Origin of the sequence: Acrocarpospora catenulata, from assembly GCF_018476525.1 — a bacterium.
GTDB classification, from domain to species: Bacteria; Actinomycetota; Actinomycetes; order Streptosporangiales; family Streptosporangiaceae; genus Acrocarpospora; species Acrocarpospora catenulata.
Genome location: NZ_JAHCST010000076.1, coordinates 1 through 42850, shown reverse-complemented (window position 1 = coordinate 42850; position 42850 = coordinate 1). Strand labels below are relative to the sequence as shown.

The 42850-nt window shown below is 68.9% G+C and carries 42 protein-coding genes and 1 pseudogene; 26 read left to right on the top strand and 17 right to left on the bottom strand.

All coding sequences use genetic code 11. The annotated features are described in order from the left end of the window. Nucleotides 1–85: 85 nt before the first annotated feature. Entirely contained in the window at nt 86–1081 is a 996-nt protein-coding gene (gap, locus tag KIP79_RS41145) for a type I glyceraldehyde-3-phosphate dehydrogenase (protein ID WP_443611873.1), read from the bottom strand. 203 nt (nt 1082–1284) lie between these two features. Here gap and pflB point away from each other — a divergent pair, with 203 nt between their 5' ends. Continuing rightward, a complete protein-coding gene (pflB, locus tag KIP79_RS41140) occupies nt 1285–3546 on the top strand; it encodes a formate C-acetyltransferase (protein WP_214110460.1) in 2262 nt (753 codons plus the stop codon). Nucleotides 3547–3585: 39 nt separating this feature from the next. On the opposite strand, the gene KIP79_RS41135 is transcribed toward pflB, so the two are convergent. Both KIP79_RS41135 and KIP79_RS50295 read right to left on the bottom strand, forming a co-directional pair. Beyond that, nucleotides 3586–4701: an RNA-guided endonuclease InsQ/TnpB family protein gene (locus KIP79_RS41135; RefSeq protein ID WP_308170169.1), complete on the bottom strand. Its 1116-nt coding sequence runs from the start codon at nt 4699–4701 to the stop codon at nt 3586–3588. After that, nucleotides 4617–4832, bottom strand: coding sequence for a helix-turn-helix domain-containing protein (locus tag KIP79_RS50295; protein ID WP_372453748.1), 216 nt, complete (start codon nt 4830–4832; stop codon nt 4617–4619). Before KIP79_RS50295 ends, KIP79_RS41135 begins: the two co-directional genes overlap by 85 nt. A gap of 56 nt (nt 4833–4888) precedes the next feature. On the opposite strand from KIP79_RS50295, the gene pflA reads away from it, so the two are divergent. Together pflA and KIP79_RS41120 are read left to right on the top strand one after the other, a co-directional pair. Next, entirely contained in the window at nt 4889–5680 is a 792-nt protein-coding gene (pflA, locus tag KIP79_RS41125) for a pyruvate formate-lyase-activating protein (RefSeq protein WP_308170168.1), read from the top strand. A 292-nt stretch (nt 5681–5972) separates the two neighbouring features. After that, on the top strand, nt 5973–6365 hold the full coding sequence (locus tag KIP79_RS41120) for an iron-containing alcohol dehydrogenase (RefSeq protein ID WP_250214694.1): 393 nt from the start codon (nt 5973–5975) through the stop codon (nt 6363–6365). A gap of 123 nt (nt 6366–6488) precedes the next feature. On the opposite strand, the gene KIP79_RS41115 is transcribed toward KIP79_RS41120, so the two are convergent. Next, complete coding sequence (locus KIP79_RS41115) at nt 6489–7049, bottom strand: Rv1733c family protein (protein ID WP_214110457.1); 561 nt, start codon at nt 7047–7049, stop codon at nt 6489–6491. Between the two features lie 29 nt (nt 7050–7078). Continuing rightward, the gene (locus KIP79_RS41110) at nt 7079–7597 is read right to left on the bottom strand and encodes a flavodoxin family protein (RefSeq protein WP_214110456.1); all 519 of its coding nucleotides are present in this window, start codon (nt 7595–7597) and stop codon (nt 7079–7081) included. Nucleotides 7598–7802: 205 nt separating this feature from the next. On the opposite strand from KIP79_RS41110, the gene KIP79_RS41105 reads away from it, so the two are divergent. Both KIP79_RS41105 and KIP79_RS41100 read left to right on the top strand, forming a co-directional pair. Continuing rightward, on the top strand, nt 7803–8354 hold the full coding sequence (locus tag KIP79_RS41105; RefSeq protein ID WP_250214693.1) for a hypothetical protein: 552 nt from the start codon (nt 7803–7805) through the stop codon (nt 8352–8354). An 87-nt stretch (nt 8355–8441) separates the two neighbouring features. Then, entirely contained in the window at nt 8442–10124 is a 1683-nt protein-coding gene (locus KIP79_RS41100) for a sensor histidine kinase (protein WP_372453747.1), read from the top strand. Here KIP79_RS41100 and KIP79_RS41095 read toward each other — a convergent pair. Together KIP79_RS41095 and KIP79_RS41090 are read right to left on the bottom strand one after the other, a co-directional pair. After that, nucleotides 10121–10558 (bottom strand): pyridoxamine 5'-phosphate oxidase family protein, encoded by a 438-nt coding sequence (locus KIP79_RS41095; protein ID WP_214110454.1) that lies wholly within the window; start codon nt 10556–10558, stop codon nt 10121–10123. The two genes, KIP79_RS41100 and KIP79_RS41095, sit on opposite strands and share 4 nt — an antisense overlap. 51 nt (nt 10559–10609) lie before the next feature. Then, nucleotides 10610–11251 (bottom strand): response regulator, encoded by a 642-nt coding sequence (locus KIP79_RS41090; RefSeq protein WP_214110453.1) that lies wholly within the window; start codon nt 11249–11251, stop codon nt 10610–10612. A gap of 86 nt (nt 11252–11337) precedes the next feature. Here KIP79_RS41090 and KIP79_RS41085 point away from each other — a divergent pair, with 86 nt between their 5' ends. Then, nucleotides 11338–13878: a cation-translocating P-type ATPase gene (locus tag KIP79_RS41085; RefSeq protein WP_308170167.1), complete on the top strand. Its 2541-nt coding sequence runs from the start codon at nt 11338–11340 to the stop codon at nt 13876–13878. On the opposite strand, the gene KIP79_RS41080 is transcribed toward KIP79_RS41085, so the two are convergent. Beyond that, nucleotides 13867–14883, bottom strand: coding sequence for a cation diffusion facilitator family transporter (locus KIP79_RS41080; RefSeq protein WP_214110452.1), 1017 nt, complete (start codon nt 14881–14883; stop codon nt 13867–13869). The genes KIP79_RS41085 and KIP79_RS41080 overlap by 12 nt on opposite strands. Nucleotides 14884–15127: 244 nt before the next feature. Between KIP79_RS41080 and KIP79_RS41075 the strand changes: the two genes are divergently transcribed. Then, on the top strand, nt 15128–17545 hold the full coding sequence (locus tag KIP79_RS41075) for an ExeM/NucH family extracellular endonuclease (protein WP_214110451.1): 2418 nt from the start codon (nt 15128–15130) through the stop codon (nt 17543–17545). A gap of 59 nt (nt 17546–17604) precedes the next feature. Here KIP79_RS41075 and KIP79_RS50290 read toward each other — a convergent pair whose 3' ends face one another. Beyond that, nucleotides 17605–18054, bottom strand: a complete 450-nt coding sequence (locus KIP79_RS50290; RefSeq protein ID WP_214110450.1) for an ATP-binding protein — start codon at nt 18052–18054, stop codon at nt 17605–17607. Between the two features lie 90 nt (nt 18055–18144). Here KIP79_RS50290 and KIP79_RS41065 point away from each other — a divergent pair, with 90 nt between their 5' ends. From KIP79_RS41065 to KIP79_RS41025, 10 genes and pseudogenes are all read left to right on the top strand, one after another. Continuing rightward, on the top strand, nt 18145–19107 hold the full coding sequence (locus KIP79_RS41065) for a helix-turn-helix domain-containing protein (protein ID WP_214110449.1): 963 nt from the start codon (nt 18145–18147) through the stop codon (nt 19105–19107). Then, a complete protein-coding gene (locus KIP79_RS41060) occupies nt 19098–19325 on the top strand; it encodes a DUF397 domain-containing protein (RefSeq protein ID WP_214110448.1) in 228 nt (75 codons plus the stop codon). The genes KIP79_RS41065 and KIP79_RS41060 overlap by 10 nt, the downstream gene beginning before the upstream one ends. Nucleotides 19326–19514: 189 nt before the next feature. Beyond that, the gene (locus KIP79_RS41055; protein WP_214110447.1) at nt 19515–19754 is read left to right on the top strand and encodes a hypothetical protein; all 240 of its coding nucleotides are present in this window, start codon (nt 19515–19517) and stop codon (nt 19752–19754) included. A gap of 40 nt (nt 19755–19794) precedes the next feature. Next, a complete protein-coding gene (locus KIP79_RS41050) occupies nt 19795–20256 on the top strand; it encodes a DUF6879 family protein (protein ID WP_250214692.1) in 462 nt (153 codons plus the stop codon). A gap of 18 nt (nt 20257–20274) precedes the next feature. Beyond that, a pseudogene (locus KIP79_RS50285) lies at nt 20275–20478 on the top strand (helix-turn-helix domain-containing protein); the annotation flags it as partial. Nucleotides 20479–20571: 93 nt separating this feature from the next. Then, nucleotides 20572–21123: a DUF5753 domain-containing protein gene (locus KIP79_RS41045; RefSeq protein WP_250214691.1), complete on the top strand. Its 552-nt coding sequence runs from the start codon at nt 20572–20574 to the stop codon at nt 21121–21123. A 359-nt stretch (nt 21124–21482) separates the two neighbouring features. Further along, entirely contained in the window at nt 21483–22997 is a 1515-nt protein-coding gene (locus KIP79_RS41040; RefSeq protein WP_214110445.1) for a tetratricopeptide repeat protein, read from the top strand. Between the two features lie 5 nt (nt 22998–23002). Continuing rightward, on the top strand, nt 23003–24070 hold the full coding sequence (locus KIP79_RS41035; RefSeq protein ID WP_214110444.1) for a GntR family transcriptional regulator: 1068 nt from the start codon (nt 23003–23005) through the stop codon (nt 24068–24070). Nucleotides 24071–24300: 230 nt separating this feature from the next. After that, nucleotides 24301–24519, top strand: coding sequence for a DUF397 domain-containing protein (locus KIP79_RS41030; protein ID WP_214110443.1), 219 nt, complete (start codon nt 24301–24303; stop codon nt 24517–24519). A 755-nt stretch (nt 24520–25274) separates the two neighbouring features. Continuing rightward, nucleotides 25275–25463 carry a hypothetical protein gene (locus KIP79_RS41025; protein ID WP_214110442.1) on the top strand — a complete coding sequence of 63 codons (189 nt, stop codon included), beginning with the start codon at nt 25275–25277 and terminating at the stop codon, nt 25461–25463. Here KIP79_RS41025 and cyaB read toward each other — a convergent pair. Next, nucleotides 25460–26002: a class IV adenylate cyclase gene (gene cyaB, locus KIP79_RS41020; RefSeq protein WP_214110441.1), complete on the bottom strand. Its 543-nt coding sequence runs from the start codon at nt 26000–26002 to the stop codon at nt 25460–25462. The two genes, KIP79_RS41025 and cyaB, sit on opposite strands and share 4 nt — an antisense overlap. A gap of 286 nt (nt 26003–26288) precedes the next feature. Here cyaB and KIP79_RS41015 point away from each other — a divergent pair, with 286 nt between their 5' ends. Continuing rightward, nucleotides 26289–28055 carry a thiamine pyrophosphate-binding protein gene (locus KIP79_RS41015; protein ID WP_214110440.1) on the top strand — a complete coding sequence of 589 codons (1767 nt, stop codon included), beginning with the start codon at nt 26289–26291 and terminating at the stop codon, nt 28053–28055. Between the two features lie 2 nt (nt 28056–28057). Continuing rightward, a complete protein-coding gene (locus KIP79_RS41010) occupies nt 28058–31018 on the top strand; it encodes an FAD-binding and (Fe-S)-binding domain-containing protein (protein WP_214110439.1) in 2961 nt (986 codons plus the stop codon). Between the two features lie 14 nt (nt 31019–31032). Here the strand turns inward: KIP79_RS41010 and KIP79_RS41005 are convergent, their stop codons facing one another. From KIP79_RS41005 to KIP79_RS40995, 3 genes are all read right to left on the bottom strand, one after another. Further along, complete coding sequence (locus tag KIP79_RS41005) at nt 31033–31416, bottom strand: nuclear transport factor 2 family protein (protein WP_250214690.1); 384 nt, start codon at nt 31414–31416, stop codon at nt 31033–31035. A gap of 96 nt (nt 31417–31512) precedes the next feature. Further along, nucleotides 31513–32169, bottom strand: a complete 657-nt coding sequence (locus tag KIP79_RS41000; RefSeq protein ID WP_214110438.1) for a slipin family protein — start codon at nt 32167–32169, stop codon at nt 31513–31515. 300 nt (nt 32170–32469) lie between these two features. Then, nucleotides 32470–32904, bottom strand: coding sequence for a MarR family winged helix-turn-helix transcriptional regulator (locus tag KIP79_RS40995; protein WP_214110437.1), 435 nt, complete (start codon nt 32902–32904; stop codon nt 32470–32472). 99 nt (nt 32905–33003) lie between these two features. Here KIP79_RS40995 and KIP79_RS40990 point away from each other — a divergent pair, with 99 nt between their 5' ends. The 3 genes from KIP79_RS40990 to KIP79_RS40980 all read left to right on the top strand — a co-directional run bounded on the left by KIP79_RS40990 (nt 33004) and on the right by KIP79_RS40980 (nt 36043). Further along, on the top strand, nt 33004–34446 hold the full coding sequence (locus tag KIP79_RS40990; RefSeq protein ID WP_214110436.1) for an MFS transporter: 1443 nt from the start codon (nt 33004–33006) through the stop codon (nt 34444–34446). A 54-nt stretch (nt 34447–34500) separates the two neighbouring features. Next, complete coding sequence (locus tag KIP79_RS40985) at nt 34501–35538, top strand: zinc-dependent alcohol dehydrogenase family protein (protein WP_214110435.1); 1038 nt, start codon at nt 34501–34503, stop codon at nt 35536–35538. 100 nt (nt 35539–35638) lie between these two features. After that, nucleotides 35639–36043 carry a hypothetical protein gene (locus KIP79_RS40980; protein ID WP_214110434.1) on the top strand — a complete coding sequence of 135 codons (405 nt, stop codon included), beginning with the start codon at nt 35639–35641 and terminating at the stop codon, nt 36041–36043. Nucleotides 36044–36113: 70 nt separating this feature from the next. Here KIP79_RS40980 and KIP79_RS40975 read toward each other — a convergent pair whose 3' ends face one another. Next, nucleotides 36114–37136, bottom strand: a complete 1023-nt coding sequence (locus KIP79_RS40975) for an SDR family oxidoreductase (protein WP_214110433.1) — start codon at nt 37134–37136, stop codon at nt 36114–36116. A 572-nt stretch (nt 37137–37708) separates the two neighbouring features. Between KIP79_RS40975 and KIP79_RS40970 the strand changes: the two genes are divergently transcribed. The 4 genes from KIP79_RS40970 to KIP79_RS40955 are packed head-to-tail and all read left to right on the top strand — an operon-like array spanning nt 37709 to nt 40118. Continuing rightward, nucleotides 37709–38545, top strand: a complete 837-nt coding sequence (locus KIP79_RS40970; RefSeq protein WP_214110432.1) for a hypothetical protein — start codon at nt 37709–37711, stop codon at nt 38543–38545. A 37-nt stretch (nt 38546–38582) separates the two neighbouring features. Beyond that, nucleotides 38583–39002: an SRPBCC family protein gene (locus tag KIP79_RS40965; RefSeq protein ID WP_214110431.1), complete on the top strand. Its 420-nt coding sequence runs from the start codon at nt 38583–38585 to the stop codon at nt 39000–39002. Nucleotides 39003–39046: 44 nt separating this feature from the next. Further along, nucleotides 39047–39637: a TetR/AcrR family transcriptional regulator gene (locus tag KIP79_RS40960; RefSeq protein WP_214110430.1), complete on the top strand. Its 591-nt coding sequence runs from the start codon at nt 39047–39049 to the stop codon at nt 39635–39637. A gap of 34 nt (nt 39638–39671) precedes the next feature. Next, a complete protein-coding gene (locus KIP79_RS40955; RefSeq protein ID WP_214110429.1) occupies nt 39672–40118 on the top strand; it encodes an Hsp20/alpha crystallin family protein in 447 nt (148 codons plus the stop codon). A gap of 57 nt (nt 40119–40175) precedes the next feature. Here the strand turns inward: KIP79_RS40955 and KIP79_RS40950 are convergent, their stop codons facing one another. The 3 genes from KIP79_RS40950 to KIP79_RS40940 form a co-directional block, all read right to left on the bottom strand. Further along, nucleotides 40176–41045 (bottom strand): universal stress protein, encoded by an 870-nt coding sequence (locus KIP79_RS40950; protein WP_214110428.1) that lies wholly within the window; start codon nt 41043–41045, stop codon nt 40176–40178. Nucleotides 41046–41159: 114 nt separating this feature from the next. Then, nucleotides 41160–41882: an amino acid ABC transporter ATP-binding protein gene (locus KIP79_RS40945; RefSeq protein WP_214110427.1), complete on the bottom strand. Its 723-nt coding sequence runs from the start codon at nt 41880–41882 to the stop codon at nt 41160–41162. Continuing rightward, a complete protein-coding gene (locus KIP79_RS40940) occupies nt 41882–42724 on the bottom strand; it encodes an amino acid ABC transporter permease (protein WP_308170165.1) in 843 nt (280 codons plus the stop codon). Before KIP79_RS40940 ends, KIP79_RS40945 begins: the two co-directional genes overlap by 1 nt. Nucleotides 42725–42850: the final 126 nt, after the last annotated feature.

The window sequence follows — 42850 nt, the reverse complement described above, 5'->3', positions numbered from 1 at the left end:
GGTGGGTGGGTGGGAGTTCCACCGCAACCATCCACCCCAGCGGAGCCGGGCCCGGAGCCGGGGGATCTGCCGGGCGGCTCATGGGTCATCGTTCGGCGGCGATCCGGGCGGCGGTTTCGGCCAGGCGGCTGGCGTAGCCCCACTCGTTGTCGTACCAGCCGAAGACCTTGACCAGCGTGCCGTCGGTCTGGGTGAGGGGCGCGTCGAAGACGCAGGAGGCGGTGGCGCCGATGATGTCGCTGGAGACCAGTGGCGCGGTGCTGTACCGCAGGACGCCCTCCAGCTGGTCGCGCGCCGCCTGGGCGAAGGCCTGGTTGACCTCCTCGACGCTGGTCCGGCGGGCCAGCACCGCCGACAGGTCGGTCAGCGATCCGTCGGGGACCGGGACCCGCAACGCGATCCCGTCCAGCCGGCCGCGCAGCTCGGGCAGGACCTCGCCGACCATGCGGGCGGCGCCGGTCGTGGTGGGAACGATGTTGACCGCCGCCGAACGGGCCCGGCGCGGGTCCTTGTGCGGCGCGTCCAGCAGCCGCTGGTCGCCCGTGTACGCGTGCACGGTCGTCATGAAGCCCTTGACCAGGCCGAACGTCTCATGCAGCACGGCGACCATGGGCGCCACGCAGTTGGTGGTGCAGGAGGCCATCGAGATGATCTGGTGCGTCTCCGGGCGGTAGGCCTTGTCGTTGACACCGGGGACGAGCGTGACGTCCATACCCTTGCCCGGCGCGCTGACCAGCACCTTGCGCGCCCCGTTCTTCAGGTGCCGCTCGGCGTCGGCCCTGCTGCGGAAGCGACCGGTCGCCTCGATCACCAGATCCACGCCGTAACCCGCCCAGTCGATGCCGGACGGGTCGTGGTAGCCGGTCACCGGAATGCGCCGTCCGTCGACCACCAGGGCGCCGGGCGCGACGGCGACGGGTTTGTCGTAGGTGCCGTACGTGGAGTCGTGCTTGAGCAGGTGGGCCAGCATCTCGGCGTCGGCCAGATCGTTGATCGCGACGATGTCGAGTCCCTGGGCCAGTCCGGCGCGGAGCACGGCGCGGCCGATCCGGCCGAATCCGTTGATGCCGATCTTCATCATGATTCCTCCCGGGTGTCTCCGCGCTGATCGTCCGGCCCGGCCGGAGCACCCGCCTAGAGGCGAAAGGCCGCCGCCGTAGGACTTGCGGCCCACACCGGACAGTCCTAGGGACCTTGGTCCTGTTGATCAGTGACCTCTGATCCATGAGCCGCCGCCCCTGCCAGAGGAAAGTAAAGGCGAAGGCCGATTCGAGGGGGTTTCCGATGACGGTCACCATGGACCGGGAGCACATGGCCCCGGTCACCGCCTGGCACGGGTTCCGTGGGACGGCCTGGCGTACCGAGATCGACGTGCGCGCGTTCATCCAGGCGAACTACACCCCGTACCTGGGCGACGAGAGCTTCCTGGCGGGGGCGACCGAACGGACCCGCGCCGTGTGGAGCAAGATCACCGAGCTGCTCCCGGAGGAGCGGCAGCGCGGCATCTACGACGTGGACACCACCACGCCCTCCTCGATCACCGCGCACCGCCCCGGCTACATCGACCGGGACCGCGAGCTGGTCGTCGGCCTGCAGACCGACGCGCCGCTCAAGCGGGCCATCATGCCGCAGGGCGGGCTGCGCATGGTGGAGGCCGGCCTGACCGCGTACGGTTACCGGCTCGACCCGCGGGTGAAGGAGATCTTCACCAAGTACCGCAAGACCCACAACGACGGCGTCTTCGACGCCTACACCCCCGAGATCCGGGCCGCGCGCCGCTCCGGCGTCATCACCGGCCTGCCCGACGCGTACGGCCGGGGCCGGATCATCGGCGACTACCGGCGGGTCGCCCTCTACGGCACCACCCGCCTCATCGACGCCAAGAAGGACGAACTGCGCGGCCTGGACCGTGCGTTCTCCTCCGAGGCGGTGATCCGCGACCGGGAGGAGCTGGCCGAGCAGATCCGCGCCCTGGACGAATTGCGCCGGATGGCCGCCTCCTACGGCCACGACATCTCCCAGCCGGCCGCCACCGCCCGGGAGGCGATCCAGTGGCTGTACTTCGGCTACCTGGCGGCGGTCAAGGAGCAGAACGGCGCCGCGATGTCGCTGGGCCGCACCTCCACGTTCCTGGACATCTACCTGGAGCGCGACCTGGCCGACGGCCTGCTGACCGAGGAGCGGGCCCAGGAGCTGATCGACGACTTCGTGATCAAACTGCGGATCGTCCGCTTCCTGCGCACCCCCGAGTACGACCAGCTGTTCTCCGGCGACCCCACCTGGGTGACCGAGTCGATCGGCGGCCTGGGCGCGGACGGCCGCCCCCTGGTGACCCGCACGAGCTTCCGCTACCTGCAGACGCTCTGCAACCTGGGCCCGGCCCCGGAACCCAACCTGACCGTGTTCTGGTCGCCCCGGCTGCCCGAGCCGTTCAAGCGGTTCTGCGCCCGGCTGTCCATCGAGACCAGCTCACTCCAGTACGAGAGCGACGAGCTGATGCGCCGCTACACGGGCGACGACACCGCCATCGCGTGCTGCGTGTCGGCCGCGCCGGTGGGCCGGCAGATGCAGTTCTTCGGGGCCAGGGTCAACCTGGCCAAAACCCTGCTGTACGCGATCAACGGCGGCCGGGACGAGATGACCGGCGAGCAGGTCGGCCCCGCGGTGCCGCCCGTCACCGGCGACTACCTGTCCTACGAGGAGGTCGCCCCCGCCTTCGACCGGATGATGGACTGGCTGGCCCGCACCTACGTGGACGCGCTCAACGTCATCCACTACATGCACGACAAGTACGCCTACGAGCGCATCGAGATGGCCCTGCACGACTACCCGGTCAAGCGCACCCTGGCCTGCGGCATCGCCGGCCTGTCGGTGGCCGCCGACAGCCTCTCGGCCATCAGGCACGCCCGGGTGCGGGTCGTCCGCGACGAGTCGGGGCTGGCCGTCGACTACGTGGTCGAGGGCGACTACCCGGCCTTCGGCAACAACGACGACCGGGTGGACGCCATCGCCGCCGACCTGGTCCGCTCGTTCATGGCCAAGGTGCGCCGGCATCGCGCGTACCGGGGGGCCGAGCACACCCAGTCGGTGCTGACGATCACCTCCAACGTGGTGTACGGCAGGCACACCGGCAACACCCCCGACGGCCGCCGGGCCGGGCAGCCGTTCGCCCCCGGTGCCAACCCGATGAACGGCCGCGACCGGCACGGCATGATCGCCTCGGCCCTGTCGGTGGCCAAGCTGCCCTACGCCGAGGCACGCGACGGCATCTCGCTGACCAACACGGTCACGCCGGAAGGGCTGGGCCGTACCGAGGCCGAGCGGGTGACCAACCTGGTCGGCGTGCTGGACGGGTACATGGACGCCGGCGGCTTCCACATGAACGTCAACGTGCTCACCCGCGCCGTCCTGCTGGACGCGATGGAGCACCCGGAGAACTACCCGCAGCTGACCATCCGGGTCTCGGGGTACGCGGTGAACTTCGTCCGGCTCACCCGCGAGCAGCAGCAGGACGTGGTCGACCGCACCTTCCACGGATCGTTTTGACATCCTCCCCCGCTTGAAAGCGGGGGATTCCAACTCATCTCACACGGAAAGGAGGACAAGTTGAGGTTCGCGGTTCACAGGCCCGGCATCCCGGTCGCCTCCCCGCGCCTTCACCGCATGCCCTGCGGCGATATCCCGGATGTTCCTGGCCGCGTTCACGTCGGCGTTGGCGGCGTATCCGCAGGACCGGCACCGGAAGACGGCTTGGCTCTCGCGCGCCTCCCGATCCACGATCCCGCACACCGAACAACGCAGCGAGGTGTAAGCGGGGCTGACCTTGACGACCCTGCCGGGCGCTTTCTGCTCCAGCCGGGTGACGAGCAGGCCCCAACCGGCGGCGAGAATGCCGCGGTTCAGGCCCGCTTTGGCGCGGACGTTCCTGCCCGGTGCTTCGATGGTGCCTCTGGCCGAACGTGTCATGTTTCTGACCTTGAGGTCTTCGACCGCGATGACGTCGAAACGGCGGGCCAGGCCGGTAGAGGTCTTCTCGGCCCAGTCCTTGCGCCGGTCGCTCTCGCGGGCCTTCAGCTTGGCGATCGCGGCGTTGACCCTGCCGCGCCGGTTGGAGCCGCGCCCGGCCCGGGCGAGTTTGCGCAGCAACCGCAACAGGCGCGCCTTCTCAGAATCCCGCAGGGTGGGCGCGGGCAGCAGCTCCCCGGTCGAAACCGCCGCGCTGACGGCCACGCCACGATCAACGCCGGCCACCTCACCGGTTCCCGGCGCGGGGATGGGTTCGGGGATCGCGGCGAACGCGACGAACCAGCGGCCCGCCCGGTCGCGGGTGACGCGGAAGGACTTGGCCCCTTCGGGGACGGCCCGGGACCAGCGGAAGCGGACCCAGCCGACCTTGGGGATCCTCACTTCGCCGACGTTGCGGGAGAGGCGGCGCACGTCACCGGCCTTTACGGCGACGATTCGGAACCCTTCACCCTGGCCACGCTTCCGCCATGCCGGCCGCTTGTGGGTTCTGGCGAAGAAGTTCGCCATCGCCTGGGCGAAGTCCTTCAGTGCCTGCTGCTGGACGATGATCGAACCGGCGCGCAGCCAGTCGAATTCGGCGCGCGCTTCGGTCAGCTGCCTGCACTGTTCGGCGAACCCGGGAGCGGATTTACGGCCCGGCTTCCAGAAAGAGTGCTGTTCAACGGCCAAATCCACACGAACCGCGCATGCCCGCAATGCTCCGACAGTGCCGCCTCCTGGGCAGGCGTCGGAGAAAGCCGGTAGCGGGACATGGCCAGGAGTTTACCGAGACCCACCGACAGAAAACGGAGCCGATAGTGCCGCATTGTTCCGCGTTTCCTCCCCGCCCTGAAGGGCGGGGCATCCACGCTGGAGGTATTCGGTGAACACCCGGGCGGCGCAGCTGGCCGAGGCGGCGGGCGAACTCCGCTCGCCGCCTCCCCCGGCGGGCACCGGCGTCATCAACTCCTGGGACCTGTCGGTCGGCGTGGACGGCCCCGGCACCCGCTTCGTGGTGTTCACCAGCGGCTGCCCGCTCCGCTGCCGGTACTGCCAGAACCCCGAGACCTGGCGGATGCGCGACGGGCGCCGGGTCACCGTGGACGAGGTGCTGACCGAGATCGACAGGTACCGCCGCTTCATCTCGGTGGCCGGGGGCGGCGTCACGATCAGCGGCGGCGAGCCGCTCCTCCAGCACCGCTTCACCGGCGAGCTGCTGCGCCGCTGCCACGACAGCGGCCTGCATACCGCCCTGGACACCTCGGGCTTCCTGGGCGAGCGGGCGAGCGACGCGCTGCTGGCCGACACCGACCTGGTCCTGCTGGACATCAAGTCCGGCGACCCGGCCGGCTACCGCGACCTGACCGGCGCCGACCTGGCGCCCACCCTGCGCTTCGCCCGCCGCCTGGCCGACCTGGGCCGGGAGACCTGGATCCGTTTCGTGCTCGTGCCCGGCCTCACCGACGCCCCGGACGACGTCGACGCGCTGGCCCGCTTCGTCGCCACCCTCGGCAACGTGACCCGCCTGGACGTGCTGCCCTTCCACCGCATGGCCACCGAGAAGTACCAGCGGCTCGGCCTGACCTTCCCTCTGACCGACGTGCCGCCCCCCGGCCCCGAGCTGATCGAACGCGTGCACGCGCAGTTCCGGTCGTACGGGGTGCCCAGCGTCTGAGTGAGGAGATCGGCAATGATCGACCTACTGGTGGCGAACGCCCTCAGCGCCCTGGACGAGTACGCGGAACGCCCCCGCTTCCCAGGGCGGCCTCGGCGACATCTACAACGCCTTCATCCCCTCGCTGACGCTGGGCTGCGGCAGCTACGGCCGCAACTCGGTCTCGCACAACGTCTCGGCCGCCGACCTGCTCAACATCAAGCGGATCGGACGGCGCACCAACAACCTCCAGTGGTTCAAGGTCCCCGCGAAGATCTACTTCGAGCCGCACGCCATCCGCTACCTGGCCGACATGCCGGACGTGCACCGGGTGACCGTGGTCACCGACGCCACCATGACCAGGCTCGGCTACGTCGACCGGATCATCACCGTGCTGGGCAGGCGGCCGGAACGGGTGGCGCTGCAGATCATCGACGACGTCGAAGCAGAGCCCAGCGTGGCCCAGGCGCTGGGCCTCGACGGCGGCGCCGAGGAACTGGCCGCCGCCGTCGAGAAGCTGCGGGACGCGGTGGGCATCGAGCCCGGCTTCCGTGACCTGGGCGTGGCCGAGGAGGACTACCTCGCCCAACTCCCCCAGCAGGCCCGCGACGCCTACGAGGACCAGTGCGCCCCGGCCAACCCCCGGATGCCGATGCTCCAGGACATGGAGGCGCTGATGCGCGCGGCCTTCTACGGCAAGGAGTGAGGTCCCGGGACCCGGTCGCCCGCCTGGAGGCCGGCCGCGCCGCGCTGCCGGTCGAGCCGTCACGGTGAAGATGCCAGAAGAGCCGCGGGCATGTGCTCGCGGCTCTTCTCCTGCGGTTGGGGGTCAGGTCGGGCGGTGCCTGCGCCAGCGCTCCTCGGCCACCGCCCAGGCGGCCGTCCACTCGGCGTACCGGCCGCGGTCGAGGGAGAACCGGGCGGCGCGGTAGCCGAGGAACACCAGGATGATCACGCTGAGCTCCAGGCCGATGGCGGAGACGACGGTCGACAGGACGGTTTCGACGTGCTCGCGCGGCCGGATGGTCACCTGGTTGCGGTTGTCCACCCACACCCGCTGGATGGTGCCGACCGGCAACTCGGTGAAGGGGGTGACGTGGCCGGTGACGGGAGTGCCGTCCTGCCGCTGCCACTGCTGGACGCCCGTGGCCGTCTCCACCAGCGTCACGACCACGAACTGGCGCGACTTCGGCCCGGCTGCCTCCTCGCGCAGGCCGTTACGGTAGACCGCGTCGCTCACCAGCGTGACCGGCCAGACCGACAGCAGCACCAGGCCGATCGCGAAGGCCACGACCAGCGCCTCCCACCGGTCAGAGCGGCGGCGCAGCGGGTTGCGGTCGGGACGGTACAGGCGTACGCACCGCCTGACCCAGCCGGTTTTGGCTGCCATGACCCACCTCCCTACACAGACGTGCTCGATCAGGCGGTCGCCAGCGTCTCGGCCAGCGAGCGGCCCCATTCGCGGGCGCGTTCGGCCTCGCCGGCCACCAGCGGGCCCTTGGTCCCGGTGACGTGGAAGTCCATCGGCGGGCTGACCAGCCGCAGGTGGTGCCGGCGCAGCGCCTTGTGGGCGCCCTTGGCGGCCGAACCGGAGAAGGGACCGCGGATCCGGGTGTCGAAGGCCGCGGCGGCGACGGGCGATTCGGCGGGGGCGCCGGCCCGGAGCGTGGCCAGCCACTCGCGGATCCCCTCCCCGCGGGAGAGGATGCCGTCCTCGGCCTGGTCTTCCGCGGACTTGCGGGTGGTCGCACGTGACATGCCCATGACGTGCGTGGGGCCGCCCACGACCAGCAGGGTCACGTTCTCCGGCAGTTCGGCCGGCGCGGAGCCGACCTCCAGGACTTCGGTGGGGATGCGGGCCATCAGGCCGTACGCCACCTCCTCGGCGATCTTCTTGGTGTTGCCGAACATGGATTCGTACACCACGAGCGCGCGCATGGGCGCCCATCTCCTTCCACGGACGAAGCAGGCAGGAGTTTCAGTGTCGGTCGGCGGCCGGTGGGCGTTCAGGGCCGAAAGTCCCACAGCGGAAGGGCCTTAGGGGCCCCGTGGGATGAGCATTTGAGCCCTGCCGCGGGAGCACGGAAACGGATGTCATTGAGGTGTGACACCGCGACAAGAAACCCTCTGAAAGGGGCTAACGATGGCCACCACCGCTGGACGCCGCACCGTCCCGACCCCCCACGTCCCCGCCTCTCCGGCTCCGGTGGCACACCGTCCGGTCGACTACGTCTGGGCCGTCGCCCGCATCTCGCTCGGCTGGGTCTTCCTCTGGGCCTTCCTGGACAAGCTGTTCGGCTTCGGCTTCGCCACCCCCGCCGCCAAGGCCTGGGTCAACGGCGGCAGCCCCACCACCGGCTTCCTCAAGGGCACCGGCGAGAACGCCCTGGGCGGCTTCTTCTCCGGCCTGGCCGGACAGGCCTGGGTGGACTGGCTGTTCATGCTCGGCCTGGCGGGCATCGGCACCGCCCTGGTCCTGGGCGCCGGCCTGCGCATCGCCGCCGCCGGAACCGTCCTGCTGCTCATGATGTGGGCCGCCGAACTGCCCCTGACCACCAACCCCTTCATGGACGACCACATCATCTACGCGATCGTCCTGATCGGCCTGGCCCAGGCCGCCGCCGGCAACACCCTGGGCATCGGCCGCTGGTGGAGCCAGACCCCCATCGTCCAGAAGTACCCGGTCCTGAAGTAGCCGAGCTAGCCAAGGCGCCCATCCGGCCCCCGGATGGGCGCCTTGGTGTCTAGGTCCAGATTGTCGGGCTAGGGCAGAATGGCGAACATGGCTGAGCCGCATCCCCTTCTCCCCAGCATGCGGTTGGACGACCTGCTGGCCGAACTACAGACCCGACTGGAAGCCGTACTCGCCACCCGCGACCGTGTCCACGCCCTGCTGGAGGCGGTCGTCCTGGTCGGCAGCGACCTGGAACTGGAGACGGTGCTCCAACGAATCGTCGAGACCGCCACCCGCCTCGTGGACGCCACCTACGGCGCGCTCGGGGTGGTCGGCGAGGAGAGCACCCTGGTGGAGTTCATCCCCGTGGGACTCGACGAGGAGGAGATCGCCCGCATCGAGCACTGGCCGCACGGCCTCGGCCTGCTCGGCCTGCTCATCAAGAAGCCCGTCCCGCTCCGGCTGGCGCGGATCTCCGACCACCCCGACTCCTACGGCTTCCCACCCGGCCATCCCCCGATGGGCTCGTTCCTCGGGGTGCCGCTGCGGGTCCGCGAGGAGGTGTTCGGCAACCTCTACCTGACCGAGAAGCGCGGCGGCGCCGAGTTCGACGAGGAGGACGAGGCGGTCGTCACCGCCCTGGCCACCGCGGCCGGCGTGGCCATCGAGAACGCCCGCCTCTACGAGGAGACCCGGCGCAGGGAGAGCTGGCTCCAGGCGTCCTCCGAGGTCACCACGGGCCTGCTGTCGGGCGCCGGGCCTGAGGAGGTCCTGACCCAGGTGGCCAGGCGGGGCCGGCAGATGGTGGACGCCGACACGGCCACGCTGCTGTTCCCCGCCGGCGACCCGGACCACCTGCGGGTGCTGATCGCCGACGGCGCCGAAGGTCTGGAGGGCGTGGAGATCCCGCTGGCCGACTCGCTGCCCGGCCGCGCCTACAGCAGCGGCGAACCGCAGATGGTCAGCGACCTGACCGCCAGCGACCTGGACGTCATCGAGGGCCTGCCCACCGGCGCGGCCGCCGCCGTGCCGCTCGGCAAGCCCGGGTCGGTACGCGGAGTGCTCGCGCTCGCCAACCGCCCCGGCCGGCTGCCCTTCACCCGCTCGGGGCTGCGCATGCTGCACGCCTTCGCCGACCAGGCGGCCATCGCGCTGGAACTGGCCGAGACCCGGCAGCACGCCGAACGCCTCGGCCTGCTCGAAGAGCGCGACCGGATCGCCAAGGACCTGCACGACGTGGTCATCCAGCGCCTGTTCGCCACGGCCATGACCCTGATGAGCACCATCCGCCTGATCGAGCAGCCGGAGGCCGGCACCCGGGTCCGGCACGCGGTCGACGAGCTGGACGAGACCATCCGGCAGATCCGCTCCACGATCTTCGCCCTCCAGTCGCCCAAGCTGCCGGACGACCCGAGCCTGCGCGCCCGCGTGGTGGACCTGGTCGAAGGGGCCCGCGGCCATCTCGGCTTCATGCCGGGACTGCGGATGGAGGGCCAGCTCGACCACGAGATCACCGAGCCGGTCGCCGTACAGCTGCTGGCCGTCCTGCGCGAGGCGCTGTCCAACGTGGTACGGCATGCCAAGGCGTCCACGGCCGACGTGGCGGTGGAGGTGCGCGGCGGGCTGCTGACCCTGACCGTCCAGGACAACGGGGTCGGCCTGCCGGCCGGCGGGCGCCGCAGCGGCCTGCGCAACCTGCAGGAGCGCGCCGCCCAGCTCGGCGGAAGCTTCCTCGCCGAGCCCGCGCCAGGCGGGGGCACCCGGGTGTGCTGGAGCGTCCCCGCGGGCTAACGGGAGCTGCCGAGGCCGGCCGTCACCAGGCCGGCCGAGGCGCCGCCGGAGACCCGGTCGGCGGTGAGCACGATGAAGTGGTCGGCGTCGCCGCGCGCCCAGGGCAGCAGCGGCAGCGCGGCGAGCCGCCGCCGTTCGGCGGGGTCGGTGACCCCTCTGGCCAGGCCGAGCACGGTGACCGACCAGCCGGTGCGCGTCACCGGATCGATGTCGTCGACCTCGAACGCCACGATGGCCTCGCGGGTGGCCGCGGCCAACCGGGAACCACCAGCCGTCCTGATCACGATGGTCTCGCCGTCGAGCAGGTAGTTGACGGGCTGGACGGCGGGCAGCGCGCGGTCGGTGAACACGATCCGCCCGATGGGGGTGACGGCCAGCAGGCGCAGGCACTCCTGACGAGAGAGCGTCCGCAGGCCGGTTGACTCGCTTCTCATGCAGCCAACCTGCCGGATCCGGGGGTGCCGCGACGAGGGACGAACGTCCCGTCAATCGCTCCGATCTACCCTCATCCGGGCGGCCAGCGCCGCCGCCTGGGTCCTGCGCTGCATGTCGAGCTTGCTCAGCAGGTTGGACACGTAGTTCTTGACGGTCTTCTCGGCCAGGAACATGCGCTCGCCGATCTGCCGGTTGGTCAGCCCCTCGCCGATCAGCTCCAGGATGTGCCGCTCCTGCTGGGAGAGCGCGGCCAGCGGGTCCTTCCGTACGGCCTGGTCGCGCAGCCGCGCCAGCATGGTGGCGGTGGTCTGCGGGTCCAGCAGGGACTGCCCGGCGGCGACCGTGCGCACGGCGCCGACCAGGTCGGAACCGTGGATCTGCTTGAGCACGTAACCGGCGGCGCCCGCCATGACGGCCTCGAACAGGGCCTCCTCGTCGGCGTAGGAGGTCAGCATCAGGCAGGCGAGCTCCGGCATGCGGCTGCGGACCTCGCGGCAGACCTCCAGGCCTGTGCCGTCCGGCAGGCGTACGTCCAGCACCGCGACGTCGGGCTTCAGGGCCGGGATGCGGGCCATGCCGGACGCGGCGGTGTCGGCCTCGCCGATCACCTCGATGTCGTCTTCGGCGTCCAGCAACGCCGCGACACCACGCCGGACGACCTCGTGGTCATCGAGGAGGAAAACGCGAATCATGCCCTGAAATGTAGGCATCTATCGGCCTATTCGGGAAGGGACCTTGGTCCCTATCGGCGTTTCCGCCCGGCCGCGACGATCCCAGTGTGGGTAGTTCGAAGCGCCGGCCGGTTCCGCCTGCCGGCCCGTACCGGGAGGCGGTGACCACGATGCGGGTGGCGGAGCACCGCGAGCTCACCAGCGCCGAGGCCGCGCGGGCGCTGGCCGAGCAGGGCCCCAACGAGCTGCCCCGGTCGCGGCCCCCCAGCCTGGCCGCCCGCGCGGTCCGCCAGCTGGCCGACCCCTTCTCGATCCTGCTGCTGCTGGCCGGGCTCGTCACCCTGGTCGTGCTGCGCGAGGTGCCGGAAGGTGTGGCCATCGTGGCGATCCTGGTGGTCAACGTGGTGATCGGGGTCAGCCAGGAGGTCAGGGCCGAAACGGCCATCCGCGCCCTGGCCTCGCTGACCGCGCCCATGGCCAAGGTGCGGCGGGACGGACGCACCCAGCGCATCCCGGCCGCCGAGGTGGTGCGGGGCGACCTGGTGGAGGTCGCCGCCGGGGACAGGGTCCCCGCCGACGCCACCCTCGTCGACGCGCACGGGCTCGCGGTCGACGAGGCGATGCTCACCGGCGAGTCCCACTCGGCGCTGAAACGCGCCGCCGGCGCGACCGGGGCGCACGTCCCGCTCGGCGACCGGGACGGGGAACTGTTCTCCGGCACCCTCGTGGTCGGCGGAACCGGCCTCGCCGTGGTGACCAGGACCGGCGCCGGCACCGAGATCGGCCGCATCGCCACCGCGCTCACCGGCCGGACGGCCGGTCCCCTGGAGGTCGAGCTCGGCCAGGTCTCCCGCCGGATCGGGCTGCTGGCGGTGGCGGCGGGAAGCATCCTGGTGCTGATCGGGCTGTCCCGGGTGGCCGCCGGTGAGACGGCCCTGCTGGACATCATCCTGGCCGGCGTCGCCCTGGCCATCGCCGCCGTGCCGGAGAGCCTGGCGGCGGCGGTCACCACCGCCCTCGCGCTGAGCTCCCAGCGCATGGCCCGGCAGGGCGTGATCGTCCGCCGCCTGCCCGCGATCGAGGCGCTCGGCTCCACCACCGTCATCGCCACCGACAAGACCGGCACCCTGACCACCGGCCGCCTGACCGTGGCCGACCACGTGCCGGCCGACGGAACAGGCCAGGACGCGCTGTGGCTGGCCGCGATCCGCTGCAACGACGCGCGCGACGGCCTGGGCGACGCGGTCGACGTCGCCCTCCTCTCGGCCGCCACCGACCACCAGGTACGGCTACCGCTCGGCGAGGAACGCATCGCCATCTCCCCCTTCGACGCCGAGACCCGATCGATGACCGTCATCACCCGCAGCCCCGGGGGCGACCCGCTGGTGACCGTGAAGGGCGCCCCGGAGGTGGTCCTCGTCCGCTGCGCCCCCGGCGCGACCGCCGACGCCCTGACCGAACAGGTCACCAAGCTCGCCAGACGGGGCCTGCGCGTCCTGGCCTTCGCCGAGGGCGACGGCGCCGATCTCGGCATGGACGGCCTCCGCCCGCTTGGGCTGATCGCGCTGTCCGACGAGATCAGGTCCTCGGCCCGCAGTGCCGTCGCCGACTGCCGCCAGGCCGGCATCCGCGTCGTCATGGTCACCGGAGACCACGCCGACACGGCCCAGGCCGTCGCAGCCGAGGTGGGCATCCCGCCGGACCCGGTGGTCACCGGAACCGACCTGCATGCCGATTCCCCCATGGACCCGCGGGTCACAACGGACCGCCTGCGCTGCGCGTCCGTCGTGGCCCGCGTCGATCCCGCCACCAAGCTCGACCTGGTCCGCGCGCTCCGCCAGGGCGGCGAGGTGGTGGCGATGACCGGCGACGGCGTCAACGACGCCCCCGCCCTGCGCCACGCCGACGTCGGGGTGGCCATGGCCGGCGACGAGGGCACCGACGTGGCCAGGGAGGCCGCCTCGGTCGTGGTCACCAACGGCGAGCTCGGCACCATCGTCGCGGGCGTGGGCGAGGGCCGCCGCCTGCGCCACAACGTGTCCTCGATGATCGCCTACCTGCTCACCGGCAACCTCGCCGAGATCTTCCTCGTGCTGGCCGGCCTGATCCTCTGGCCCGACCTGATCGTCCCGCTGCTGCCCGTCCAACTGCTCTGGATCAACCTCGTCCTGGACGGCATCCCCGCCATCGCCCTGGGCGTCGACCGCCCCGCCGGAAACCCGCTGGCCCGGTCCCCGCGCCAGGACGCGCTCCTGGGCGGCGCGACGCTCCGGCGGGTCCTGTGGCGCTCCCTGGCCGTCGCCGTCCTGGTGTTCGCCTCCGTCGAGGTCGCCCGCCGCCTCGGCTGGGACCAGGACCAGGTCCGTACCCAGGCCGTGCTGTCCCTGGTCTTCGCCCGCCTCGTACTGGCCTACGTCTCCCGCGCCACCTCTTGGGCCTTCGAGTCGGGCTGGTGGCGGGGCAGGGCCGTCCTCCTGGCGGTGACGGCCACCGCGACACTCCAGGCCCTGGTCACCCTCGTCCCCATCCTGGGCGAACCCCTCGCCATCGTCCCCCTCCCGGCGACCGGCTGGGCCATGGCGGCGGGCGTGAGCGTACTGACCGTCCTGCTGCTGAGCGTGCCCCGTCTCGTCCGGTCAGCGGTGTGAGAGCAGCGCGGCGTGGTGGTCGGCGCCCACGGGGCCGTCGGGGTCGGCGTGTACGGTGGCGGCCCGCAGCCGGGGCAGGCGGTGGATGAGCCGGTGTTCGGCCTCCACGGCGACGGCGTGCGCGTCGATGAGCGAGAGCCGGTGGCCGACCAGGATCTCCACCTCCGCGCGGAGGGTGTGGCCGATCCAGCGCAGCCGTACCGAACCGACGCGCAGCACGCCCGGCACCTCGCGCAGGGTCTGCTCGGCCTGTTCCAGGAGGGCGGGGTCCACGGCGTCCATCAGGCGGTGGTAGATCTCCCTGGCGGCGTCCCGCAGCACGAAGCAGATGGCCAGCGTGATCAGCAGGCCCACGATCGGGTCGGCGAGCGGGAAGCCGAGCGCGGCTCCGCCCGCGCCGACAAGCACGGCCAGCGAGGTGAAGCCGTCCGTACGGGCGTGCAGGCCGTCGGCGACCAGCGCGGCCGAGCCGATCTCCCGGCCGACCCTGATCCGGTACCGGGCGACCAGCTCGTTGCCGGCGAAGCCGATCAGCCCCGCCGCCGCGACCCAGCCCAGCGCGTGCACGTCCTGGGGCTGGAGCAGGCGACGGACGGCCTCGTAGCCCGCCAGCCCGGCCGAGGCGGCGATCAGCAGCACGATGACGATTCCCGCCAGGTCCTCGGCCCGGCCGTACCCGTAGGTGAAGCGGCGGGTGGCCGCGCGCCTGCCGAGGGAGAAGGCGATGGCGAGCGGGACGGCGGTCAGCGCGTCGGCGAAGTTGTGCAGGGTGTCGCCGAGCAGGGCCACCGAACCGGAGTAGGCGACGACGACGGCCTGCGCGATCGCGGTGACCATGAGCAGGCCGAAGGAGACGCCGAGCACGCGCAGACCGCGGTTCCCGGTCTCCAGCGCCGCGTCGGTCCTGCCCACGCTGTCGTGACTGTGCGGCGTGACCAGGTGCCTGAGCTGCCGCCACCTGCGCGCCGTCCGTGATCCGTGCCCATGACCATGCTGGTCGGACATGTCTCGCTCCTTGCCGCGTACGCCCTTTCTGCGAGCATACGAAAGCCCGAACACATGATCGACTTCATGGGTCGAATCTCGTTCGGTTTCCCGCTCTCCGGGGCTGAGTCCAGCCAACCGACAACGTCACATTTCCCCAGATAAGCGGCACCCCGATCGGCACCACATGCCGATATATCCCCAGTTCACCGTTAGTCCACCAAATGGATGGAATATCTAGCAATAGTGGCTTTACCTTCCAGCCATGCGTCCCATGCCCAGGGCACTCGCGATCTTTGTTACCGCCGGAGTCACCGTCGGTTCGATCGCCGCTCTTCCCATCGCCCCGGCCGCAGCCGAGCCGGGCACTGTTGTCATCAGCCAGGTCTACGGAGGGGGCGGCAACCTCAACGCCCCCCTCACCAACGACTTCGTCGAAGTCTTCAACCGCAGTGGCGCGACCGTCTCGCTGGACGGCTGGTCGGTGCAGTACACCAGCGCCACCGGAACCGGGAACTTCGCCTCCAACAAGACCAACCTCACCGGCACCCTCGCCCCTGGCCAGTACCACCTGGTCCAGCTGGCGGCGGGCACCACCCCCAGCGGTTCGCTGCCCACTCCTGACGACATCGGCACCACCAACATGAGTGGCACCGCCGGCAAGGTGGCGCTGGTCCGCTCCGCCGACGGCCTGGCCTGCAACGGCTCCACCGTGGTCTGCACCCCGGAGCAGCTCGCGCTCATCGCCGACCTGGTCGGCTTCGGTAACGCGAACTACTTCGAGGGCACCGCAGCCGCCCCCACCCTCACCAACGGCACGGCCGCCATCCGCAAGAACACCGGCTGCGCCGACACCGACGACAACGCCGCCGACTTCGAGACCGGCGTCCCCGCCCCGCGCAACAGCGCGACCACCGCGGCCCCCTGCGGCGCCGTCGAGCCGTCGCCGTCGCCGTCGGCCTCGCCGTCCCCCTCGGCCTCGCCGTCGCCCAGCCCCAGCGCGAGCCCCAGCCCGAGCCCGTCGCCGTCGCCGTCGCCCAGCCCGACCTCCGACGAGACCTGCGACACCCCGATCACCCACCGGATCGCGCAGGTGCAGGGCAACGGTGACGTCAGCCCGATCGCCGGTCAGAACGTCCGGGTCGAGGGCATCGTCACCGGTAACTTCCAGGGGACCGGCCAGTTCAACGGCTTCTACATCCAGGACCCCAAGCCGGACAACGACCCGGCCACGTCCGAGGGTCTGTTCGTGTTCTCCAACTCGCCGGTGAACGTCGGCGACCGGGTGCTCGTCTCCGGCAAGGCGATCGAGTTCAGCGGCCTCACCGAGATCTCCCCCGCCACCGCGGTCAACATCTGCGGCACCGGCACGATCAAGCCGCTTGAGGTGAGCCTGCCGCTCAAGGAGGGCGTCACCTTCGAGCGGTACGAGAGCATGCTCGTCACCCTCCCCGACGACATGGTCGCCTCGGAGGTCTACAACCTCGGCCGGTTCGGCGAGATCACCCTTGCCGCGAACGAGCGGCTCTGGCAGCCGACCGACCGCCCCGGCGTGGACGTCGCCAAGGACGCCCGGCGCAGGATCCTGCTCGACGACGGTTCCAACGTGCAGAACCCGCCGGTCCTGCCGTACCACTCCGAGGGGCTGAACACCGTCCGGCTCGGCGACGAGGTCAAGAAGCTGACCGGTGTGCTCACCTACAGCTTCAACCTCTACCGGATCCAGCCGACCCAGCAGGTCGTGTTCAAGGCGAAGAACCCGCGCCCCGCCGCGCCGGACAAGGTCGGCGGCAACGTCCGCGTGGCCAGCCTCAACACGCTGAACTGGTTCACCACGCTGAACTCCCGGGGCGCGAACAACGCCAACGAGCGGGACCGCCAGCTCGCCAAGCTGGTCGCCAACATCCTCACCCTCGACCCTGACGTGGCCGGCCTGATGGAGGTCGAGCGCAACAACAACGTGGCGCTCAACACCCTGGTCGACGCGCTGAACGCGCAGGCGGGTCCGGGCACCTACCGGGGGATCACCCACCCCAACCCCGGCACCGACCTCATCCAGACCGCGCTGATCTACAAGCCCGCCAAGGTCACCCCGATCGGCGGGGCGCAGTCCTCGGCCGACCCGATCTTCAACCGGCCGCCGCTGGTCCAGGCCTTCGGCCGGGCCGACAAGAAGGGCGAGATCTTCACGATCCTGGTCAACCACTTCAAGTCCAAGGGCTGCACCGACGGCGACAGCACCGCCAGCGGCCCCGACGCCGACCAGGGCGACGGCCAGAGCTGCTACAACGCCAAGCGCGTGAAGCAGGCGAACGCGCTGCTCAGCCTGATCGACACCCTCAACCTGCGCAACGCCCTCGTCGTCGGCGACATCAACGCCTACGGCGAGGAGGACCCCATCCACACCTTCGAGAACGCCGGGCTGACCAGCCTGAGCAAGAAGTACGTCTCGAAGGAGGACCGCTACAGCTACGTCTTCGACAGCCTGTCCGGCGAACTGGACCACGTCCTGGCCGACAAGCAGGCGAAGAGCCTGGTGACCGGCGCCACCATCTGGCACATCAACGCCGACGAGGGCCGGTTCATGGACTACAACACCGAGTTCAACCCGCCGTACCTCTACGCCCCGAACGCCTACCGCTCCTCCGACCACGACCCGCTGCTGGTCGGCCTGAAGCTCTAACTGAACACCACACGTAGCTGATGGGCGTCCCCGGTCTTCCGGGGGCGCCCATTCTTGGTTCACGCGAGGACAGCAGGACGAGACTCCTCGGCCGCACCAGCGAGCAGAACGCTGAACCAGGTCGTCGTCTGCCCGCGAATCCCACTTCGAGCCCCCCAGTCCTCGGCCATGGCCGCAACCAGATGAAGCCCTCGCCCACCCTCAACATCACAGTGGATAGGTGCCAGGTGGGGGGCATTGGTGGCCGACCCCTCATCGGTGACCTCGACCCGAATGCTGCCCTGAACGGTCTCGGCCCGGACCGCCACCTTCCCGCCCTCACAGCCGGACTCCGAGTGCACCACCGCGTTAGTGACGATCTCGGACAGCAGAAGCACGACGGTGTCTCTGGTGTCAGCGTCGCACGCAGGAAGTCCCGATAGCCACTTGGCCAGGTGTTCCCGCGCCTGTGCGGGTGCCCTGCGCGTTCCCGGAAGTACGACTGAGCCCAGTTCATTACGGTCATTCACTGCACGCCCCAACCCATCTGCCTACCGAGATAGAGGACCTCTACTCCAACCATCACCGTCCTTCGTGTTGTGATAGCCAACGGGAGAAGGATGCTGGTCTTCGGTCAGCTCACAGACTGCCTGTCCGCTTGGCGTCACACGATACGAATTACTCCAGAGACTTCCGAAGCTTTCATTGAAGAGGCATTCTTGGTTCCTGGGACCTACAGCGACGTCGATGGAGCGGAGATGCCTGGCCCAAAGGAGCTTGATCCTACGAGCGGTCCCCTTGCCGAATTCGGCGCTGAGCTGAGGAAATACCGGAACCTCGCCCGTATCACGCAAGCCGAGCTTGCCTCCCGGATCTCCTACAGCCCGAGCATGGTAGGGCTGATAGAGACGGGAAGGCAGCGCCCCAGCCGCGACTTCCTGGATCGATGCGAGGAAGCACTTGGACTGTCGGGCGAACTGGCCCGCCTCTGGCCGAAGATCACCCGTGAGGGCGCGCCGCGCTGGTTCAGGCCCTGGCTACAAGCCGAGCAAGAGGCGGCCCGGTTATGGCTGTGGGAACCGCTTATCGTTCCCGGCCTCTTCCAGATCGAGCAGTATGCGAGGGTCATCATCAGAGGTGAGCCGGGCCTGTCGGAGGCAGAGATCGAGGGAGCCATAGCCGAGCGCATGGTGCGCCAGGAGGTGCTGGAGCGTAGCCATCCACCGATGGTTTGGGCACTGCTGGACGAGGGCGTCCTGAACCGCCCGCTTGGTGGGGCGGAGACGATGCGGAGGCAGGTTGAACACCTGATCGGACTGGCCTCCCGCTCGACTATCTCGATCCAGATCGTCCCATACACTGCCGAGTCGACCACGGGGCTCTTAGGCGGTTTTGCATTTGCACAGACCGACGGTCATCCGGATACCGTGTACCTTGAGTCGGCTTCGAAGGGTCAGGTCTTGAACTGGCCCGACGAAGGCGTGACTGCCCTCCGAACGCAGTACGAGGCGATCCGATCTGAAGCACATCCTCAGCACGTGTCCCTCGCACTATTGAGAGAGAAGTTGGAGCAATGGACCTAAGTGCGCTCAATCTCGACTCGCTGCTTCGAGAAGCGGACTGGCGCAAGGCGACCGCGAGTGGAGCAAACCAAGGCAACTGCATTGAGGTCGCACCGCTGGCCAACGACCTTGTGGCCATGCGAGACACGGAGCGGCCAGATCTGCCCCCCTATGTGGTCAGGGGCGCTGTATTCCGCGCGTTCATCGACGGCGCAAAAGGCGGCGAGTTCGACTTCTGAAGTGCCGTAGGGCCTCACTGCTGGGAAGGGTCTCTTCCCAGCAGGCAGGTCCGAATGCTATCCGAATGCCTACTAGTGATTATGCGAAAGGCTCTCGGATAGGGCTCCTACTGATCGTCTTGACGACCCCTTGGCCACGCCTCCAGGCTGCGACATAGATCAGTGGATGCGCTCAGCTCAGGAGGCGAAGTGACGCTACGGTTCTACGGCAAGGGTGGTAGCCAGACGGATAGTTGCCCCTCGGTACATCTGGACGACGTCGACGACAGCCTCGTGATCGTTGGCTACCCGGAGGAAGACGCGGATGTACTCGCTGCGATTCAGTCAGTGAGTCACATCGAACCTCACGAGCGAGCATTCCGGGTGCCGAAGGAGTTGAAGAAGGCGCTTTGGGAGGCATGCGGTGGCAATGATCCACACTTTGACTGAGCTATTCGCACATGCTCAGCACCAGGTTACCCACCTGGAAATGCGTGACACCTACGGCGCTGGCGGGCCCGGCTACAAGGCGTGGTGTGGGGGTGCTTCCGAGGAGGTCGCCGCAGAGATTGACAAGTCCTTCATCGGGCCCTGGGTGAATCTGGTGCGAGAAACTACAGCACGCGGGGTTACCTTTCGTCGCGCACGGATTATTTCCGAGCCAGTCACCAACTACATCCGCTACGAGCATATGGCGACTCCTTATTCCAACCTGGCAGGAGGCGAGCGGGTTCGGTGGCTGCCTCGACCGCTGGCGAAAGCCATTGCATTGCCGGGATGTGACTTCTGGCAGGTCGACGACAGCCTTCTATGCTGGGTCTTCCAAACAGGCGACGGCGACCCGGCAGGCTATGAACTCTCCAGTGATCGGGCTGAAGCCATGCTGTGCACGACAGCTTTCGAGGTCGTATGGGCACGCGCGCTCGATCACTGGGAGTACCGGCCAGCCTGATGTGCATATTCAGCGCAAGTGGCTAATTCACAGTCAAGCAGTGTACAGCAGGCGCGCCAGGCCATCGCCGATAGATTACGAGAGCTTCTCCGCGATGCGGGACTGACTTCTCGGGCGTTGGCCAGGCACGCCGGCTGGGAGGAGTCGAAGTGCTCCCGGCTAATTAATGGCCGAACACCGCCGTCAGACGAAGACATCCGCATATGGTGTCAGATTTGTGGTGTCCCACAGGAGATTCCCAACCTGATCGCGGCCAGCCGCAATGCAGAGAATGCTTACGTAGAGTGGCGGCGTGTCAATCGCAGCCAGAGGCACATGCAGGATCTGGGACTGAAGCTATACAGCGATAATCTCAACTATCGTTTCTACAGCTCTAACCTAATTCCTTGGCCTTTGCAGGTTCCGGCTTACATGCGGGCAATTATGGTCCGCTTCAATGAGTTCCATCAAGCCTCAGCAAACGATATCGATGAGGCGGTAAGAGCGCGAGTGGCTCGTCGCCGCTTCCTGCGAGACCCCGCCCGAAACTGCGCAATGATCATCGAGGAATCGGTCTTGTACAACCGACCTTTCGATGACGATGTGATGCGTGAGCAGCTAGATTGCCTGCTGAGTGGCATGCGTCAGCCGAACCTCTCCCTCGGTGTTATTCCCCTGGCTGCGAGACGTAAGCAGAAGCTGACGGAGACCTTCCACATCTACGGGGATAATACCGTATCCATCGAACTGACCTCCGCCATCATCACCATCACTCAACCGCGCGAGGTCGCCCTCTACGTGAGGTGCTTCAACAACCTGGCCAGTGATGCGGTCTACGGCGAAAGAGCACGAGCGCTGATCACCACAGCTATCGAACCCTTTGAGTAACCGACGTAGAGACTCGCACAAACTCGTTGCCCTGCGAAATCGCACCTACGTTAGGCACTTCACGCAACTGGCGAAATCTGCTGTCTACAGAGGACAGGCGCGCCACCTTGTCGCCGCAGCCATCAAGGCTCTGGAGTAATCGGCGTACAAGTTCGTACAAGTTTGTTGAGCACTGAAAGCGCGCGTTCCTACTGTTTGAACCATGCCATCAACGAAGCTTCATTCATTCGCCGCAGCATCTTCCTTTCGGTTCCCCATTTCCCAATCCCACCGTGCCGTTCTTTTCGCACGCCTTCTGAATGCACTGATTCGCGCTTAGGAATTTCCCCCGATCAGCCGTCCACAGGGTAGGGAGAGAAATGGAAGACCAGAAAGATCGTGAGCGGGAAGGGGAATCGGCGCTGCCGGAGGGCGCTGCGCGGTTGTTCCGGCTGCTCGGTCTGCATCCCGGGGTGGAGTTCTCGCTGGAGTCGGCCGCCGCGCTGGCCGGGGAGCGGACCGGACCGGTCCGGCAGCAGTTGGAACTGCTGGCCAAGGCGGGCATGATCACGCAGACTGCGCCCGGCCGTTTCCTGCTCCCGGAGTCCTTCCGCACCGCTGCGGCAGAGCAGGCCCGCAGGGACGACTCGGAGGCCGATCAAGCACGCCTGCGGCTGGTCTCCTGGTACCTGCATACAGCCGATTGGCTCGGGCACACCCTGACCCCCTACGACTCCTACGATCTGAAGATCGAGGTCCCGGCCGGGGTGCGACCCCTGCCCTTCGACCAACCGGAAGCGGCGCTGGCCTGGTGGGGGAGCGAACGGATCAACCTCGTCTCCGTCGTGCGGGTGGCCGCCGAGGCGGGGGTGCACGGGCTGGCCTGGCGGCTGGCCGTCACACTGCGGTCCGTCTACGCCCAGCGGGGCGTCTTCGCCGACTGGGAGTCCACCGCGACCATCGCCGCCGACTCCGCCGTGGCCGAGGGTGATCTGGCCGGGCAGGCGCTGACGACCGAGAACCTCGCCAAGCTGTACGCCCAGACCGGCCGCCTGGAGGAGGCACGGCTCAGCCACCGCGCCGCGCTGGCCATCTTCGGCCGCCTGGCTGACCGCTTCGGCCAGGCCCGTTGCCACAACGCCTTGGGCCTGCTCGCCTTGCGCCACCGGCAGCTGCGGCAGGCCCGTACGCATTTCCAGGACAGCTCGGCCGTCTTCGCCGAACTCGGCATGACCCGCTGGGTGGCCGTGGCCCGCGCCAACACCGCCGAAGCCCTCATCGGACTCGGCGGGCACACCGAGGCGGCGCAGACCCTGACCAAAACCGCGGAGGTGTTCGCCGCTCTGGGTGACCGCTCGTCCCAAGGCAACGCGCTGGCTTTGCTCAGCCGGGCGCAGCGGGCAGGCGGTGACCTGACCGCCGCCCGCACCTCGATCGACGCCGCGCTGGCCATCGCCGCCGATGCCCGCAACCCGATGTGGCGAGGCTATGGGCTGCTGGAGTTGGGCCGCCTTCAGCGCGCGGCCGGGCAGCACGAAGACGCGCTGCACAGCTTCCAGGAGGCTGCCGCCATCAACCGCGAGCTCGGAGACCGCAGCCGGGAGGCTCTGGCGTTGGACGGCGCCGGGCAGACCTGCCAGGACCAGGGACATCCGGAGGAAGCCCTCGCCCTCCACCAGGCCGCCGAACCCGCCCACCGGGAGTCCGGCAACCATTGGCATCAGGCCATCAACCTGCACTCCACGGCCACATCCCTGGATTCCTTGGGGCGATCGCCGCAGGCCCGGACCTGCTGGGAACAGGCACTGACGGCCCTGAACGGGTTCGACGACCCGCTGGCCACCCAACTGCGGCGGCAGATCACACTCACACTCGACCGTCTCCGGGGCCGGTGAGTGACATGACCGACACCATGTCCCAGCGCCCGCGCCTGGTCGCCGTATCAGGGGGAGGCGGGAAACAGCAGGCCATGGCAGCATTGCCCGACAGGGAAACCCGCCCCCCGTCGCAGCCCCCGTCCCAGGCCAGGCCCAGGTTGGAGCCGAAGGGCGGGCCGGGCTGGGCCATCCTGCGCAGCCGCTGCCGCGACATCACCGAGCACCTGGCCCACCAGATCTCCGACGGCAGGCTCGCCCAGGGCACCCGGATGCCCAGCGTCCAGAAACTGACCCACACCCACGACCTTCCGGCCTGGGCCGCCCGCCGCATCCTGCGCCAACTGGCCGACCGGCATTTCATCCGCCTGGTACCGGGCCTGGGCTACGTCGTCGGCGTGCCCGGCGTCACCCCCCTCCTGCCGCGCGAGGATCCGAACACAGGCACGCTGTACGCCGCCCCATGCGGCAACCTCCCGATTCCCGGCGTGGACGTACTCCTGGCACAGCGGCAGGCCGGCGGCGACAACAGCCCGACCAGCTACACCCCCATACGCACCGCAGACCCTGCGGACAGCGCCCTGACCGGCCCCGACGCGATCAAACGTGGAGCCCCGACATACCTCTATGCGCAGGTCGCCAACATCATGGCCGGCCGGATCGCCACCGGACGGTACCGCCCCGGGCAGCAATTCGCCAGCGTCGGAGGACTACGGCGGGAATTCGCGATCTCCGACGCCACCGCCCGGCGGGCCCTGCGCGAGTTGATCGACCGCGGCCTGATCCACAACGTCTCCGGCTGGGCCTGCTTCACCGGCCCGGCCACAGCCGGACATCCCCTCCCGCTATACCAGCAGATCGCCGCCGACCTGGCCGCCGAGATCTTCACCGGCAGTCTCCCGATCCTCCACGTCATCCCCCTGCGCGAGCAACTGAAGGCACAGTACGACGTCAGTTTCCGAACCATCGACGAAGCGATACGGCTGCTGGAATCCCTCGGCTGGATCATGCGCATCGACAACCGCCGGCCCATCGCCGCACCTCCCAAGCTTTGGCCGGTGTTCCGAGACGGCTCCCCGGCCCCTGACCGATGAGATCGCCGAGCCGGTGAGGAGGGACAGCTCTCCTACCGGTCCGTCTCGCACCGACATGAATCGGCATAGGCGCCGAATTCAGCCGTCCGCACACCTTCATTAACAGCCGTTTGTGACTTCTTAAAACGACAAACCAGATCCCTCTGCGGATCGCCCAGACCTCCCGGCCGGTCACCATTTCCAGTGCCTCGGATCGGGAAATCAATTCGACATTGTGAGAGGAGGTGTACATGGACATCTATGACGCAGATTTGACGGGGGCGGCCTTCCGCCGTCTCTGCGGCGGAAACCAGCAGGAAGAAGACCAGGAAACCTGCGTGGAAATCGCGCCCATTCCGGAACAGCCGGGCGCGTTCGCGCTGCGGGACAGCAAGAACCCCGCAGCCGGAACGCTGCGGTTCACGCATGATGAGCTGGTCGGCTTCGCCGCCGGCGTAGGGACGCTCTAAACACCGGAAAAGGCCCCCGCGCGTCCTCACGCGGGGGCCGCCGCTCATAGTGGAGATGAGATGCCGCAGCACTTCCACGCCTACCAATGGATTGGTCAAACCTCTTCTCTGGAGAGACGGACGGGGTCCGTAGACCACCGCTCCCACCTACACCCCCAGACGAATTCCGTAATTCTCCGCTACCGCCCTTCCGTATGTGCGACTGGCTTCTCAAGCCCCGAACGCACATCAAAGCAACGGGAAATCTTAAAACGGTTCTATCCTGGCTGGAGGAACAATGGCGGCAACTCGCTCCGTCCTTTGCCTACCCGGATCAAGAAGAGCTTTTGGGGGGTGGTGATGGACGCCTCCTGGGCGCCCGTGCCGCGCTGGAGAATTGCGGCAGCATGGCATGGGGCCATTGGCTGAAGGGAGAGCGTTACAGCCACACAGCGGTGGTCGGCTGCCCCGACGCGCATGCTCTCAACTACCCGTGCCCGACCGGCCAGGAGCCGGCAAATGGTCCGCAAGCGTGAAGCCGGAATGGGAGGGGCGGCATGCGCCCGGCTGAAAGATTTGCGCAAGCAGGTCGGCTCCCGTCTGGAGGGACGTGCACATGAGCCTGGCGGGCAAACTCCGCCACCGGATGGCCGATGCGATCGGCTCTCCGGACTGGCACGCGGCGTTGGCGACGGTGCCACGGGAACTGTTCCTCGGACGAGGCCGTCTATCGGCACGAACACGGGCGCGGATGGATCCCGGTACGCCGATCGGAGATGAGTGCCGGCGACTGGCTCGCCCTCACCTATACCGACAAGACGTGGGTGACCCAGATCGACGGGGTTATGGCCGAGGACGCGACCGGGCCGGTGGCCGTCTCGCGGCCCACCCTCAGCCTCCACGTGGATGGAACCCTTCTCGACAGCCGGACGCTAGCCGAGCCAGAGGAGATCGCGTTGTTCTAGGCGGAAATCAAGGCGGCACGGACCAGGGAGTCGTAGGTGTCCGTGGTTCGCTCCAGTTCTACGCCCAGGGACCGGGCGAAGGTGTCCAGTCGCTCCTGAGCAGCGGTGCCGGACTCGTTCATGTCAAGAACGGTCTCGATCTCCAAGAAGACTCCGGCGTGCTCAACCTGGTCCACGCACAAGGCCATCCCGCCCATCCGGGCGACCCGGCGGATCTTCACGATCCGTACGGTCGGGCGGAAACCCATTTGAGTTATCGCCCGGTGCATTTGATCACGATCGGCCACCTCCGATTCGTGTTCCAGGCAGCTCATTTCGTTCTCCAGCGGCGTTTTCACCGTGAACACGTGCTGGTCGCCTTGGGTACGCAGGCGCGCAAACGGCACACCCACCTTGGACTGGCCGTAGGCCCAGTCCGGGTGTGCATAGGCTTGATCATCCTGGGTTATCGGAGCAGAGAGAACCAGCCCACGTTCGGCGAGGGCTTGCTCCAGGGCGGGCAGGTCGCGCAGCCGATACTTGACCTCGATCTCCTGCACCTCTTGCCACCCCTTCACCGCCACCCGCTTTTGTCACGTGGAGCTTAAACGGGGCTGTGCTCTCCGCACCGGAGAATCAATCGTCCGGGCCGGGGAAATCACGGCGCCCCCACGAGCAGGAAACGCCTCGCTGGACTGCCCTTGGCGGGTAAGAGGCGACCCGAACCGCGGTTCGGCCAGATGGCCCTGGGTTGCCACCCACGTCAAATGTCGATTGTGGCGATTTATCCGGGTTTTTGGGGTTCTGGGTCTTTTGGGTTGGGTGGTGAGGGGAAGGGCGGGACACATGGCACGCATGGTTTCAGAAGCGCTGGTGGAGCGGCTTGCCGACTGGGGAGTGGATACGGTCTTCGGGATCCCCGGTGACGGCATCAACGGGATCATGGAGGGGCTGCGGAGGCACCAGGATCGGGTGCGGTTCTTCCTGGTTCATCATGAGGAGGCGGCGGCCTTCATGGCCACCGCCCATGCCAAGGCGACCGGTCGTCTCGGCGTCTGCCTCGCCACCTCGGGCCCGGGCGGCATCCACCTGCTCAACGGTTTGTACGACGCCAAACTCGACCACGTCCCGGTCCTGGCTATCACGGGCATGCAGGAGACCTCCGTCCTCGGCACGGGCTACCAACAGGAGGTCAACCTCGACCGCCTGTACGGGGACGTCGCCGAGTACACGATGATGGTCACCAACCCGGTCCAGCTACCGTCCCTGGTGGACGTGGCCGTACGCACCGCGTACGCCAGGAGCGGGGTCGCCCACCTGACCATCCCCAACGACGTCCAGGTCGCCGACGCGGGCACCGACCCGTGGCAGCACGTCGCCCCGGCCCGCCCGCCGCGCACCGCGCCGATCTACCTCCGGCCGCCCGGCCGCCCCCGCCAGCCAGACCTGGAGGCCGCCGCGGAGGTCCTCAACAAGGCCAAACGCCCGGCCATGCTGGTCGGCGCGGGCGCGCTGCACGCCAGGGCCGAGGTGCTCGCGGTGGCCGAGGCGCTGGCCTCCCCGATCATCAAGACCCTGCCGGGCAAGGCCGTCGTCCCGGACGACTCCCCGTACACGACGGGCGGGATCGGCCTGCTGGGCACCCGGCCGACGGCGGAGTTGATCGACGACGTGGACGTGCTGTTCATGGTGGGCACCAACTTCCCGTACACCAAGCACCTGCCGGATCCGAACCACACCAGGTTCGTGCAACTGGAGGCCGACCCGACGCGGGCGGGGGTCCGGGTCCCCACCGACGTGCCGGTGATCGGCGACGCCAAGGAGGGGCTGGCCGCGCTGCTACCGCTGCTCACCCCACGCACCGAACACCGCCATCTCACGAAATATCGGGACAAAATGGATGAGTGGCGGGCGGATCTGGCCGCGCTGGCCAACCCGGAGCGCGACCCGATCGCCCCGCAGTACGTGGTCTCGGTCATCGACGACCTGGCCACCGACGACGCCATTCTGACCTGCGACAGCGGCACCATCGCCACCTGGGCGGCCCGGTACTGGACGATCCGCGGCGACCGCGGCTTCTACCTGTCGGGCAACCTCGCCTCGATGGCCCCGGGCCTGCCCTACGCGATCGCCATCCGGCACGCCTTCCTGGGACGCCAGGTCATCGCGTACGTGGGCGACGGCGGTTTCGCCATGCTCATGGCCGAGTTCCTGACCGCCGCCCAGCACCATCTGCCGATCAAGGTCGTGATCAACAACAACAACTCGCTCGGCCAGATCCTCTGGGAACAGATGGTGCTCGGCTACCCGGAACACGGCATCCGCTTCCCCGAGCCGCCGACCGACTACTCCGCCTGGGCCCGTGCCTGCGGCGGCTTCGGCGCCAAGATCAGCAAATCCGGGGACCTGCCCCCGGCACTGGCCGAGGCGCTGGCCTACGACGGTCCCGCCCTCGTCGACGTGGATGTGGACCCGGATGAACCGCCCATGCCCGGCCGCGTCGAGTACCAGCAGGCCAAGAAGTTCGCAGAGGCCTTCCTACGCGGCCAGCCACGCCGGGTGTCCATCGCGACCACCCTGTTCAAGGACCAGATCTCGAAACTGGGAGACTGACCATGCTGTTCGAGCAGCTGGAACGCGCCCTCAGGAACCGGGTGGCGGGAGAGGTCCGGTTCGACACGGGCAGCAGGGCGATGTACGCCACCGACGCCTCAAACTACCGGCAGGTCCCGATCGGAGTGGTGGCCCCGCTCTCGGTGGAGGACGGCGCGGCGGCCGTGGCGGTCTGCCGGGAGCACGACGTGCCGCTGCTGTCCCGCGGCGGCGGCACCAGCCTGGCCGGGCAGTGCTGCAACACCGCCGTGGTCATCGACTGGTCCAAGTACTGCAACGCGGCCGGTCCCGTCCAGGACGGGACGGTGCTGGTGGAACCGGGCATCGTGCTCGACCAGCTCAACGCCCGCACCCGCGCGCACGGCCTGATCTTCGGACCCCGACCTGCCACCCACAGCCACTGCACGCTCGGTGGCATGCTGGGCAACGACTCGTGCGGCTCGACCGCCCAGGCGTACGGGAGGACCGCCGACAACGTGGTCGACCTGGAGGTGGTGACCTACGACGGGCGCCGGTTCTGGACCAGCCAGCCTCCGCCCGAGCTGGCCCGCTCGCTGCGTACCCTGACCGACCGGTACGCGGACGAGATCCGCCGCCGCTTTCCGGACATCCCGCGCCTGGTCTCCGGCTACGGCCTGGACGCGCTGCTGCCTGAGCACGGCTTCCACCTCGCCAAAGCCCTGGTCGGCTCGGAGTCCACGCTGGTCACCATCCTGCGGGCCCAGCTCCAACTGGTCCGGGAGCCGCCCGGCAGTTGCCTGGCGGTCATCCCGTTCGCGAGCGTCTTCGACGCCGCCGACGCCGCCGCGAGCGTCGCCAGGTACCGGCCGCTCGCGCTGGAGGGCATCGACGACAACCTGATCGACTTCGAACGGCGCAAGCACCTCAACCAGGCATTTCTCGACCTGCTCCCGCCAGGCGGGGGCTGGCTGATCGTCAAGTTCGGGGCGGAGTCGGACGAGGCGGCCGACGCCCGCGCCCGCCGGATGAGCAAAGAGCTAGGACTCCGAACCACCTTCTTCGACGACCGGCGAAAGGCCGAGGAGATCTGGAAGATCCGGGAGTCCGGGCTCGGCGCGACCGCCTGGGTGCCGATGGCCCCGGACGCCTGGCCTGGCTGGGAGGACTCCGCCGTGTCGCCGGAACGGCTCGGGGGCTACCTGCGCGACCTGAACGAACTGCAGCAGGAGCACGGCTACAAGGCCTCGCTCTACGGCCACTTCGGCCACGGCTGCGTGCACACCCGCATCCCGTTCGACCTGACCACCCGGGCAGGCCTGGACAACTACCGCTCCTTCGTCGAGCAGGCCGCCGACCTGGTGGTCCGGTACGGCGGCTCGCTGTCGGGCGAGCACGGCGACGGCCTGGCCAGGGGCGAGCTCTGGCCGCGCATGTTCGGCCCGGTCCTGATGACGGCCTTCGCCGAGTTCAAGGCACTCTTCGACCCGCGCGGCCGGATGAACCCGGACCGCCTGGTCTACCCCGACCGGCTCGATGACCACCTCCGGCTGGGTACGGACTACCGCCCGCCCGACCCGCCGACGGTCTTCGCCTACCCCGACGACGAGGACTCCTTCGCCCGGGCGGCGCTGCGCTGTGTCGGAGTCGGGGAGTGCCGCCGGGACGAGGGCGGTGTGATGTGCCCCAGTTACCGGGTCACCCGCGAGGAGAAGCACTCCACCCGGGGCCGGGCCCGGCTGTTGTTCGAGATGCTCCGCGGTGAGGTGGTCCGGGGCGGCTGGCACTCCCCCGAGGTACGAGACGCGCTCGACCTCTGCCTGGCCTGCAAGGGCTGCCGGAGCGACTGTCCGGTGGACGTGGACATGGCGACCTACAAGGCGGAGTTCCTGTTCCACCACTACCGGCATCGGCCGCGCCCGCTCGCGCACTACTCGATGGGCTGGTTGCCGCTGCTGGCGCGCCTGGCGGGGGTGGCGCCCGGTCTGGCCAACCGGCTGGCCGGCTCCCGGCTGGTGAAACGGCTGGGCGGGATCGCCGGGGAACGTCCGGCGCCCGTGTTCGCTCCGGTCCGGTTCAGTGACTCCTACCGTCGTCGCGGCCCTGCTGGTGACGGGCAGTTGGGCGAGGTCGTCCTGTGGCCCGACACCTTCACCGACAACTTCCATCCGGGGGTCGGGGCTGCCGCCGTACGGGTGCTGGAACAGGCCGGGTTCACCGTACGGTTGCCGAGGGCGCCCGTTTGCTGCGGGCTCACCTGGATTTCCACCGGTCAGCTGCACACCGCCAAGCAGGTGATCCAGCGTACGGTGCGGGTGCTTCGGGACGAGATCAGGGCCGGGCTGCCCGTGGTCGGGCTTGAGCCCTCCTGTACGGCCGTGCTCCGCTCCGACGCCGCTGAGCTCTTCCCGCACGACGAGGACGTGGCCCGGCTCCGTGCCCAGACGGTCACCCTCGCCGAACTGCTGGAACGCCACTCGGTGCCGCCGCCGCGCATCGACCGGCCGGTGCTCGTCCAGCCGCACTGCCACCACCACGCCATCCTGGGCACCGACGCCGACGCCCGCCTGCTGCGCGCCACCGGGGCCGACCTGACGATGCTCGACGCGGGCTGCTGCGGCCTGGCGGGCGACTTCGGCTTCACCGCGGAGCACTTCGCGGTCTCCATGGCCTGCGCCGAGTACGCGCTGCTACCGGCGTTGCGCCAGGCCCCCGCGGATGCCCTCATCCTGGCCGACGGCTTCAGCTGCCGCACCCAGATCGAACACGCCGGCATCGGCCGCCAGGCCATCCATCTGGCCGAGGCCCTGGACGCCGCCCTACACGACCGCCTCCCCACCACCTACCCAGAACGGGTGGCCCGGCGCCCCGCCCCACCCCGGTCCGCAAAGACCCCACCGCTCGCCGAACTCCGCGCCCAGGCCCTGGCAGCCGGAGGCGGCGTCCCCACCCCGGAGGCCGTCGCGGCCCCACCGGAAAGGGCGGCGATCGCCCCACCGCGATGACCCGCGTCGGCCGGTTACGGCATTGGGCTTGCGTGGGCGGTCAGGATGCGCCAGCCGTGCTCGTCGTCGTGGATCCAGGTGCGGGTGTAGCGCATGCGGGCCTCGAATTCGCTGCCCTGGAAGGTGCCTGCCAGTGAGCCGAGGAACCAGGTGATGCCGACGCGGCCGTCGACCAGTACGTCGAGTTCTTCCTCCTCGACCTTGGTGAGGATCTGTGCGCGGGTGCGGTGGTTGTGCAGGTCGTCCGCTTTGGAGTAGAGATTGCCGTCTACTCCAAGCGTGAACACCAGCCGGTCGTCGAGCAGCCGATCGAGCTCGTCCACGTCGCTCGCCAGCTGAGCGCGCTGCAACCGCCGCTCCGCGTCCCGAAGCTCCACCACCAGCGCCGACTCGCTCATGCCCCGCCTCCATCCCGTTTCGGGCTTTTCGGCAAGGCTGCCGCGTTTACCTCGCCCTGGGCGCCCTTTCCGCTATGGGCGCACCAGGGCCGAGAGTCAGGCCGACCCGGGGCGCGGGTCGATGACGAGCGTCGTGCTCCGCTCCGCCGCGACCTGCAGGGTACGGAGCTGGAGCAGCGCGGGATGCTCCTCCAGGAGCCGAGCGGTGTTGGCCAGCGAACGCAGCCGTGCCGCCTCCGCCCGGGCCTCCTCCAGCGCCGCCTTCCCGCGCTCCCGCGCGACCACCACGTCCATCGCCGCCCGGCGCAGCTCACCGGGCAGCATGAGGTCGCGCACCGCGAGGGAGGTGACGGTGATCCCCAGCTCGGCCGTCACGTCCTGAAGCGCGGCGGGCTCGATCCTGAGCGCCGCCCGGTCCGCGAGCGCGCTGTCCAGCGTCACCGTGGCGACCAGCGCGCGTACCGCGTCCTGAACCGCCGAGTAGAGCACCGACTGCGGATTCTCGTCCGAGCCCGTGTACGCCACCGGGTCGCTGACCCGCCAGCGCGCCATCACGCTGACCCGCACCGTCACCCCGTCAGCGGTGATCAGCTCCTGCCCGGGTACGATCCGCTGCCGGGTTCTCATGTCCACGGTCACCAGGTCGGTGCGCCCCGTGCGGTAGGAGTGCCGCCCCGGCTCCAGGACCCGGCTGAACCGTCCGTCCACGTACACCAACACCCGCTGCCATTCCATCACCGTGATCTTCGCCATCACGCGTCACCTCCCTGACCGCTTGCCGCATTGAGGAACGATCCCAGGCGGCACCGGCGGCACGGCGGGAGCTGCCCGTTCCCAGGAGCCCGCAGGGCCCTGCCACCGTCATGTGCGACACCCGGGATCGTCCTTTTGGGAATCGAACCCAAGAGTTTGGAGACTCTGCCAGCTGGAGCGGCCGCGATGTGCGGAACGTGGCCGGCGATGCCGGTACGCCGCTGACTTGACCGGTTCCAGTGCCTCAGAGGTTAATCAGGAACCTCGTTCACATGCGATCGTTTTTTGCCCCGGGACACCTCAGTGCTGGGGGCCCCGTTCGATGCTGGCGTTGAAATGGGCCAGGCCCTCGGCGAGCGAGGCGAGTTCCTCCGCGGTCCAGTTCTCCAGGACCCGGGCGTAGTTGGTGAGCCGGCACTGGCGTTCCTCGTCGACCCGGCGCAGGCCCTCCTCGGTGATGCGGAGCTTGCGCGCCATGCCGCCCTCCGGGTCGGGGATGCGCTCGGCCAGGCCGCCCCGGAGCAGGACGGCGGTCTGGCGGTTGACGGTGGACGTGTCGAGGCTGAATGCCTGCGCGAGCTGGCCGATGGACATGGGGCCCTCGTCTTCGAGCCGCCGCAGCAGGATGTAGCTGCTGCGCTCCAGCCGCCGCTCCTCGGCGCCGGTCGCGGCCAGTTCCTTGTACCGGCCGATCAGCATGAACTCGCGCTCGATGTCGGCGATCTCCTTGCGCACGGAAACCTCCAATCGGGGGGCTCATGATATCCCGCTATGCACCGATATGTAGGATGCACATTCTGTGTATGGTGCACAAGCTGAGGATGTGGAGAACTCATGAGCTCATCGCGCGCCACGCCGCGCTACGGAGCCCTCGTCAGTGTGCTGGCGGCGGCGGGCATCACCGTCTCCCTCATGCAGACGCTGATCGTGCCACTGATCGCCACCCTGCCCACCCTGCTGCACACCACCGCCGCCAACGCCTCCTGGGCGATCACCGCCACCCTCCTGGCGGGCGCGGTCGCCACCCCCGTAGCCGGCCGCCTCGGCGACCTGTACGGCAAACGCCGCGTCATCGTCGCCAGCGCACTCCTGATCGCCATCGGCTCCCTGGTCTGCGCGCCCGCCAACTCGCTGGTCCCGATGGTCGTCGGCCGCGCCCTCCAGGGCCTGGGCCTGGGCGTGATCCCGCTGGGCATCGCCATCATGCGTGACCTCCTCCCGCCACAGCGCCTCGGCTCGGCCATCGCCCTGATGAGCTCCTCGCTCGGCGTGGGCGGCGCGCTCGGCCTGCCCGCCGGCGCGCTCATCGCGCAGAAGGTGAGCTGGCACGCGCTGTTCTGGGGTGCGGCCGTCCTCGGCCTGCTGCTGACCGTGCTGATCCTGCTGGTCGTGCCGGAGTCCCCGGTCACCTCGCCGAGCCGGTTCGACTTCGTCGGCGCGGCCGCGCTGACCGCAGGCCTGGTGCTATTCCTGCTGCCCGTCTCCAAGGGAGCCGACTGGGGCTGGACGAGCGGCCTCACCCTGGGCATGTTCGGCGCCTCCGCCGTGATCCTGCTGCTGTGGGGATGGTGGGAGCTGCGCTCCTCCGCCCCCTTGGTCGACCTGCGCACCAGCGTCCGCCGCCAGGTCCTGCTGACCAACCTGGCCTCCGTCGTGCTCGGCTTCGCCATGTACGCGATGTCGCTGATCACCCCGCAACTCCTGCAACTGCCCGTCGCCACCGGGTACGGCCTGGGCCAGACGATGCTCCAGGCCGGGCTGTGGCTGGCGCCGGGCGGGCTGGTCATGATGGCCGTCTCCCCGATGGCCGCGCGCCTGTCCGCCGCCCGGGGCCCCAAGGTCTCCCTGCTGCTCGGCACGCTGGTCATCGCCGCCGGTTACGTCCTGGCCCTGGCGCTGATGGGCACCATCTGGGGGGTCGTGATGTTCTCCGCGTTCATCAGCGGCGGGCTCGGCCTGGCGTACGCGGCCATGCCCACCCTCATCATGAACGCGGTGCCGCAGACCGAGACGGCCGCCGCCAACGGCCTCAACGCCCTGATGCGCTCCATCGGCACCTCCACCGCCAGCGCGGTCGTCGGTGCGGTCCTGGGCACCATGACCATCAAACTCGGCGCGGTCTCACTGCCCTCCGAGGACGGCTTCCGCACCGGCATGCTCATCGGCGGCGGGGCCGCATTGGCCGCCGCGCTCATCATCCTGACCATCCCCGGCCGCCGTGCCGCCGCGTCCCGCCTGGCCGACCCGCCCGCCGACCTGGACCTGGCCCGCGCCTGACCACCGCACGACAGGAGGTGCCGCGACCCTGGCGTGAACCTGATACTCGCGTATATGCGGGCGACTTTCCTGTACGGCGCGGGCGACGTGCGCGTGGAGCACGTGCCCGATCCGGTGTTGCGGCAGCCGACCGATGCCGTGGTGCGGGTTCTGCGGGCGTGTATCTGTGGCAGTGACCTGCATCCGTACCACGGCATGCCGGTTTCCACGCAGGGCGCGCCGATGGGCCACGAGTTCGTCGGAGTCGTCGAGGACGTCGGCGGAGAGGTCGCGACCCTGCGTAAAGGGGACGTGGTGATCGCCCCCTTCGCCTGGTCGGACAACACCTGCGACTTCTGCCGCGAAGGGCTGCAGACCTCCTGCCGTAACGGCGGCTTCTGGGGGCAGAAAGGGGTCGGGGGCGGCCAGGCCGAGGCGGTGCGAGTGCCCCTGGCTGACGGGACCCTGGTGAAGGCGCCGGTAGCGGCCGACTCTGCGCTGCTTCCGGCGCTGCTGACCCTGTCCGATGTGCTGGGGACGGGCTACCACGCGGCGCTGACGGCCAGGGTCGGCGCCGACACCACGGTCACCGTGATCGGCGATGGCGCCGTGGGTCTGATGGCGGTGCTGGTGGCGAAGCGGCTCGGAGCCGGGCGGATCATTCTGATGGGACGCCACAAGGCCCGTACCGACCTGGGCGTGGAGTTCGGGGCGACCGATGTCGTGGCTGAGCGGGGTGAGGAGGGCATCGCCCGGGTGCGGGAGCTCACTCGTGGCGACGGCACACACGCGGTGATCGAGGCGGTCGGGTATCGGGAGGCGTACGAGCAGGCCCTCGGGGTGGTGCGGCCAGGCGGGGTGATCAGCCGAGTCGGGTTGCCGCAGTACGACGAGGGTCCGATCGGGTTCGGCAGCCTGTTCGGACCGAACATCACTCTCACCGGTGGGCCCGCCCCCGCGCGGGCCTACATCGAGAGGCTCATGCCGGATGTGCTGGAAGGGCGGATCGAGCCCGGGAAGGTGTTCGATCGGATGGTGTCTCTGGACGAGGTGCCGGACGGGTATCGGGCCATGGACGCCCGTGAGGCGCTCAAGGTCCTCGTTCGACCCTGACCAGAACAGGCGCCTCCGGTAATGCGTGGGCGTGAATCCGCTATGGAACTGTGTAAGGGATTCGCCCCGCCAAGCCGTCATTCCCCCCGGAGAACAACTGATGGTTCGTGACTTGTACGCCACCGTGGCCCAGGTTCTCCCGGTGGTCCTGCTCGCCTTCGTGTGGGACTCCGGATACCTGGCCCGGCTCCACTCCCAGCAGCGTGTCCTGCGCCGGCAGGGCGTCGCCGGCGATGTCATGTTCTGGACCAAGGGACGGATCCGCGTCTACGCGCTGACCGTCAGCGCAGTCATCATCGCCGACCTCGCCCTGTGCGTACTCGTGCTGGCCAATGTCGTGCCGGACGTCGCCTTTGTCCGCGGCGTGGTCATAGCCGGCCTGAGCCTGGCACTCGTGACCCTGCTGACCCGCGTCACCGCCGACATCCTGACGGCGACGGCGGCGGACTACCAATCCGTTGACGTTGAACCTGAGGAGGTCACGACCCCGGTAAAGAACGCATGACGAAAATGAGCGTCAACCGTTCGCCCTCCGACCCGTCTCTGTTCCCCTGCGGCAAATAGGCCGACGGGAATCAGTGCATGGCGGTGCGGGCGAGGCGGGTGCCGAGGGCGGCGGTGGCTGCTGCTCCGGCCAGGGTGAGTAGGCGGCGGTGGCGGGAGAGCCAGGACTGTGGGCTGGTGGTGTGGGCGCGGGTGTCGAAACGGCCGTGGGCTCCGAAGTCGGTTCCGGGGGCGGCGTCGGCGGGTTTCCACAGGTTGACCGGCTCGTTTGGGTCGGGGTCCTCGGTGGTCTGCTGGGAGCGGTAGCCGGTGCGAGCCAGGTAGCGGTCGACCAGGGCGGGGGCGATTCGGTCGGCCAGGATGCTCGCGACCGTCATGCCTCCGATCCAGAATTCTTTGCGCTCGGGATGGTCGGCCGCGTACAGGAGCGCACGGGCGGCCACCTCCGGTTGGTAGATCGGCGGCACCGGTTGCGGGCGTTTGGGCAGCCGCGTCACAACCCAGTCGAACTGCGGTGTGTTCAACGCCGGCAACTGGACCATCGTGACCTTGACCCGGCTGCCGGTGTGCAGCAGTTCGCAGCGGAGTGACTCGGTGAACCCCTTGATCGCGTGCTTGGCGGCGCAGTACCCGGACTGCAGCGGAATCGCCCGGTGAGCCAGTGCCGATCCCGCCTGCACGATGGTGCCGCTGTCCCGGGGCAGCATCCGGGCCAGCGCGGCCTTGGTGCCGTACACGTACCCGAGGTAGCTCACCTCGGTGATCCGCCGGTACTCCTCGACATCGATCTCGGTGACGGGAGCGAAGACCGTACTGAACGCCACGTTCACCCAGACGTCGATTGGCCCGAACTCCTCCTCGACCCGCTGCGCGGCGGCCTCGACCTGCCCCGCGTCCGCCACGTCGACCGAGAGGGGCAACGCACGCCCGCCCTCCGCGCGAATCTCCTCGGCCGCAGCCGCCAGACCCGCCTCTCCCCGCGCGAGCAGCCCGACCGAATCCCCCCGCCGCCCGAACATCCGCGCCACGGCCCGGCCGACTCCCGCACTGGCTCCGGTGACTACAACCGTCCTCGGTCCGCGTGGGGCAGGCATCACACATCCCCTCTCTCCGGTCCCTCTGGTACGCCTTGCACCTTCCCCTGCCGACCTTCCCAAACGGGGTTTGAACAACTTTTCAGCACATTTGAGACATCTGCGAACGGGGCCAACCCACCGGCTTCCTCCCCGGGCGACGCCTGAAGGCTGTTGTCTAGCGCGTTGAAAGACTCCTGCAGGTGACCGCCCGTATCAATGGTTCATCACCCCGACGGGGGTTCAACATATTCAGACCGACGGACACCACAACATCGCAGATCAAGGGCCGGGCACCGGACATTCAATCAAGGGGGGAAGCCCTTCGGTCGCGCAGCCGAAGACCAGACGGGGGAACTCCTGGTCGGTCAGAAAAGGAAACGGGTCATGAGAAGAGCCTCGCTCAGCGGGGCTCTTCTCATTTGCGCGGGTCATTTGCGCGGGAGAGCCTCGCTCGGGGGTCTTCACGTTTGCGGGAGAGAGCCTCGCTCAGTGGCGCTTCTCTCATTTGTGTGGGACTGGTGGGGCGGTTGTGTCAACCGGTGGTCCTTTTCTGCCGTCTTCTTTGGGACGTTCTATTCCCAGGAGTTGCCATGCGCGGTCGCCACGGCTTATTCGGTGCGGTCTTGGTGTCTTTGGTTGTCCTGCTCTGCGTACCTGCTTCAGCGCGGGCGGTCGGAAAACGGCTTACGACCGTCGTGGAGTATGCGTGCACCCCGGTCGGGGGCGACGCTCAGGTCGTCAAGGTGCAGGTGGAACTCACGATGCCAGCTGAGGCGGTGGTCGACCGACAGTTGGCGATCGGGCATCGGGCCTCCTACGCGGAAGGGACGTCGATACGGGCGGGCTCGGCCGGATTGCCCGCCGGGGCCAAGCTCTACGCGTACGCGTCGATCAGCGGGGTTTCCGGATTCACTTCCGCCACCGGTGTCGGGGACACGGTCGGGCCGGTTGGCGCGAATCAGACGGTTTCGCTCCCATCGGGGCAGACCCAGATGTTGTCCAGGCCGAGCAACGCAGGGACGGCGACGATCCGGCCGGGGGCCATCAACTTCGGGACATCTCCGCAGCAGCCGCTGATCCAGTGTGAGGTGAAGAACCCGGACGCGCTCACGACCTATTCGCTCGTCATCGGCACGGGCAGCCAGACGAGCCCGAGCCCAAAACCGAGCCACACGGTCACCGAGACCGAAACGGCCACCGAGACGGCGACGGAGACGGCGACCGCCACCGAAACCGCCACGGCGACCGCGACGGAGGCGTACACGGTGATGGAGACCCCGTTGGGTGGGGTGGCGACCGGTGGGGGTGGGGAGGCAGGGCCTGATGCGCGGGGGTTGGTGGCGATAGGGCTGGCGCTGACGTTCGGAGCGGGGGCTGGGCTTCTGCTGCGGGTGCGGATGGGAAGGCGTCCGGCTGTGGACAGGTGACTTACGGCGACACAGGCAGGCATGTACCATTTGGTACATGCGATTTGAATCTGCCATCACCATCGACGCCAGCCCGCAGCGTGTGTGGGAGGTGTTCAGCGACGTGGAGCGCTGGCCCGAATGGGCCGAGACGTTCGAGTCAGTGGAGCTCACCGAGCCGGGACCGCTGAAGGTCGGCTCCCGAGCGAAGATCAAGCAGCCGAAGCTACCGGCGTCCGTCTGGGAGGTGACCGAACTGGTGGACGGGGAGTACTTCGTCTGGGTCAGCAGGAGCCCGGGCATGCGAGTAACCGGAGGACACCGGGTGGAGGTCACCCCAGACGGCACGGTGGCCCGCTCGACCATCGACCAGGAAGGGCTGTTCAGCCCACTGCTGAGCCGACTGACCGGCAAGCTCACCAGCCGCTACCTCACGCTGGAGGCCCAAGGCCTGAAGGCCCGCATCGAGCAGGCGTGACGCCCAAGGAGAAGACGGGCCCGCCGCCCAGAGAGAATTCAGGCGTGACGCCCAAGGAGAAGTGGCTGGCCCAGGCGATCGAGTACTTCGCCGCCAACGGAATCGGAGACGCGAGCCTCCGCTCGATCGCGGCCGGCCTCGGCACCAGCCACCGCATGCTCATCCACCACTTCGGCTCCCGAGAGGGCCTGCTGGCCGAGGTCGTCCGCGCGGTCGAGGCACAACAACGCGCCGCCATCGCGGACCTGACCAGAAACGAGCTACCCCCGCAGGAGAGCTGGGTACGTTTCTGGGACAACCTGGTGGAAGCCACCCTGATCTACGGGCGCCTGTTCTTCGAACTCTCCGCCCACGCCATGCACGACCGCCCATATGCCCAGGGCCTCCGCAACGACCTCATCGGCGTCTGGCTCCCCCCACTGACCGAGATCTGCCTACGCAGCGGGGTGGACCCCGCCGAGGCCCCCGCGTACGCCCGGCTGAGCCTGGCCGCCTCCCGAGGCCTCCTCTTCGACCTGCTGCTGACCGGCGACCGCAAAGGCGTGGACGAAGCCCTCATACTGCTGGACCGCCTACACAAAGCCCTGGTCACGGACCATACCGCCACTCAGGAGACCGACCAGCCAGGCGTTTAATGGGTAGTAGGGAAAGGTCACACGGAGGTGAGCCATGAGCACACTGATGAGACGTGATCGGGGGTTCCTCCCTGACGTGTTCGACCTGCTGGACATGCCGTTGATGGGCATGCGCCAGATGAGCCAGCAGCCCCTCCGCTTCGAGGACTACCTCGAGAACGGGGAGTACGTCCTGCGCGCGGAGTTGCCCGGCGTGGACCCGGACCGGGATGTCGAGGTAACGGTCAGCGGCGGCATGCTGACCATCCACGCGGAGCGGCACCAGGAGGAGAAGGACGCCCAGCGCAGCGAGTTCCGCTACGGCAGCGTGACCCGCTCGGTGGCCCTGCCGGAGCTGGCGGACGAGCGCGACATCAAGGCGTTCTACGACAAGGGCATCCTGGAGGTGCACGTCAAGCTGTCGGAGGGCAAGCAGCCCGGCATGCGTGTTCCGATCAGCACAGCCATGAAGGAAAGCCCCGAACAGGGCCAGCCAGGCTGACCCGGCATCTGTCGACCCAGGCACCGTGACGATCACGGGCCTGGGTCATTCATTTCTTCAGCGACCCTCCCCAGGCGGGCGAACCACCGCGACCGGACAGAACGCCCGGTGCAGCACCCCGTGGCTCACCGAGCCGAGTACGGCGGAGCCCAACGCTCCCATCCCCCGCGATCCGACCACCACCAGGTCAGCCGTCCGCGAGTTCTCGGTCAGCGCGATGATGGGATGCCCGGCGAACGAGGTCTCGTCCACGTTGATCCGGGCGTTCTTCTCCCGCCAGGGGGCGAGGTAACGCCGGATCTCCGCCGTGCGCTCGTCGAAGAGCCGGCTGAGGACGGGACCGTACCCTTCCGCGTACGGCGCGAACACCGGCTGCTGCCAGGCGTAGATCACCTTGAGCCGGGCGTTGCGCCGTTCCGCCTCGCCGAAGGCGTAGTCCAGGGCGGCCTCGGACGGGTAGGAGCCGTCGTACCCGACCACGACCTGCCCGTACGACACCGCGGCGAGCTGCCGGACCACCACGACCGGGCCAGGGAAGTGCCCGGCCAGGCCGAGTCCGGCCGAGCCGACCGCGAGGCCGGCGAAGCCGCCGAGGCCGCGCCCGCCGATGACCAGCACGTCGGCGCCCTCCGCCTCGGCTCTGAGTCCCTCGGTGACCCGGCCGGTGACCAGCGAGGTGATCACCGGCACGCCGGGGGCGCGCTCCCTGGCGCGGCGTTCCGCGGCGGCGAGCACCGCGCGGCTGTGCTGGTTGACGGCGTCGGAGAGGGCGCCCGCGTCCTGGAAGGCCAGGTCGCCGATCCACGGCTCACGGACGTGAATGATCTTGAGGGCGGCCCTCCGGCGCACCGCGTCGTCCATCGCGTAGTCCACGGCCAGCGTCGCGGCCTCCGAGCCGTCCACGCCGACGGCGACAAGTCCCGCCATGATGATCCCCTCCCCCGGATGACCCGGCGGCCCCCGCGGCCCCCCGAAAGGCCCCATCCTGAGCAACGCTCACGTACCGGCGCGTCATCCCTGGTCAGCGCCGCTACCCCGAGCCTAGCCGTACAGGAACTGGCGGGTTCTGGGGTCTTTCGGGGAGCCGAAGATCTGGTCCGGGTGGCCGCGTTCCAGCAGCACGCCGTCGGCGAGGAAGCAGACGGTGTCGGCGATGTCCCGGGCGAAGCCCATCTCGTGGGTGGCCAGGATCATGGTCATCCCGCTCTCCTTGAGCTCCCTGATCACCCCCAGCACCTCGTTGACCAGCGTGGGGTCGAGCGCGGAGGTGACCTCGTCGAGCAGCAGCAGCCGGGGCTGGGTGGCGATGGCCCGGATGATCGCCACCCGCTGCTGCTGCCCGCCGGAGAGCCGGTCGGGGTAGGCGCCGGCCTTGTCCGCGAGCCCGAACCGGTCCAGCAGTTCCCTGGCCCGTTCCTCCGCCTCGGTACGGCTGACGCCGTGCACCTTGCGCGGGGCGAGCGTGACGTTCTCCAGCACCGTCATGTGCGGGAAGAGGTTGTACGCCTGGAACACGATCCCGATGCGTTTGCGCACGTCGTCCACGTCCACCCGGACGTCGGTGAGTTCCTGCCCGTCCAGGTGGATGGCGCCGTCGTCCACCGTCTCCAGCAGGTTGACGCAGCGCAGCAGGGTGGACTTGCCGGACCCGGAGGCCCCGATCAGGCAGACCACCTCGTGCGCCCGCACCTCCAGGTCGATGCCGCGGAGCACGGCGTGCCCGCCGTACCGCTTCCAGACGCCCTCGATGGTGAGCAGCGTCATCAGCCGCCTCCCCGCTGCCGGGCCGCGCGGGCGGCGAGGTGGTCGGTGAACCGGGCCAGCGGCACGATCAGCGCGACGAACAGCAGCACCGTCGCGATGTACGGCGTGTAGTTGAAGTTCTTGGCCGCGTGAATCTGGGCCTGCCGGAGCGCCTCCAGCGGCCCGAGCAGGGCGACCAGCGCGGTGTCCTTCTGGAGCGAGGCGAAGTCGTTGAGCAGCGGGGGCACCACCCGGCGCACGGCCTGCGGCACCACCACGTACCGCATGGTCTGGCCGTGGCTGAGGCCGAGCGAGCGGGCGGCGGCGCGCTGGCTGGGGTGCACCGAGTCGATCCCGGAGCGGAAGACCTCGGCCACGTACGCGGTGTAGGCGAGGATCAGCGCGATGGTGCCCAGCACCACGGGCTCGCTGGGGGTGCCCTGGAGCTCGAGCGCCGGCACTCCGAAGCCGACCACGTAGATCAGCAGGACGACCGGGATGCCGCGGAAGATGTCGGTGTACAGCACGGCCAGCGCCCGGAACGGGAAGAACACCGGCGCCCGCAGCCCGCGTACCAGCGCCACTCCGAGCCCGAGCACCAGGATGATCGGCTCGGCGATGAGGAAGATCAGCACGTTCAGTAGGAAGCCGCGCAGCACGTCCGGCAGCGCGGCGACCAGGTGCTCCCAGCTGAAGAACTTGTCGCGCACCCGTGGCCAGCCCGGCGAGGCGGTGAGCCCCACGACCACCACGACCACCACGACGATCGTGGAGATCGTGGCGGCCGACAGCGACCGGCGGCCGCGGGTGCGCAGCAGCGCCTCACGCGCGAGCTGGCGCTCGCTTTTGACCCATTCGCTCACTAGAGACCTCATGCCACTTCGTGGCGCCCACGGATAGGTGAAACTTGGGGTGCGCCGCCCGCTCGACGTCGTTCTTGCTTGGACTTGCGAGGCCGTGCTAGAGACTGACGCTGGAGCCTGCCCGGG

What these genes read in the sequence shown, in the direction of transcription:
- gap (WP_443611873.1), bottom strand. Translation starts at nt 1,081, where the DNA reads ATGATGAAGATCGGCATCAACGGATTCGGCCGGATCGGCCGCGCCGTG.
- pflB (WP_214110460.1), top strand. Translation starts at nt 1,285, where the DNA reads ATGACGGTCACCATGGACCGGGAGCACATGGCCCCGGTCACCGCCTGG.
- KIP79_RS50295 (WP_372453748.1), bottom strand. Translation starts at nt 4,832, where the DNA reads ATGCGGCACTATCGGCTCCGTTTTCTGTCGGTGGGTCTCGGTAAACTC.
- KIP79_RS41120 (WP_250214694.1), top strand. Translation starts at nt 5,973, where the DNA reads ATGCCGGACGTGCACCGGGTGACCGTGGTCACCGACGCCACCATGACC.
- KIP79_RS41115 (WP_214110457.1), bottom strand. Translation starts at nt 7,049, where the DNA reads ATGGCAGCCAAAACCGGCTGGGTCAGGCGGTGCGTACGCCTGTACCGT.
- KIP79_RS41110 (WP_214110456.1), bottom strand. Translation starts at nt 7,597, where the DNA reads ATGCGCGCGCTCGTGGTGTACGAATCCATGTTCGGCAACACCAAGAAG.
- KIP79_RS41105 (WP_250214693.1), top strand. Translation starts at nt 7,803, where the DNA reads ATGGCCACCACCGCTGGACGCCGCACCGTCCCGACCCCCCACGTCCCC.
- KIP79_RS41100 (WP_372453747.1), top strand. Translation starts at nt 8,442, where the DNA reads ATGGCTGAGCCGCATCCCCTTCTCCCCAGCATGCGGTTGGACGACCTG.
- KIP79_RS41095 (WP_214110454.1), bottom strand. Translation starts at nt 10,558, where the DNA reads ATGAGAAGCGAGTCAACCGGCCTGCGGACGCTCTCTCGTCAGGAGTGC.
- KIP79_RS41090 (WP_214110453.1), bottom strand. Translation starts at nt 11,251, where the DNA reads ATGATTCGCGTTTTCCTCCTCGATGACCACGAGGTCGTCCGGCGTGGT.
- KIP79_RS41080 (WP_214110452.1), bottom strand. Translation starts at nt 14,883, where the DNA reads ATGTCCGACCAGCATGGTCATGGGCACGGATCACGGACGGCGCGCAGG.
- KIP79_RS41075 (WP_214110451.1), top strand. Translation starts at nt 15,128, where the DNA reads ATGCGTCCCATGCCCAGGGCACTCGCGATCTTTGTTACCGCCGGAGTC.
- KIP79_RS41065 (WP_214110449.1), top strand. Translation starts at nt 18,145, where the DNA reads ATGCTGGTCTTCGGTCAGCTCACAGACTGCCTGTCCGCTTGGCGTCAC.
- KIP79_RS41060 (WP_214110448.1), top strand. Translation starts at nt 19,098, where the DNA reads ATGGACCTAAGTGCGCTCAATCTCGACTCGCTGCTTCGAGAAGCGGAC.
- KIP79_RS41050 (WP_250214692.1), top strand. Translation starts at nt 19,795, where the DNA reads ATGCGTGACACCTACGGCGCTGGCGGGCCCGGCTACAAGGCGTGGTGT.
- KIP79_RS41045 (WP_250214691.1), top strand. Translation starts at nt 20,572, where the DNA reads ATGCAGGATCTGGGACTGAAGCTATACAGCGATAATCTCAACTATCGT.
- KIP79_RS41040 (WP_214110445.1), top strand. Translation starts at nt 21,483, where the DNA reads ATGGAAGACCAGAAAGATCGTGAGCGGGAAGGGGAATCGGCGCTGCCG.
- KIP79_RS41035 (WP_214110444.1), top strand. Translation starts at nt 23,003, where the DNA reads ATGACCGACACCATGTCCCAGCGCCCGCGCCTGGTCGCCGTATCAGGG.
- KIP79_RS41030 (WP_214110443.1), top strand. Translation starts at nt 24,301, where the DNA reads ATGGACATCTATGACGCAGATTTGACGGGGGCGGCCTTCCGCCGTCTC.
- KIP79_RS41025 (WP_214110442.1), top strand. Translation starts at nt 25,275, where the DNA reads ATGAGTGCCGGCGACTGGCTCGCCCTCACCTATACCGACAAGACGTGG.
- KIP79_RS41015 (WP_214110440.1), top strand. Translation starts at nt 26,289, where the DNA reads ATGGCACGCATGGTTTCAGAAGCGCTGGTGGAGCGGCTTGCCGACTGG.
- KIP79_RS41010 (WP_214110439.1), top strand. Translation starts at nt 28,058, where the DNA reads ATGCTGTTCGAGCAGCTGGAACGCGCCCTCAGGAACCGGGTGGCGGGA.
- KIP79_RS41005 (WP_250214690.1), bottom strand. Translation starts at nt 31,416, where the DNA reads ATGAGCGAGTCGGCGCTGGTGGTGGAGCTTCGGGACGCGGAGCGGCGG.
- KIP79_RS41000 (WP_214110438.1), bottom strand. Translation starts at nt 32,169, where the DNA reads ATGGCGAAGATCACGGTGATGGAATGGCAGCGGGTGTTGGTGTACGTG.
- KIP79_RS40990 (WP_214110436.1), top strand. Translation starts at nt 33,004, where the DNA reads ATGAGCTCATCGCGCGCCACGCCGCGCTACGGAGCCCTCGTCAGTGTG.
- KIP79_RS40985 (WP_214110435.1), top strand. Translation starts at nt 34,501, where the DNA reads ATGCGGGCGACTTTCCTGTACGGCGCGGGCGACGTGCGCGTGGAGCAC.
- KIP79_RS40980 (WP_214110434.1), top strand. Translation starts at nt 35,639, where the DNA reads ATGGTTCGTGACTTGTACGCCACCGTGGCCCAGGTTCTCCCGGTGGTC.
- KIP79_RS40975 (WP_214110433.1), bottom strand. Translation starts at nt 37,136, where the DNA reads ATGCCTGCCCCACGCGGACCGAGGACGGTTGTAGTCACCGGAGCCAGT.
- KIP79_RS40970 (WP_214110432.1), top strand. Translation starts at nt 37,709, where the DNA reads ATGCGCGGTCGCCACGGCTTATTCGGTGCGGTCTTGGTGTCTTTGGTT.
- KIP79_RS40965 (WP_214110431.1), top strand. Translation starts at nt 38,583, where the DNA reads ATGCGATTTGAATCTGCCATCACCATCGACGCCAGCCCGCAGCGTGTG.
- KIP79_RS40955 (WP_214110429.1), top strand. Translation starts at nt 39,672, where the DNA reads ATGAGCACACTGATGAGACGTGATCGGGGGTTCCTCCCTGACGTGTTC.
- KIP79_RS40950 (WP_214110428.1), bottom strand. Translation starts at nt 41,045, where the DNA reads ATGGCGGGACTTGTCGCCGTCGGCGTGGACGGCTCGGAGGCCGCGACG.
- KIP79_RS40945 (WP_214110427.1), bottom strand. Translation starts at nt 41,882, where the DNA reads ATGACGCTGCTCACCATCGAGGGCGTCTGGAAGCGGTACGGCGGGCAC.